The organism is Chryseobacterium luteum (assembly GCF_000737785.1).
Taxonomy (GTDB): domain Bacteria; phylum Bacteroidota; class Bacteroidia; order Flavobacteriales; family Weeksellaceae; genus Chryseobacterium; species Chryseobacterium luteum.
This window is the reverse complement of sequence record NZ_JPRO01000001.1, coordinates 461,374-519,044: the sequence shown is the minus strand read 5'-3', so window position 1 is coordinate 519,044 and position 57,671 is coordinate 461,374. Positions and strand designations below refer to the sequence as shown.

Below are 57,671 nucleotides of genomic sequence, written 5' to 3'. Positions count from 1 at the left end.
TGTTAATAGTTTAGAATATCCCCACCAGCTAAACATTTCATCCACAGATACAATTTAACCATCATATTGTTAATATTTTAACATAAGTGAATATTATGAAAAACAAATAAGTTATTTGATTCCACAATTAACTTAAAATCAATACATTAATATGAATATGATTTAAATTTCCATTGTTAGTAATCTGTGGAAAACATATTAAAAAACTATTAGTACCTCATGGAGAATATCTTACAAACCTGTTAAAAATAGGTGAATAACTTATTGAAAACATGTTAAAAGCCTATTAACAACATATTCAAAACTAATGGAAATCTTGTGGAAAAACTGTGAGTTATGAAAAAAAATAACCCATACTGTTTCTCGCATTTTCCTATATCATTATTACCCTTTATTTTACCCTAACCTTCATTATGATTAAACCATTTATTATCACAATCTTTTCCTGTTATTTTCGTTACATTTGCAGTTTTATGAATTTCCATAGAAAACGTTAAAAAATATGATCTTTTTTAAATAAACAGCACGCTTTTTGTTTGTGCTAATTGCCTGAAGAATCAAATGATGTCAAATAACAACTCTAAATATTACAATCTCTTTTTTCTGCTCTTTATATCCTGCCTGGCATTTGCCCAAAACACAGCGAACGGAAGAATTGTAGACGCAAAAACCAATAAAGAAATTTCCGGCGTAGATATCTTTATTAATGATAATACCGAACCCTTTTTGAAAACTTCTCTGGGAAGTTTTAGTGTTCAGTCTGACAGTATTATTTATAAGCTTAAGTTTTCGAAGAAAAACTATTCCCAAGAAACCGTTACTGTCACTCCTGAAAATGCAGCAAATATTTTTGTGAAACTCTCACAGGAAAAAGTAAGTTCCATTGATGAGATTGTTATCCACAACGAAAAACCCAAGTACAAAAACAAAAAAGAAAATCCTGCCTACGCAATTATGCAGGAAGTATGGAAAAGAAAACGCAACAACGGTTTAGAGAAATTCGACACCTATACTTATAAAGAGTACGAGAAAATCCAGTTTGACGCCAACAATCTGGACAGCGCCTTTATGAATAAAAAAATCTTTAATAAGCTTGATTTTATCTTCGATTATGCAGATTCCACCGCCAGCGGAAAGATAGGGCTTCCTATTTTCCTGAACGAATCCGTCTATGAAAATTTCGGAGAAAACAAACCCGGAAAAAAGACAAAAAGATTACTGGTTGCCCAAAAAACATCAGGATTTCAGGACAACCAGGTAATTACCATCACCGCAAAAAACCTTTACCGGGATATTAATATTTACGACAACACCCTGAATTATTTTGACATAGGATTTCCAAGCCCTGTCGGATCAAACGGATTCAGCACTTATGATTATAATTTAACAGATACGATCTCCATACACGGTGAAAATGCCTACAAAATAAGGTACCAGCCCAAAAGGAAAGACGTCTTGGCTTTCCAGGGATATCTTTATATAGATACGGACAATTATGCTGTTTTGGGCGCCACCCTAAAGTCTACACAGAAGATTAACGTCAATTTCATCAACAGTATTTCCACAGAACTGGAGTATGATAATCCCGATGAAAACACATTTCTGCCTAAAAAATTCGTTACAGAAATAGAGCTTACTCCTTTCGCAAAAAAGAGGACCTCCAAAAGTATTATAGCCAAACGCTCGGTGGATTACTCCCAATACGAATTCAACAAGCCTCTCGATGATAAAGTATTTACACGTAAACAGGAAGAATACGACGATAAATTTGTTGATAAAGACGATGCTTACTGGGTAAAAGCAAGGCCGGATTCATTATCGAAATCGGAGCAGGGCGTTTATGAAATGCTTGACAGACTTCAGAAGACCCCAAAATTCAACCGTATCGTTAAAATCTATGAGACACTGGCATCAGGATATTATAACGCTTTTAAAGGCATTGATATAGGTCCTATTTTTTCCATTTATGGTAAAAATGAAGTGGAAGGCGACAGAATAAGGCTGGGAGCAAGAACTTATTTTGGACAAAATGATCCCTGGAGAGTTCAATTCTACACAGCATACGGATTTAAAGATCAAAAGGTTAAATACGGAGCAGAAGCCCGCTATATGTTCAACAGAGTCAACAGATTCATGATTGGTGCAGGAACAAAAAGAGATATTGAGCAACTGGGCGTGCAGCTTACTACCGATGACGGAATTATGGCGCGTACCTTTGCCTCATCTACTCTATTTGCAAGAGGAGAAAATGCTTCTTTGAGCTCTATAAATAAAACCAACATTTTTGCCGCCATTGAACCCTGGAAAAATCTCCAGGTAAGAGTAGACGGGACATTACAGAGTATAAAATCTGCAAACCCGGATAAATTCGGACTAATGTATTACCGCAATGGCGATCTGAGAAAAACCCTTAATGACTCCCATGTTACCTTAAGTTTAATAGCAAGACCGGGGGCTAAATTTTCCCAGACAGGTGTTGACCGCTACGAGCACGGAACGCTTGCACCTACCATTATACTGAAATATACCAGAGGAATTGAAGGTCTTTTTAACGGGGATTTCAACTATAACAGGCTTCAGTTCATGTTCTATAAGCCAATACTGATTGGAAGCTGGGGCAAGACCATGGTCAACTTTGAGGCAGGGAAAACTTTCGACACAGTTCCTTTAGCTCTCCAGAATGTTATTCCCGGAAACCAGTCATACAGCCTGGCACAAAATACATTTTCACAGCTTAATTATTATGAATTTGTAGCCGATACGTATACAACACTTCACCTTGAGCATCATTTCAATGGAAAAATACTTTCCTTCATTCCTTTGATTAAAAAGCTGAAACTTAGAGAAATCGCATTCATCAGAACCGCTTACGGAACTTTGAATGATGCTTCCAAAGCCATCAATGTGGACGGATTTAAATATTCAGCACCAAGCGAGCAAATCTATTTTGAATACGGATTCGGTATTGAAAACATCGGAATCGGAAACCTCAGAATATTCAGGGTAGACTTTAACTGGAGAGGAAATTACCTGGACAGACCGGATATTTCAACATTTGGAGTAAAAGCAGGATTCCAGGTAGGATTTTAAAATACAAACTCCTTGTTCAATGAACAAGGAGTTTTTTTTATTTCACTAAGATTCTGCCGGATAACCTTTGCAGCTATTACAGTGAGCCACAATGTAAACCACACTACAGGAAGGCCTCTGTCCTTCCGGAATTTTGCAGTATACATCACATGGTAAACAATCTTTCCCCGGAAGCGCTCCGCCCATTAGACTTTTAAGTTCTTCTCTGTTGATTTTCTTTAAATTTTTCATAGTATTATATTTTATAAATTGATGTTTATATTAAACGAAGAAAAACACGAAATATTATTCATAGATACATAAAAAAAACCTCAGCTAATGCCGAGGTTTTAATTTTATAAAACGCGTGAGTGATTATGCGTTCGGTTCTACAGATACGAAAGATCTGTTATTTGCTTTCTTTCTGAAAACTACTTTACCGTCTACTAGAGCAAACAAAGTGTGGTCTTTACCCATTCCCACGTTAGTACCCGGGTGGTGTTGCGTACCTCTCTGTCTGATAATAATGTTTCCGGCAATAGCTTCTTGTCCTCCGAAGATCTTCACACCTAATCTTTTAGAGTGAGATTCTCTACCGTTCTTGGAACTACCGACTCCTTTCTTGTGTGCCATTTTATTACTGGATTATTTGTTAAGTGCTTTAAATTGATCAATATTCTTAACGATAGCAGCATCTACTTCCTCGTGAGTAAGAACATTCTTTTCTAATTCAACTTTAACTGCTTTACCTAAAGTAATTAAAGTTTCTCTGTTTTCTTTAGACTGAGACAGGTTATTTTTCTTCAGGTGATAGTTCAGTTCGTGATCTTCACCAAAGTTAACCGTTGCGTTGTCTGAAAGAACTTCAGCTTTTACAGTTTCTTTTTTAGCAGCTTTCTTAGAACTTCCGTCAAAACCAGTGATACCAGTGATTCTGATTTGAGTTAAAGATTGTCTGTGACCGTTTTTTACCTGATAACCTTTTCTTCTTTTCTTTTTGAAAACGATTACTTTATCAGCTTTTACATGATCTAAAATTTCAGCATCTACTACGATACCGCTTACAGCTGGGGCGCCAACAGTGATTGAACCGTTTACAGTAAGAAGAATTTTGTCAAAAGAAACCTTGTCTCCTTTTTCTCCTTTTAAACGGTTTACAAACAACTTCTGGTCTTGCTCAACTTTATATTGAAGCCCTGCTATTTCTACAATTGCAAACATTGTTTATAAATTTTTAGTTATTTCGAGGTGCAAATATATGAATTAATTTCTAAATAGCTTACAATCAGTTCCGTATTTTTTTAGTAAAAATATATTAAAAAATCATATCACTATGCTTTGAATAATTTTTAATAGTAAAGCGCTCATAATTAAGAGATAATTTTATACCTTCGTTATCACCAAAAAAATTTTATATGAAAAGAAACTTCAAATTCTGCCTGCTGGCAGGAGCAATTGCCGCTTTTTCACTATCAGCGTGCCGTGATGACAAAATGGAAGAATCTGTCCTTCCTGAATCCCAATCTGCCAATGCAAAGATCGAACAGCCTGGAGACCTGGAAAAGATCTGCTCTTACGTAGATCAGTACTGGAGCTCAACCGCAGTGCTTAAAACCACTCTTCAGAATACGGCAGACACCCAATTCATGAATGCCCAGATGACGAAAATTGCAAGTCTGTGGGGAAGGAGTAATCCAACCCTGCGTTTTGTGGATGATCCGTCCAATTTCAATTCTACTTACAATGCAATCTCTTATTCCACCGGAAAAATTTATTACGGCTACGCAATCTACGCTGATGCAAAGAATAAGGGAGGAGATATTGTGAATGCCATGATCCTTGCTCACGAATATGGACACCAGCTACAGTACATTTTTGGCCTTCCATCCGTAAGTGAATCCACAGCAAGACCAAACGAACTGGAAGCAGACGGCTTTGCAGGATATTATTTAAGAAGACCCAACGGATACAACAAAACCAATTTCTCTGAAATTGCAGCAGCCTATGAATTTGCACAAAGTATCGGAGACTACCAGACAAACAGCGCCGGCCACCATGGAACTCCTCCCCAAAGAAGATCTGCTGTACGTTTAGGTTTCCTTTTAGGCCAATATGATCTTAATGCCTCGAACTTTGACTACAATTTCTTCTACTATTATCAGGGAGTACTAAACGGAACCTATAAAATGGGTAAAAATTCTGTTAACCCCGAGATTGATGCCTATATGAGCCAGTATATGGATGAACTTAGAAAGATCCAGACCGGAGAAATTTCTGAAGAAGAATTTAAACACCTTAAATAAACATTCATTTTTAGCATATTTACAAAGGAGACAGGCAGCAACGTCCTGTCTCTTTTTATGTTTATTTGATAAATATCCCAAAGTTTATTTACTTTTGGTCCATATCCTACAACAATGAACAGAGATCTCTACATTGATTTTGCTAAGGGAATGGCAACCCTTTCCATTATATTCATCCATACAGCATTCTGGTCGGGGCAGTTTTACATTCCCGCAGAAGTCAGAGTATTTTCTCTGGTATTTGATGTCGCCTTGTTTTATGCCCTAAGCGGAATCACTTCGGGATCGAACATAGAGAAAACATTTTACAGAATTTTAAAACTTCAGATCACCTACATGATCTTTGTAACATTCCTGTTCTTTCTGGATTATTTTTTCAAGGTCTTCGGATTAACGTTGTTCTCTATGGAGTGGCTCCAGAATTTCTATTCAACATTCGGGTCAAAATATGCGGCAACCAGCGTATCCGATATTCCTCAGTGGCAGAATCTCGGAAACTGGTATCTTCATCAGTATACCAATGCAGATACTTTTCCTGTTGTTATGGGAAGCTTCTGGTACCTGAAGGTGTATTTCATTCTGGCTGTTTTCGGAGTACTCATCTTAAGATTTTTTCCAAAACATACCGACTGGTTCATAGGACTTTGCCTGGTTTTAACGTTAGTATTCAATATTTTTCCAGAATATTATCCCGGAGGTCAGGTGGGCTATGTCGCTTTTTATCTTGCCATCTTTTTAATAGCCAACAGAATGCGTGGTAAGAAAATACCCGCAAAGGCTATTCCCGTCCTGTATGCAGTAGTTGCAGCAGCTTTAATCTGGATGTTCTGGTATTACGGAAATGAGATCTTTTACAGGATCAATAAAAATAAGTTCCCTCCAAAAATCCCCTATATCATTTGGTCGCTGTTCTCGTTAACCACATTATTTGTGCTTTATAACAGATTAAAGATTACAAAAGAGAATTTTGTTACCCACATTGGTAAAAATGCTATATTCTTTTATTTTGCCCAGGGAATAAGTTCATCATTGGTGTATTTCATTGTTGTTCCTTTACAGGAAAATATGCCATGGTGGTTGCTTATGATCTTAATTTATGTGATTAATGTCATCCTTGCTTTCATTATTGCTGCAGGATTAAAGAAAGTGGATGATCTTGGCTGGAAAGTTTTGGAATTTTTAAGGAGAAAAACAGCTTCTTAACACTTTAGCACTCAATTTGAAATAAAATATCTTTCTTATCACAATTTATTTTAATTTTACAGAAAATTCAAAGCATGTTTAAGTTGAAACTTCCTACCGACCCAAGGTGGGCAAATATTGCAGAGGAAAACATTGAAGAAATTTTAACGGACCATGCGTGGTGTGAGCAGAAAGCAGCAACTAATGCTATCGGTTTAATTACCATGCTTCCCGAGCATCCTGAAATTGTTACCGAACTTCTGGCCATTGCGCAGGAAGAACTGGATCATTTCAATCAGGTGCATGAGATCATCAAAAAAAGAGGCTACACTTTTGGCAGGCCAAGAAAAGATGATTATGTGAATGAACTGGCCAAATTTATTATCCAGGGAAGCAGGGAAGATCTGATTGCAGATAAAATGCTTTTTGCAGCCATGATTGAAGCCAGAAGCTGCGAAAGATTTAAAGTTCTTACCGAAAACATTAAAGATGAAGAGCTTAAAGCATTCTATAAAGAGCTGATGATCTCTGAAGCCAACCACTATACTACCTTTATAGGATTTGCAAGGCAGCTTGGAGATCCCGAAAAAGTAAACAAACGCTGGGACGCATGGCTGGAATATGAAGCCAGTATCATTAAATCATACGGAAATAAAGAAACAATCCACGGTTAAAATAAAAAAGTAAAAATCCAAGTTGAAAAAACCAACCTTCGAAAATATCGCCAATTTTTTTCTGAAAAACTTCTTTCAGGGTTTGGTTATTATCGGTCCAATAGGGCTTACCATCTTTGTGATCTGGTATGTGGTGAGCGCTATTGACAATATCGTTCCTTCTCTCGCCAAGGAAATTCCGGGGCTGGTTTTTGTTTCAATCATACTGATCACTGCGGTTCTGGGATATCTTGGAAATAAATTTGTAGTAGGAAGGTTCTTTTTTGACACGATGGACAGCCTTCTGGAAAAAACTCCCGGAATAAAACATATCTATACTCCTACTAAAGATGTCATGTCATCATTTGTGGGAGACAAAAAGAAATTCAACGACCCTGTGTGGGTAAAGACAAATGAAAATCCGGAAATATGGAGAATCGGCTTTCTTACACAAAAAGAAATGTCGGACGTCGAGAAGCACAATTACGTTGCGGTATATCTGCCCCACTCCTATGCTATTTCAGGATGGGTAATTGTTACTGAAGAAAAAAACATCAAACCTGTGGTGGGAATGACGGCGGCTTCTGCCATGAAGTTTGCAGTAAGCGGCGGTGTAGCCGGGTTCCATTCGGATGATAACATATTTAAAGCTCCGGAATAATTTCTTCCGATTCTTTAAATATACATTGATGAATTTGAAATTATTTTCAAATAAATTTTCTTTACAAACAATCCAATAAATATTTTAACGCATGAAATTACCATACGCAGAACCATTCCGTATCAAAATGGTGGAGGAAATCCGCCAGTCTACAAGAGAAGAAAGAGAACAGTGGCTGAAGGAAGCTAATTATAATCTTTTTAACCTAAAATCATCACAGGTTTTCATTGACCTTCTTACTGATTCAGGTACGGGTGCGATGTCCGACAGACAGTGGGGCGCATTAATGACCGGAGACGAAAGCTACGCCGGATCCCGCTCTTTTGAACAGCTTCATAATACCGTTGAAAAAATCACCGGTTTTAAATATTTACTGCCTACGCACCAGGGAAGAGCTGCAGAAAATGTCCTTTTCTCTGTTCTTGTTAAAGAAGGCGATGTCGTTCCGGGGAATTCTCATTTCGACACTACAAAAGGCCATATAGAGTTTAGAAAAGCACACGCTATCGACTGTACTATTGATGAAGCTTTTGATATTAATGATCTGCATCCGTTTAAAGGAAATATTGATTTAGAAAAATTAGAAGAGGTTTATAAAAGCCATCCTAAAGAAAGTATCCCTTTCTGCCTGATCACGATTACCTGTAATTCTTCAGGAGGACAGCCTGTTTCCCTGGAAAACATGAAAGCTGTAAGAGAACTGTCCAACCGTTATGGAGTTCCCGTTTTCTTCGATTCGGCGCGATTCGCGGAAAATGCCTATTTCATCAAAAAAAGAGAAAAAGGACAGGAAAACAGAAGCATCAAAGAAATCTGTAAAGAGGTCTTCTCATACGGAGACGGAATGACGATGAGCTCCAAGAAAGACGGCCTGGTAAACATCGGAGGATTTATCGCTTTAAACAGTGAGGAAATTTTCAGAAAAGCTTCCAATTTCACAATTATTTATGAAGGGTTCATCACCTATGGAGGAATGGCCGGAAGAGATATGGCAGCTTTGGCTGTAGGCCTGGACGAAGCTACAGAGTTTGCTTACCTTGAAAGCAGAATTTCACAGGTTGAATATCTTGGAAACAGACTGATCGAATACGGAATTCCCGTTCAGAAGCCGATTGGTGGCCACGCTGTTTTCATCGATTCTCTGAATTTCCTTCCAAAAGTATCCAGAGCGGAATATCCCGCACAGACTTTAGGACTGGAGATCTACAAAGAAGCAGGGATCAGAACTGTAGAAATAGGTACATTACTGGCAGACAGAGATCCTGAAACCAGGGAAAACCGTTATCCAAAGCTGGAACTGGTACGCCTTGCAATTCCCCGAAGAACATACACGAACAACCATATGGATTATATTGCTGCGGCAATCAGAAATGTTTACGAAAGACGGGATGAGATTTCCAAAGGATACAAGATCACCTGGGAGCCGGATCTGTTAAGACATTTTACAGTACAGCTTGAGGAAGCATAACAATAAGACCGGGACTACTTCCCGGTTTTTTTATTTATTGACATTGAATAAAAAATTAACTCCATTTTTTTAAAAAACACAGAAAATGTCATTTTTTTCATTTTATTTCCCAGCAATTTCAAATCATATTCGTTTATTTTCTTCAATTAATGAATGTTTTTAATTTACATTTGCACTTATCAAAATAACCATTCAGTAAATGTAAACTGAAACACTAACTGAAAAATCCACTATTCCAAAATGAACAAAATTGCTGTCGTGGGCGCCGGCATATCCGGCTTAAGCATAGCGAATTATTTAGAGAAACACCAATTAGATTACCACGTTTACGAAAGGAGAAAAAAATATGATCTTACCGGTCATGGCTTTCTGCTTCCGAAAGAGGGTATAGAATATCTTTCACAGATCATAGACCTTTCCGTACTTTTTAAGCAGGGTAGTTTTTTAAAAAAATATATCCGGTACTCCCATACAGGGGAAATTCTTGCAGAAAAGCATCTCCAGGATGTTTTCGTGATTTCAAGAAGCGCTCTGATCAAAATCCTTGCTCAGAATATTCCGGCCGAAAAGATCTCCTATGAGGAAACAGTCGCTCCATGCAATATCCAAAAAGGGAAATTGAAAAAGCAGGACGGAACTTATATAAATTCTGATCTCGTGATTGTTTCGGATGGTTCTAAAAGCCGCATCAGAAGGGAAATATTCAAGGATGAGATCATGAAAACCGTCCAGGAAAACGAAATCGTCAACATCATCAAATCCCGAGACATTGCTGCGCGTTTGGAGAACAATTTTATGAAATACCATCATGAGGACGGCGGACTGGCCTTTGGAATCCTGAAGCTTTCTGAAGATACGGTTTTATGGTATTCCCAGTTTGATAATGAGAAGTACACAATAAGTGAAGAATGCTCCGCTGACAATTTGAAAAAATATATGCTTGAAGTTTTTAACGACTGGGATCCTGTGGTATCTTCTATTGTCAAAGAATCAGATTATGCAAATGTTCATTTATGGAGGGTGTATGAGCTGGAAAAGCTTAATTCCTTTCACAAGGACAATATTGTTTTCATCGGAGATGCTGCACATCCGCTTATTCCTTTTACAAGCCAGGGCGTGACCTCTGCGTTAAAGGATTCTTTTTCTCTGACTCAGTATTTAATTTCAGAAAAAAACACGGCTAATGCTTTCATTAAATATGAAACTGAAAGAAAACCGGAAATAGAGACCCACATCAGAAATGGAAGGATTTTGCTGGACCAGTTTCTAAAACCCCTTCATCAGCAGACAGAAAATATTTTACCCATATCCTACAAATAAAGAGAATGTTTACGAATAACGATATCAATTTTGAAGCTTTAAAAAGAAAAGCCTATAATGGAAGATGGGCCGCGATAGAAGAAGGCGTTATCCCGCTTACCGCCGCGGATCCGGACTTCAGAACAGCCCCGGAAATAGAGCAGGGAATTATTGAATACATCAAAGACGGCTACCTCAGCTATGGTCCGTTTTCCGGGCTTCCTGAGTTTAAAAAAAGCGTTGCAGACCACTTTAATACAGAAAAACACGGGAATTTTACTCCTGAAAACGTACTGGCAGTAAACAGTGCTGCGCAGGGAATGTTCCTGATCGCATCCTATGTTTTGAAACCGGGAGACGAGGCCATTATTTTAGATCCGGTAGATTTTCTGTTCAAAAAATCGGTGGAAGCGGCAGGCGGAACCGTGAAACTATGCCCCGTAGATCACATAACAGGAGCTATAGATTTTGAAAAGCTGGTGCATCTCATCAACCCGAAAACCAAACTGATCAGCATCTGCAACCCCCATAATCCGCTTGGAAAGGTGTATTCTAAGGAAATTCTGAAAAAATTCTCCGAAATTGCCGCCGCCCATGATCTTTGGGTCATGAGTGATGAGATATGGAGCGACATTGTCTATGACAATAGGGATTTCCATACTTATTCATCAGTTTCGGAAGAGGCAAAGAAAAAGAGCTTTACTGTTTACGGATTTTCAAAATCATTTGGAATCGCAGGCCTGAGGATCGGTGCTGTTTTGTGCAACAATCAGGAAATTCTGGATGATTTTATAGAGAAATCTAATTTCAATTCTACGATAGAAGGTGTATCAACACTTTCACAGATCGCAGGAAGTGTAGCTTTGGAAAGAGCTAAACCGTGGTATAAAGATTTTTTGAGCCATCTTCAGCACAACAGAGATCTCGCCTTTAATATTCTCAGCCGTTCGGAAATCTTAAGTCCTAATTTACCTGAAGCTACTTTTGTATTATTTCCGGAGATCAAAAATAATTTGACCAGCGACGAATTCACCCGGCACGTCCTTCAGCATGGGAAAGTAGCTGTAGTTCCCGGCTCTGAAAAGTGGTTTGGAAAAGGGGCGGAAGGGCATATCAGGATCTGCTTCTCTACTTCTCAGGAAATTTTAGAGGAGGGACTTGACCGAATTATCAGAAGTTTTTAAATTTAAAAATTAAGTTAAAAAAAGCAATTTTTAAAGGTCTCCCGGAAATTTCCGGGAGGCCTTCAATTTATTTTTTAGAAATTTTATATAATTTACCGCTGTCTGTAACTGCATACAGGTTGCCATCCATCCCATTCAGAACATCTCTGAAGCGTTCTTTTTGATCGGCAAGAAGGCGTTCCTCTCCCACTACTTTATTATCCTTCATTACAATCCTGTTAATATGCTCGCCGCTCAGACATCCGATCATCAGGTTCCCCTTCCATTCTTCCATGTTTCCTGTATAAAAGGCTACTCCGCTTGGTGAGATTACTGGATCCCAGTAGTAAACTGGTTGTTCCGTGCCTTCTTTTTGGGTAATTCCATTTCCTACTTTTGCCCCTGAATATTCAATTCCATAGGTTACATCTCCCCAGCCGTAGTTCTTCCCGGGTTGTATCAGGTTGATTTCATCGCCACCTCTTGGTCCCATTTCAACATCCCAAAGCGTTCCGTTCGGATCTATTGCCATTCCCTGTGGATTTCTTACACCATAGGCATAGATTTCGGGCTTATATCCCTGTTTCCCAATAAACGGATTTCCGGGAGCAGGTTTACCGTCTTTGGTAATTTTCAGAATTTTCCCTAAATAATTATCTGTTTTTTGGGCATAAACTCTTGTTTCCTTATCAGACCTCTCTCCTGTACTCACAAATAAATTTCCGTCTTTGTCAAATTCCAGTCTGCTTCCGTAATGCTTATCCCCGTCATACGAAGGTTCTGCCCGGAAAATAACTTTGACTCCTGAAATATTTTTAAGATCAGCCGAGAGTTTTCCTTTCGCTACCGACGTCAGGTTTCCTTCTCCGAACGGTTCTGAAAAGCTGAAATAAATAATATTATTGGTTTTAAAGTCCGGATCAAGTGCTACATCCAGCATTCCTCCCTGACCTTTTGAATCTACTTTTGGGAATCCCTCGATTTTAGAGACTTGTTTTCCATCTGTAGAAACTACGTTCATATGGCCGTTTTTATCGGTAATTAGAAACCTTCCGTCGGGGAGATTAATAATTCCCCAGGGCCGGCCAAGGTCTTTATTAAGGACTTCTACTTTGTAGGCAGCCGTGGTTTTTACAGCTTTAATTCTGGTTTGTCCTTTGAAAGCCGGCTTATAGCTGGTATTCGGTTTTTCGGTTTCTACACTGCCGTCGCTTCCTGTCTGCTGGGCACTCGCATTATTCTTGTTACATGAAGTTAAAAGTAAAAAAACACTGAGTGCGGGTACATAAAATTGATTGAATTTCATAGTGTTGTGATTAGGGTAAAAAGATAAATAGAAAAATAATGCCATAAAAATTTGCATGCGTAAATTTTTATTACTCTATGAAGGCTAAAAATTTCTTTCGTATTTTTGTTGTATACATCATTTCCTATGAATTTTAATCTTCAATCAGAATATAAACCTACAGGCGACCAGCCGCAAGCCATTGAGAAGCTTACCGAAGGCATTGAGATCGGCGAAAAATACCAGACCCTTCTTGGGGTGACGGGTTCCGGAAAAACATTTACCGTCGCAAATGTTGTGCAGAATGTACAAAAACCCACTTTGGTTCTTGCTCATAATAAAACCCTGGCAGCACAGTTATTCATGGAGTTTAAGGAATTCTTTCCCGATAACGCCGTTGAATATTTTGTCAGCTACTACGATTATTACCAGCCGGAAGCCTATATTGCAACAACCGGAACTTATATTGAAAAAGATCTGAGCATCAATGAAGAAGTGGAAAAACTGCGTCTTTCTGCAACAGCCAGTCTGCTTTCTGGGAGAAGGGATGTTCTTATTGTAGCTTCCGTTTCCTGTATTTATGGTATAGGAAACCCGTCAGAATTTCATAAGTCGCTTATTACATTAGCCATCGGAGAAAAAGTGACCAGAACGGCGCTTCTGCATTCTTTAGTTAATGCATTATATTCCAGAACACTAGGAGACTTCCAAAGAGGTACGTTCCGCGTAAAAGGAGATGTCATTGATGTTTTCCCGGCCTATGCTGATAATGCGGTAAGAATTCAGTTTTTTGGAGATGAAATTGAAAAAATCCAGAGCTTTGATCCCGTAAGCGGCAATGTTGAAGCTAATTTTGACCAGATCCAGATCTATCCTGCCAATCTCTTTGTAACATCAAAGGAAACTTTAAACGGAGCGATCAGAAGCATCCAGGATGATATGGTGAAGCAGGTAGACTTCTTCAATTCTATCGAAAAGCCTCTGGAAGCAAAAAGACTGCAGGAAAGGACAGAGCTTGATCTTGAAATGATCAAGGAGCTCGGCTACTGTTCCGGGATTGAAAACTATTCAAGATATCTGGACGGAAGACTTCCTGGCTCAAGACCGTTCTGCCTGATCGATTATTTTCCAAAAGATTTTTTAATGGTCATTGATGAAAGCCACGTTACCATTCCCCAGGTGCACGCCATGTACGGCGGTGACCGAAGCAGAAAAGAAGCTTTGGTGGAATATGGATTCAGGCTTCCTGCTGCTATGGATAACAGACCTCTTAAATTTGAAGAGTTTGAAACCATGCAAAATCAGGTGATCTATGTTTCTGCAACCCCGGCTGATTATGAGCTTAAAAAAACAGGAGGAGCTTACATTGAACAAATCATCCGTCCGACAGGTCTTCTGGATCCTGTCATTGAGGTAAGACCAAGTCTGAACCAGATCGATGATCTAATGGAAGAAATCCGGAAAAGATCAGATGCCGACGAAAGAGTTCTGGTAACGACCTTAACGAAGAAAATGGCAGAGGAACTTACGAAATATTTTATGAAATTCGGGATCAGGACAAGATATATCCACTCAGATGTAGAGACGCTTGAGCGTATCCAGATCATGCAGGACCTACGTTTGGGACTTTTTGATGTTTTAATTGGAGTGAACCTGTTAAGGGAAGGACTTGACCTTCCGGAAGTCTCCCTGGTTGCTATTCTGGACGCTGATAAAGAGGGCATGCTGAGAAGCCGAAGATCAATGATCCAGACTGTAGGACGTGCCGCAAGAAATGTTAACGGAAAAGCGATCATGTATGCCGATAAGATTACCAAGTCTATGCAGGCCGCTTTGGATGAGACAGAATATCGCCGTAATAAGCAGATCCAGCACAATGAAGCGAACGGACTTGTTCCTACGGCCTTAAATAAAAAGATCTCTGAAAATCTTGTGGGAAGAAGTAAAGATTTCCCTGATCCAAAATATACGCAGAAGGAAATTCTTCAGAAAGCAGCGGAAACAAAAGCCAGCTATGGGAATAAAGACATTGAAAAAATCATCGGACAGAAGCAGAAAGAAATGGAGGCTGCCGCTAAAAATCTTGATTTTATAAAAGCCGCCAAACTTAGGGATGAAATCACAGCTTTAAAAGAGTAATTAATTGCATTGCAATAATTTGGGGCGGCATCTTCGATGCCGCCCCAAATTTATATTTTAACATAAAAGACTCCGTTTCTTATCTTAAGGAAGCCCTGATCGGTATCAGAAGATCCATCAAGCCATTTAGCTTAATTTCGTAAACGGTAGAAAGCTGCATTCCTAATTTTCCTTTAGGCATTCCTTTTCTGTTAAACCATTCCAGGTAGCTTACCGGAAGATCGGCAAGCACCGTTCCTTCATATTTTCCGAAAGGCATCTTTACGATGCAGATCTCTTTTAGTATTTCTGAATTTACACCTTCCACTTTTAAACAATTAAATTAATCTGTCCTTCCTGATCATTGTCTCTATCCGGCAGTTCAAGTTCAGGCGGAGTATCTTCATCCGAAAACTCATTTCTGTAAACCTGGATCAGAAGCAGGGTAAACGAAATAAGGATAGGACCGAAAATCAATCCCATAAAACCGAATAAATTCATTCCCATGATAATTCCGAACACGGTATTTAGCGGATGGATATTTTCGAGCTTCTTTAAAAGTGTAAACCGGAGCAGATTATCTGTAAGTCCTACTACCACTAAACAATAAGCAGCCAAGCCTAATCCCTGACCTGTATTGCCTTCAGCAATCATAAAAATACATACAGGAATATATACAATAGCCGCTCCCACAACAGGAACCATTGATGCGGCAGCCGTTAAAGCAAAAAGAAGAACCGCGCTGGGCGCTCCAAAGATAAAGTATCCTACAAGCGCTACAATCCCCTGTCCTAAAGCTACAACAGGAATCCCGATGGCATTGGCCATGATCAGCTTTCTCAGCTTAGCACCGATCAAAGAGATATTTGCCCTTTTCAAAGGCGCGGAAGAACTTAGGATTTTTTCAAACAGCTTTGGTCTTTCCAGCATAAAATAAAGAATAAAGTACATGGACATTACCACGGTAAGCGTATTAAATGTCCCACTGACTGCCGAAGTGGAAAATTTTCCGGCAGAACTCTTCACTTTATCCATATTTTCTTTGCTGAGAATATCAATACTGGTTTTTGAATAGATATACGAGTGTATTTTATCCAGAAACACATTGAATTTAGTCATATATACCTGGGCATTACCCAGCTTTTCGATCAGCAGGTCGGCAATAAAATAGACCGGAAGAATAAGGATAATAAGACTTGCCAGCATCAGCACAAGTGCCGAAAGCCAGGGTTTCCATTTTTTCTCTTCCTGCAGATAAAAATTATACCTTCTGCAGACAACATAAATAGTGATCGCACCAAGCACTGACGGTATAAACAGTGAAAGGTTAAAACAGATCAATCCGGTCAGCACCAGAATTATAGCCAGCAGTGCAACCTGTTTTATCGCGACATTGCTTATCTGTTTATCCTTATTTATCATCTGTTTATATTTCCTTTTTATTTTTTAAATTCGATCTGCCTTGGCTTTCCTAAAAATGCACAGTAAGCAGAATACATTACGATCATCATGAAAGGTGCTGTTAAAATGACACCAATACCGCATAAAACAACTCCGGCAATAGAGATCAGCCCTCCCAGCACAGTAGTACCAAGAAACGTTCCGTAATTCTCTTTTGCAATATTGAAAGACTTCCCTAAGGCTTCAGTAGCTGATGCGTTTTCAAACAATAAGATCGGATAGCCCAGTAAAAGGAATGGATAAACAAAAATAAACGGGAAGAAGCAAAGTGCCATGGCAACACTTGAAATAATCCCTGAAAGAATACTGTAGATCAGGATATTTACAAAATTTTGTTTATACCCGATGAACAGGTCTGCAAAATCAATCTTGCTTTTAGTGTTATACTTATTAACAATGTAAATCAGACCTACGTATAGGGGAGCAAGCAAAATCCCGAAAAGGCCGGATAATGAAAGGTACAGCGAGAATCCCGGAGCATTCCAGTAGCTGAAACCCGAATAGTCTCCACCCGCATCTCTCATCTCCTCCATAATAGACGCAGAGTTAAATCCGCTAACGGCCTGGATGATGAAACCGCCAATAATGTAAATTACCATAGCAACGATTCCGTAAAGAAAAACGCCCTTATACATTTCAAAAGAATGCGAAATGATAGATCCCGTATCTCTGTTTGGAACGGATCCCTGTTGATCAAATTCGTTAAATTCTGACATAGTTTAATATTTAATGATTTTTCCCAAAATTAACTTTTTTTGGCATAAAAACATATTAAACCCATGTAAAATTTAACTTTTTTCCGAGAAAACAGTTTTATACAGTGAGTAAATGATCGCATTCCAAAAAGGAAACGTAAACAGGCCACCCACAAAAAACAGCATAAAGCCAATATATTTGAATAAAACAGCGACAATAACGCATACCAGTATCTCTAAAAAATACGTTCTTAATGCCTGAATATTCAATGAAATTGCCTCAAAAATCCTTTTATTGGCAAAAAACATCAGAGGAGCAACAAAAATCGTTATGCAGACCCAAATCACAGCAAGAAATATAGTGGGCATGGTTAACCTGTAGACCATTACCCAAAAGATGAAATATCCCAGATATTTAAAAAAATTAAAGCCATTGTATCCGGCAAACAGATCACCCATCTCAATTTTTTCATTAAGATCTATTTTCCGGAAAATCTGAAACAGTCCCAAATTCAGCGGATAAAGGAAAGCACTTGTTCCTAAAAGAGCAAAACTGAACATCTGATAATTGTCAGTACTGCCCATTGCCTTTAATTTTTCCAGATACACCGCCGTTCCCTGCTGCAGCGCTTCTGCGAGTTCCTGATTCTGCTCCCACAGCCCGAACCTGGCAGCAAAGAAAAACATAAAGGTGAAAAACACTGCGAAAAAAACGATTGAAAACATTAGCTGAAAAACCAATGTTTTGTTCCAATAGAAAAAAGCCTGCTTCAATATAAAATCTATTCCCGGTTTCTGAGGATATTTGCTCTGCATCAAAAAAATTTCTGCAAAAGTAATCATCATTAATTATTTTTGCAGGATGTTTTCAATGAATCATCAAAAATTTATGGAAATGGACGAACTTTCCCTTCAGAAGGTTCCGTACTTTTTCATGATCGATTTCCTTGCGGAAAACGTGGAAGTCTACAGGGAAAATGAGATTGAAAAATTAGGCTTGATAATTGATTTTCAAAGCTTTTCAACCTCAGCACAAAGACACGAACTCAATAAAAAAATTGAATGGACTCCATTTCCGGAACCGCTTGAAAGTTTTAAAAAAGGATTTGACAAGGTTCAGAAAAATATCCGTCTGGGAAATTCTTATCTTGTGAATTACACCAGAAAGACTGAAATTCAGACCAATTTAAGCCTCGAAGAAATTTTTCATCACTCAATTGCGAAGTACAAAGTGTTTTATAAAGATTTTTTCGTATTTTTTTCTCCTGAAACTTTTGTAAAGATTATAGACGGTAAAATTTTAACGTATCCCATGAAAGGCACCATTGACGCCTCCCTGGAAAACGCGGCTGAAGTTTTGAAAAATGACAAAAAAGAGAAAGCAGAGCATTATACGGTGGTAGATCTTTTGCGGAATGACCTCAGCATGGTAGCAGATAATGTGAAGGTTGACCAGTTTCAGCATATAGACCTCATCAGGACACAGCAGAAAGATCTGTATGCCATGAGTTCTGAAATTTCAGGAAACGTAAAGCCGGAGTTTGCAGGAAAGATAGGCAGCATAATGCAGAAACTGCTTCCTGCCGGATCAATTCTTGGAGCTCCGAAGCCAAAGACACTGGAAATAATCTTAGACGCAGAAGGGTATGACAGAGGATATTATACCGGAGTCTGCGGCTGGTTTGACGGTGAAAACCTGGACAGCTGCGTGATGATACGCTTTATTGAAAAAGAAGGCGGGCAGCTTTATTTCAAAAGCGGCGGCGGTATAACCCATATGAGCAAGTTAGAAGACGAATATCAGGAAATGAAAAATAAAATCTATGTCCCAATTCATTGAAAGCATAAAAGTAGAAGACCAGGAGATTTTTCTTTTGGAACTACATCAGAAACGTGTTAACCAGACTTTTGCCCATTTCGGGAAAGAGGGGTCTATTGATCTGGCCAAGATCTTCAAAAATCTCGAACATGATGAAGACGGTCTTTTCAAACTGAGGCTTTCCTATGACCTGGATAAAAGGATACGAACAATGATGATCCCGTACGCCATTCCTGAAATACAGAGCTTCCAGCTGGTTGAAAATAACAGTTTCGACTATTCTTTCAAGTTTGAGGACCGTAAGGAATTGGACAAAATGAAAATGAAGTCAAAAGCCGAAGAGATCATCATTGTTAAAAACAACCATATCACCGATACTTCTTTTTCCAACATTCTCTTCCTGAAAGGCAAGGATTGGTTTACACCAGCGACCTATCTTCTGAACGGGGTACAGAGACAGAACCTTCTGAAACACAAAAAGATAAAAGAAACTGAAATCACCCTTCAGAACATTAAGCAGTTTTCTCATTTTCAGCTGATTAATGCCCTGAATGATTTTGATGATATGTTTATTTACCCTATTGACAGGATTACGAATCTGCCGGGTAACGAAGAATATCTCGACCTTTAATTTTCTTTCATGAACTCAAAATAAGCCTTCTGAATATCTGCACTGTTTTTCCCATATGTATTTACTTCAAGGATTTTCGGCTGCAGATCAGGCTTGAAGAAATTCTCCAGAACCCTGTCCAGCGTGGGCTCATCTTCCACTTTAATGTAGGAAAAGCCAAAATGCTTTGCCAGATGTTCAGCATTTTTGCGGTGCTTTGTTGCTATAAATTCGTCTAATGTATTTGGATTTGCATTACCGGGTCCCGGAATGATTTTAAAAATATTTCCTTCTCCGTTATTGAAAATGATGATTCTTACAAACGGCGGTATATACTGGTTCCAAAGTCCGTTAATGTCATAAAAAAATCCTAAATCTCCTGTAATAAGAAGCGTTGGATTTGCATTTTTAATAGCAAACCCCATTGCCGTAGAGGTAGAACCATCTATCCCGCTTGTTCCTCTGTTACAGTATATTTTTCTTTTTCCAAAATCAAACAGCTGAGCATATCTGATTGCTGATGAATTGCTGAAATGGATATTATAATTCTCAGGAATGGTCTGTGAAGCTTTATTGAAGAAATAGAAATCCGAAAATTCAACTTTATTCAGGAACTGGCCATGTTTGGCATCTTTTTTATCCCTTAAAACATCCCAAAGATTAAAATAAGGTCTGGGCTCAAGATTGATGAATTTCAACAGTTTGGAAAAGAAAACTTCAGGCTTCACTTCGATCTTTTCTGTCAGGGAGAAATATGTATCCGGCTGCCATACTTCATCCAGATGCCAGTGCTGTTTCGGACGTGCACTTCTCAGGAACTGTTTCACTTTCTTAGAAACCACATTCTGTCCCACTGTGATCAGAAGATCCGGAGCATAGGTTTTATAGTCTTCCTCTGTAAAATTAAAAATATAACGGTCGATATGCCTGAAAAACTTCTCATGATACAGGTTGGAATTTGCTTCACTCAATACCACAACAGAATGATTCTTCACCAGTTGAGTCAGCTGGCTTTCCAGCTCCGGGCTGTAATCTCTGGTTCCCACCAAAAGCATGATCCTTTGTGAGGTATGCCAGTCTGCTATGAGGTTTGAAGGAATTTCATATTCCTTGTGCCTAATCGTTTTTTCAACGGTTGGAAAAGATGGAAGCTCAGAAATCAGCTCATACAAAGGCTCTTCCAATGGAATGTTGATATGTACCGGTCCCTGTTTTTCAAAACAGAGCTCGATGGCTTTTTTAATAATGTCAAAATTAATGTCTTCTGCATTTTCTTTGCTGTCTTCCAAAAGCTGGAAATCCCCATAAGAATGCTGATGAAAAATATCTTTCTGCCTGATGGTCTGTCCGTCAAAAATATCCACAAAATCCGTAGGTCGGTCAGCTGTCAGGATCAGAAGGGGAACATTCTGGTAAAAAGCTTCTGTAACCGCCGGATAATAATTGGCTGCGGCAGAACCGCTGGTACAGGTGATCACTGCCGGTTTTTTCTCACTCTTAGCCATTCCTATTCCTACAAAGGCAGCGCTTCTCTCATCAACAATACTGAAACAGTTGAAGGCATCAATTTCTGAAAAATGGATCGCCAGAGGGGCATTCCTAGATCCCGGGGAAATGATGACATCTGAAATTCCGTACTGCTGAAGAAGATGGGCAAGTATCTGAATACTTCTCTTAGAAGAATATTTTTTCATACAGCAAAATTAAATGTTTTTATTGACTTCTTAAACTAAACTTTAACACGTCAGGTTTTGTTGCTACATTTGAGTAAGAGAAACAAAAAACAAATGTAAAACCAAGCAGAACAACTAACACAAAGAAAATGAAAAAAATTGACGACGAATTCGAGGATTTATCGGGTTTTAAAATTTTGTCTTTCGAAGAGGTAAGCAAAGGGTTTAAGGGAAATAGAAATCCTTTGCAAGGACTTTCAGGAATACAGAATTCAGAAAAAACAGAAACCAAAGATGATGAATACATTAACCTAACCAAATTACTGGAAGATATAAAATATAGCTATAGCGGAGGAAAAGGAGGGGAAATGCAATATGTATTCAAAGAATATTTTCAGGATATAGCTCAAACCTATATCATGGATGGAGAAAAACACATTGGAGTTTCCGCCAAGATTTATCTCAAAAACGGGATGGTAAAAGTTTCTCAAAGCCTGGGATTAGATAAACCCCGCATGGAAATATTTTTTGATGAAAATAACAGGCTTACTTATACCCTTACATTGCGTTACGAAGACACTATGCAGGATGCCGTAGAGCTGAGAACACATTCTTTTGTGGAATTCAAAAATCTTTTACTCTATCTGGGCTATGGAAATGTGGAAACAGATTATGATGCCTCATCATTTTTCATCAGGGAATTTACCCATTTTTTAGAAGGCTCTGGCCGAGCAGATGATTTATACAAAGTATATGGAGATATGCCACCCAGTTTTATTATAAAAATACATCTCCCTACCAATGTAGTGGTAAATCATCTGAAAATATTAGCAAAAGAGGATGATACAGGATGGTTTAGCTGGACAAAAGACACTACTTCACTTTTAATAAAAGTAATGGGGATGTTTAGAAAATTTCAGGAAGCAGTGGATTATTTTTGGGAAAATCCCAATTTGCTTACCGAAATTTATGATAATCTGGATGGACATTCAGAAGTATTGGGGCAGCTTAAATCCAACCGTATTCTTTTTACTTCTGTACTGAATGTATTTGCCCAAAGAGATGTCAATTCTAAAAGCAAAATAACTAAAAATGCACTTTTAAATGGTAACGGTTATTTTATAGAAAGTAATATTCTGGAATTGAACGACACCCTGAATACCATCAATGGAATTGAGAGTTTGGATTGGGATTTCGATTATAAAGACGCCGTCTTTCTGCGACAGAAAAGAAAAGTGAAGCGGAATGTAAAAATGGTCCCGAAAGAAGGAGATCCGCTGGCTGAAGAAATCATAACTCAGAATATAGATCCTGGTTATTTTTATCATCCTATGAATTTGGTTCATTTTACAGATAAAGCGCTGGAAAAAGCGAATCTGGTAACAGCTTTATTTATAAAAGCCATTGCAGACGAGGAAGAATGGGCAGAAGTCATGCAGAACATCCGCATTGGTGGAGACATTTTGGCCATTCTAGCAGGATTTATGAGCATGGGACTTACAGGTAACCTCTCTGTATTGGCTATTGCAGACATAGGTTTGGCAAGTATAGATTTAGCATTAATGAATGAGGATATAAAAAAATGGATAGCCGATCTACCTGGCGGAAAATGGTTTGTAGAAAACTGGGATACCATTTATGCTTTGGTAGGAGCAGGAATTTTAAGTATGGTGATGATTGAGGGAATTTTAACACATGGGCCCGTTCTTTTGGACAAAATAAAAAGCCTCAAGAATTTAAAAGAAAATCATTTTATTTTTACACAACAGCTGGAAAAACTGGTGATAGAATTAGATGCTTATCAACTGAGGAATCCCAGTAATGTAATAGAAGAAGTGGTTTTAGTGGGTGATAAAAATGGATTACTAAGAAAATTAGTAAAGTTTTTTTCTTCTTCAGATGCAAATTTTGAGTATATAATAAAAAATCTTACTCAGAAAAAAATTACTGTAAGAAAAGCAGGAGATAATCTCTATGAGGTTTATTATAAATGGCATATAGTAAAACAGGTACAGAAGCAGAAGCAGGAGCTTTTCTGAGTAGAGTATATTATGCTTCACCAGCAAAAGCAGCAGAATTTATACAACGTGTGCTTATAGAACCACTTACAGATTTTGAGAAAGCAGGTCTGCTTAAAAGTATATATCATTACTACAAAGGTTTGAAGTATAGGATATTAATATATAAAGACCAAATTATTTGGAAGGTGGCCGATGAAAGATTTATTGGGAGAATTCTGCAAGAGTATGGGGTGGAGAACTAGAATTTGATTTTAATACTTACGGAGTAAAAGGATTGGGACAAAAATTTACCGATGAAGCATTTAACCATTTTGGGGGGAAAATAAAAACGATAAAAGTGGAATGGAAGCAATTGTCTGATTATCCGGGAGGAGAATCTTTAGGATACAAGCAGTTTTATGAAGTGTTTGAAGAAACGTATGATTTTGAAAAAGCTGTTAAAAATACAAGATTTTATAAAACAATGCAAAAAAGAGGCTTTCAAAAAATTGATGGGTATGAGACAAAAGAATCAGTAATAGTAATTTTAAAACAATCAAAACAATGAAAATTTATATAATATTTGACACCAATGAAAAAAGAAATTTTAGTGCAACTTTAGATTTTATAAAAGAACCTTTTTTAAATCTAAATATTTCTTCTGATTTAAAAAATAATATTCTCCAAAGAATAGATGCGGAACAAGACTTTGGAATAACAGTTTCTGAGCTCCATGAAATTCTTCCAACTTTAGATACAAGAATAGAAGAATTACTAAAACACCCAGATTTTGATCCATTCAAAGAGGAAAAAAGAAAAAGATTTCCACAGCAATATGGAAGTGAACCGTTTGAATATAAAGGGATAACTTATTATCTTTATTCTAAACTAAATCCAATTGATAGTTTAATTAACCGTATAATAGGCTTCAAAAAGTTAATTGAAGAGCATACTGCTGTTAATAAGCCGTTAAAATATGTTTATAAAGAATAACAATATACGCCGTTTTGTAATCGAAACGGCTTTTTTATTTTAAGAAAGAATTTACCGATGAAGTGACTTAATAAAATTTGTATAGTTGGTTTTAATATCTTTAAGAGGACCTTTTCGGATAGCCCTGAAGAAGTATCATAATCAGAATTTAATATCTATATAGAAGCTTGAGAAAAGAAAAAGATTTGACTAAAATTATGACGAAAATATTATGCACACAAAAGAACAAGCAAGAGCAAAAATGCAACGTTTTGTAGATTATCAAAACAATTTAATAGTCTGGAATGGTAGAGGAGAGCCAGATGTAGTTATATACGATCATCTTACAGAAGATCATCCTTTTGGGTGGGTATTTTATTGGCAGGTAAAAAATATTAAAGAAGATTTTTCTAATTTTTTAGCAGGCAATGGTCCAATAATTATTGAGAGAGACACATTAAATGTATATAAAATGATGACTGCTATTTCTACTGAAGAGAATATTGAATTATATAAAAAAGATAAAAATAAATTATTACAATTAGAGGAAGACCAAGACGGTTTTTTTGATCCAGTAAACACATAAACACCTGTTTAGTGAATGAAAAATCGGGAAAGATAGTAAAGTAGGAGCTTTTCTAAAAAACATTTTGAGGAAGAGCATCAATCAATTTACTAAAGAAGTTATAAAAAATATTTTTGATATTTATTTCTTAAAAAGGATTCCTTCATAAACAATTTATTGGATTTAATGTATTTGAAAAACACATGATAATACATATAAAATATTTGAATAAAATTTAAACAGGCTCTAAGATCATTCAAAAAAACAGTATTTTAGCATCACGTAAAATTTCTAAAATGGATAAAATACCTAGTGTAGACCTGCGTGATTTCCTTTCGGGTGACCCGGAACGCAAACAGAAATTTGTAAATGAAATCGGAAAAGCTTATGAAGAAATTGGTTTTGTGGCCTTAAAAGGACATTTCCTTGACGATAAGCTTGTGAGTGAATTGTATGGAGAGGTGAAAAACTTTTTTGAACTTCCAACAGAAACCAAGCAGAAGTATGAAATTCCAGGAATCGGTGGCCAGAGAGGTTACGTAGGATTCGGTAAAGAAACTGCAAAAGGTTTTAAAAAGGGAGATTTAAAAGAGTTCTGGCATTTCGGACAGTACGTGTCTGATGATTCAAAATACAAATCCGAATATCCTGATAATGTGATCGTTGAAGAACTCCCGAAATTCAACAAAGTAGGTAAAGAAGCCTATCAGATGCTTGAGAAAACAGGCCAGTATGTATTAAGAGCTTTAGCTCTGTATCTTGGCTTAGATGAGTTTTATTTTGACAACAAGATCGCTGAAGGAAACTCTATTTTAAGACCTATTCACTATCCGCCAATTACCCAGGAGCCGGATGATGCGGTAAGAGCTGCGGCGCATGGAGACATTAATCTGATCACTCTGTTGATGGGTTCTCAGGGAAAAGGCCTTCAGGTACAAAACCACAACGGAGAATGGATTGATGCCATTGCAGAACCGGACGAATTAATGATTAATGTCGGAGATATGTTATCAAGACATACCAACAACAAGCTGAAATCTACCATTCACAGAGTGGTTAACCCACCAAGAGAATTATGGGGAACTTCAAGATACTCTATTCCATTCTTTATGCATCCGGTGAGTGAAATGTCACTCAACGCTCTTGAAAACTGTATTGATGAAAACAATCCGAAGCTGTATGAAGATACTACCGCAGGAGAATTTTTACATGAAAGACTGATAGAATTAGGACTTATCAAAAAGTAACAATAAAAAAGTCAATAATTGATCTGAAAGTTGTGGTTATCAATAGGTAGCCACAACTTTCAGATCAATTATTGACTTTAATTTTTAATACAGATATTTTTTTTCTCCTTAAAAATTTAACAGCAAAGCCTACCATATCTTGTTTTAGTTAAAATATTTTAATTAACTTTACGTTACTATCAAATTTTTAATTAAAACAATATGAAAAATCTAAAAAAACTAAACAAAGGCCAGTTAAAAAGCATCTCCGGAGCAGGAGGAGTTAAACTTCCGGAACCTCAATTCTGCATGTATTACTGCAACGGCACCGTAGTTTGCGCCACCTGTAGTGATGATTTCACATGCCCGGATACCAGTATGTAAGATTGAAAATCAGACCGAATAAAAAACCGCTCCAAAAGGAACGGTTTTTATCTTATTAAAAATCCAGAATCACTACTATCATTTAATTACCAATAATATGAAAAATTTAAAAAGATTGAATAAAAGCAAACTGAAAACTATTTCAGGAGGAATAAGTTATCCTTTTCCCGGAGACTGTGTTTATGTATGCAGTGATGGAATTACTTACCGTGCCTTGTGCCGCAATGAATTTATTTGCCCCGATGGTGAAGAGCCTGTTATTCATTAGAAACAATCTGATCTATATGTGAAAGCCATCCTTCTGGGGTGGTTTTCTTTTACCTATCAAAATACAAATCCGTAAAATCTTAAATTAATCAAACAGCCGCAACTGCTGATCTTTCGTTCCTGTAAAATTTGCCGTGGAAAGCTTAGGAAATTCCTTTCCTTCAAAATACTTCTTCCTTCCAATTTTAAATGTATTATGAATCATTTCAGCGATATTACCCTCTCCTCTCTGTCGTTCAAAATATCTTTTATCTCCGAGTTTTCCGCCCCGCATGGAACGGATAAGATTTAGAACCTTCTGTGCCCTGTCCGGAAAATGCATCTCGATCCAATTGACAAAAACAGGCTCCACCGTGTCATTCAGTCTTACCAGCGTGTAGCCGAAGCTTAAAGCTCCTGCCTCTGATATCGCTTTCAGAATAGTTAAAGGCTCATCACTGTTCAATCCCGGAATGATCGGAGCTACCATGACATGTACGGGAATTTTATGTTCTGTGAGAATTTCTACAGCCTTTAATTTATTCGGGGCTGAGCTTGTACGCGGTTCCATTTTCCGCCTGAGATCTTCATTAATAGTGGGAATACTTAGAGACACAGATACCAGATTCTGCTCTGCCATAGGCTTTAAAATATCAAGATCCCTGAGAACAAGCGCATTTTTTGTCAGAATATTGACAGGGTGTCTATACTCCAGGCAGACCTGAAGCAGCTTTCTGGTGATCTCAAACTGCCTTTCTGCAGGCTGATAGCAGTCCGTATTTCCAGAGAGAAGAATGGATGCAGGTTTATAGCCTCTTTTCTGAAAAAATTTCTCCAATAGTTCAGGAGCATTTTTCTTCACCATGATCTTTCTTTCAAAATCAATTCCGGCACTGTAGCCCCAATATTCGTGGGTGGGTCTTGCAAAACAGTAAGAGCATCCGTGTTCGCATCCCTGATACGGATTCATGGAATATTCCATCGGAAGATCTTCGCTTTTTACCTGATTCACAATGGTTTTCGGAAAAACTTCCGTAAAAGAGGTTTTTACAGTTTCGAAATCTTCATCTTCAGGCTCATACGTATACCTTTCGAAACGATTAATAACGTTCCGTTGCGCTCCCTGTCCTTTTATGAAATTTCCGTTCTGCATGGTGATGTAAAATTAGATTGGATTTTTTATAAAATAATGAGTTTTAACACTAAGTTATCCACAAAAAATCCGACCCCTTTACAGGAGCCGGATTTCAACATGATTAAATATATTCTTTTACTACTTCAGTGCATAAAATTCCACTCCATGATATTCATCTTCCTGATTTTTCCCATCAAAATGTCTGTGATAGTCCGAATAGGTATCACTGTATTTTTTATCTTTTTTAGTCAATATCTTTTTTAGTCCAATAAAACCTAATACTGCCAAAAGACCAACTCCTCCTGCCAGTAAAACGCCAACTTCTTTTTTCATATTTTGTCTGATTTATTAACGTAGCTATTGCAAAAAGTATACCTATTTTCTTTTTCCAAATTATAAATTTTGTTAACATTGGGCATTATTTCGGCGAAAGATGTAATTGTATTTTTTGTTAAATTAGCAAATCAATGGTTTAATTATTGCAGTACTTTAAAAAAATAATATTATGGATAATTCAGAAAATATGGACAGGATGACCACTCTAAGCCAGGTTATGAATACTCTTTCAGCGAGGGGGATACATAGAGAATTCAGAATGAATGAGAGCTGCGAGATGAAGTTTGAAAATTCAGAAAAAGTATACCAGCCTTCCGAACTTACGATTCTAAAAACATACCGTTTTGAGGGAGACAGCAATCCGGATGACAGTGCGGTATTATATGTAGTAAAAGACAACGCAGGAAACCGGGGAATGATCATAGATTCTTACGGCGCGGACAGTAACTATCCCGGGGAAAAATTTGATGAGTTTCTGAGAGATATTCCCATTCAGGAAAGTGAAGAATTTAATTTTTAATATTCTACATAAGAGAATCAATTTCAAATCTTAATCACGATTTTAAATTTTCAATATATCCCGGAGCTATTCAGTTCCGGGCTTTTCTTTTTTCCTGAAGACATTCTTCAGAAAACCTTTCTTTTCCTTTTTCTCTTCCTGTGGCTTCGGCTCTTCCTTCTTGGCTTTTATATCCTGTTTCAGTTCTTTTACCGTCTGTTTTACTTCTTTTACGGAAGAAACAGCGTCTTTTACGGTTTTCTCTGTTTTATCAATGTTCTTGCCTATCAGCGTTTTCTTCAGCCCCTGTTCAATTCCTTTCCAGAAAAGATTGAAAAACGATTTTGTGGGATCCCGTTCAACGTTCTCTACCGCAACAGTTTCAGGAAACCTTCCTGAATCTGACCGGATAAAAAGGTTGGCAACAGCCGTCAGAACCCCTTTTTTCTCATGATTATCCTTATTTAAAACTGCGATTTTGAGCTCTTTATGTCTCAGGTTGAATGTTCCGTTCAATCCCGCAGGATTTCCTTTAAAATTAAATAACATTTCCTGTATCGTTCCCGAAGTAGCCGTCACGTGAAGGTAAGGTCTGATAAACGGATTGATCCCATTTGCGGGCAGATTGGATGTTTTCCCGGAAATTGAGAACCTGTCATTTGGGTCTGCCACATCAAAATTCCAGTTCACAGAGAGTGGTGACAGATTCATGAACGAGCAATCGATCTTGATATCAACTCTTGTGGGTTTCCCTTTTGCTTTAGCAGAATTCAGATTTTTAACGCTCATATTAAAGCTGCTGAATGTCAGCTTTCCAGGTCCCGCGCTTTCCGGAGTATCTTCCTCGTACACCAGGACCGAATTCTTCAGGTCAAGATGATTAACCGTCATTGGAATTTTTATAGACCGGAGCAGCCTGGAATATAATGGCTTTACTTTAGGATCGTCTTTTGGAATTTTACTTCTGAAAATATTGGCATCTGCGGCAAGAACGGTTACATTGGTAGCATTAATGGATTTGTTATCAGAAAAAAGGTCCCAGCTTCCGTCTGCCGTGATCTGAGAAACCTTAATGTCATACAAATCCCTCTCAACGGGTATCATTTTGATAAATTGGGCTCTTGAAACGAGAGGCTTCATCGCAAAATTATTAACCTGGATCTTATTTTTATTGAGCTTTAAAAGTCCGGCGCTCAAATGATAGAATTGTGTTTTATAGGCAAAATTCCGGGTCGTGAGAAAATAATCTTTAATCTTGAAAGAAAGTCCCTGGTTATTTGCTTTTGGTGCTATTTCAATGGCATTGAAGGTTGCATTCAGATCATGAAACGCCAACGGCTGCATTCCTTTATCATAAACAATATCAGAATTTTTAAGAGTCATTTTCCGCACTATTACTGACTGAATGATTCCCGGGCCAGAACTCTTCTTCACTTTGTTTTCAGGGGCTTTAACCGTTCCGCTGACATTCTCAATAAGGACATCCTTGATATCCAGGTTAAGTTTTTTATTTATAAATTCAAATTTGTTGATGTTAAATGCAATATGGCTGGTTTTCAGATCCATCGATCCTTTTCCTGCCACAGGAGCTCCGGGAGATGCTGTAAAATTCCTGATCTCGCCGCTTTTAGGATTCAATGCAATGCTTTCGACCATAAAATTCTGGTGATTTGAGTACTGTATATCCTTTCCTGAAAAATGAAAATCTTTATATCCTACAGGAATTATCTCTTCTGCGGTCACTTTGTCAAATTTAAGCTGATTGACATTTAGATTCAGTGTTTTTGCCGAAAGTAGCCTGCTTCCGTCAGGTTTATTGATGTTTACAGTTGCATTACTCAGTTTTATATTTTGTAAATTAACTTCGAAATTCAGCTTCTTCTGTGTCTTTTTATATTTTACACCGGTATTATACACCGTAAGAACAGGATTTTGAAAATCGGCATTTGCCAGAGAGATGTTATTTTTCTCTAACACAATATCTTTAAAATCCATTTTAGGAATGGAAAAATCAAACAATTTCGGTTTTTGCGGATAAAATCTTTTAAACTGACTGAAAGACAGAAGGGGAATGAGCCTGAAGTTTCCAACTGACATCTGCCCATCCGCAGTATTGATTCTACTGATGGTGATTGCATACACATCGTCCGGGCGGAAGAAAAAGTTCTTTCCTTTAATATCATATTTGTCAAAAACTACCGGAAGTTTATCCTCTACAGTATCTTCAGTCATCTGAAGGTTTTCCACAAAAAGATCAAGCTCCTGAACAGATAAGAATTTCTGCTTGGTATGCTTGAAAATATTGATAGTTCCCTTATGGATCCTGATGTTTTCAAACAGAACAGGGTTCCGTTTCTTTCCTGTTTTATGGTCAACAGGTTTAGCAAGGCTTATATTTAAATTAGGATTGGCCAGCAGAAGGTCTGATGAGCTGATTCTTTTATTAAAAATAGCATCATAAATTCCGAAACGGCTGATTTTTAATGTGTCAATCGTTCCCTGAAGACCAATTACGTTGATATTCTGAGGATCTTTACTGTTCACCGTGATTCCCGCCGCAAAAATATTTCCCGAGCCAAGATCTACATCCAGCGTCTTATAGGAAACTTTATAGTCTGTATTCTTCTTTATGTATTCAGGAAGCTGGGTTTTAAGCCATATATTCAGTCCGAAATTCGCGGCAAGAAGAATGAGCAGCAGAACTCCCAGACTTATCAATAACTTTTTAACCCATTTTTTCATATAAGTGATTTGGTTTTCGTTATTTTTAAAGATAGGGTTAATTTTTCACTTCCAACTCAATAACATAACCTTCGTGTCCTCTTACATTTATAAAATCACCTCCGGCGAAGCTAAGATATTGTCCTTTGATTCCTGTCAGCTTCCCTGTAAACTCAGGTTTTTTATCCAGTGTGAAAGACATTACTTTTGCAGGTTTCTCAAAAGGATAATCGAATTTCCATATATTTTCTCCTTCACTGTAGAACTTCTGAAAATCTTCAGGAAAATACTGCCTGATCTTTTGCTGGAAATCAGCCAGGTCCACTTCCCCTTCAAAATCATCCTGAAGCATTTTCTTCCAGTTTGTTTTGTCCGGAAGATGTTGTTTTAAGGCAACCTCTATCATTCCGGCTTCGTAACGGTTCTCTGTTCTGGCAATCGGAAGCGCGAAAGTAGCCCCCTGATCGATCCATCTTGTGGGGATCTGGCTATTTCTAGTTACCCCTACTTTTACATCACCGGTGTAGGCAAGATACACCGTGTGGGGTTGCAGCTGGATTTGTTTTTCCACTTCCAGGTCACGTTCAGCAACTCCTAAATGTGCCGTAGAAAGTTCAGGACGAATAATGGTATCACTCGCATAAGGGCTTTCAAAGAAACAGTTCTTGCAGAATCCCATCCTGTAAACAGGTTTGTTTTCTCCGCAGTTGACACATTGAAATCCGGTGTGTTTTATCCTCAGTTCTTTTCCGAACAGCTCATTCATATGGATAAGATCTCCTGAAAGATTCAGATAATATTGGATCGGCTGTGCATCGAAGCTTGTCATTTTTAAAATTTGCCCTTGAAACTGCATAATTGTTCTGTTTATAAGTAAATATATTAAAATTAAATTTATTTGATTTTATTCTGAGATTTCATCCTGTCTACTTCTTCTTTCAGTGCTGTTATTTGACTCTGAAGTTTTTGCATTTCCGGATTTTCAGTATTTCTCACCCCTGGTGAATACTGCCATATCAGGTGAATGTCTTTTACCAGATCATTATGGGCATCCAGCTTTTTTTTACTAATCGTGACACTGTCATTCAAAAGTGTTATTCTTAAAAAATCCTGATCGTTTTCTTTAAATGCCTCATAACTGATAATAGCCAGCTCCGAATGATTTTCTTTAATGTCTTTAATATAATTTTCCGCACGTTCCTTTAACCTTTCTTTTTCCCATTTCTTTTTTGTAAGAAGAATACTCGGAAATAAAATAACAATTGAAAGCAAACTGATTAATCCAGAAATTGTACGGTTGTTAGATTTATCCTTTATCCTATAATATCTCTGGTACCCTAAAAATATACTCAGTATCCAGGTTCCTACTCCTATAAAAAAGCAATTGATAAGATAAAAATAAAAGCCTCCCCAAAAATATTCCCAATTTCCATTTGCAATTCCGAAACCTGCTGTACAAAGAGGAGGAATACATGCCGTGGAAACTGCAACACCCGCAATTACTTTTACAGCTTCTTTTCTTACAATTCCCAAGAACCAGGCCAGGCCGCCCAATAGGGCCAGAAAACAATCGAAAATAGTAGCGGTCTTAAAACTTTCCAATTGCGAAGTCTCTGAATGAAAAGGGGAAACAAGAAAATACAGGGCAGAGGAACAAATCGCAACAACAATCATCAAAACCCAATTGATAATTCCCAGTTTTATAAGCCTCCTGTTCCCTGTAGAAAGACCAAAGGCCATTCCTACAATGGGGCCCATTAACGGAGAAATAAGCATCGCACCAATAACAGCCGCTGAACTGTTGATATTCAGACCTACACATGCAATCCCCATAGAAATTACCAAAAGCCATAAATTGTGTCCCCGAAAATAAATTCCTTCTTCTATTTCCTGGAATGTAAATTCTTCATCTTCTTCCTTGGGTAATACAAATAGTTTTCGGAAATTGATCATTGATTATATTTTCTAACAAAAGTATGAAAACAGCATTCAAGTATTATTAATAAATTTGCCCATTAAAAATCCACAAATGATTTATCTTGTAACTGGCGGAAGCGGCTTTATAGGTTCACACTTAATAGAACGATTATTAAGAAATGGACATTCTGTCATAAACGTTGACAATTTTGATGATTTCTATAATTATCAGGTAAAAATTAAAAATACTTTAGAGTCGATTGACAAAATTCCGGATTTTGAATTTTCGGACAAAGAGACCGATATTAGACATTTAACGGCCATTTCCAAGTCAGACAGGTATCAGATGTATTATCAGGATATCCGTGATAAGAAGGGACTTGAAGCTATTTTTAAAAGTCACAAAATAGATCTTGTCATTCATCTTGCAGCCCTTGCAGGAGTGCGTCCTTCCATTGAAAGACCTTTGGAATATGAAGAAGTGAATGTCCGCGGAACCATGAATCTTTGGGAACTTTGTAAAGAATTCAACATTACAAAATTTGTATGTGCATCTTCATCAAGTGTTTACGGCAACAATGAAAAAACTCCATTTACAGAAACAGACAACGTAGATCACCCGATCTCACCGTATGCTGCGACTAAAAAGAGCAGTGAAATTTTAGGCCATGTTTACCACACGCTGTATCACATAGACATGATCCAGCTAAGATTTTTCACCGTATACGGCCCCAGACAGAGACCCGATCTTGCCATCCATAAATTTACAAAACTGATCTCCGAAGGCCTTGAAATCCCATTTTATGGAGATGGAAATACAGCAAGAGACTATACTTATATTGATGATATCATCGATGGAATCACGAAATCAATCCTTTATTTAGAAGCCCGTCAGGGAGTTTATGAAATTATTAACCTCGGGGAAAGTGAAGTGATTACCTTATCCGAAATGCTGAGCACCATAGAAACAACTCTTGGAATTTCTGCCATAAAGAAAAATCTGCCAATGCAGCCGGGTGATGTCCTGAAAACCAATGCAGATATCACAAAAGCAAAGACATTAATTGGCTACAAACCAGCCACGGACTTCCAAAATGGCATAAAAAAATTTGTGGAATGGTTTTTGAGAAAATGACATCATGTAAGTTGTTGGCACTGCTGTAATACGGTCTATGACGGACAATGAACAAAAATTAATCAAAAAGAATTGAAAATCAAGTATAAAAAAGCGTATAATATAAGCTAATTTTATACTTTTGCAAAAAATCAGAAAATTATGTACTGGACATTAGAATTAGCCTCATACCTAAGTGACGCACCTTGGCCAATGACAAAAGCAGAACTTATTGACTATGCAATCAGAACTGGTGCACCAATGGAAGTAGTTGAAAACCTTCAGGCAATTGAAGACGAAGGAGAAATCTATGAATCTATCGAAGAGGTTTGGAGTGATTATCCTACCGACGAGGATTTCCTTTGGAACGAAGACGAATATTAATTAAAGCAATAAGCTTTAAGCAGTAGCTTAGAGCTTATTTGCCCTTTTTTTATATATAATTCACACGATAAGCGTATCAATACAACGCTTAAAGCATATTACTTTAAGCATAAAGCAAAAAATTTATGAGTTTTTTAAACAAAGTTCTTAAAGGGTTTTTGGGAGACAAAAAAGCGCAGGACCTAAAAGAAGTAAAAAAAGTTGTAACAAAAATCAAAGCTGTTGAACCAACTATTCAGCAATTGTCTGATGATGGTTTGAGAGAGAAAACTGCTGAGTTTAAAGAAAATATCAAATCTGCAACCAGCAAAATCACAGCTCAAATAGAACAAGTACAGGAGCAGATCAAGAATTCAACAAACGTTGATGAAAAAGAAGCTCTTTTCACAAAGATTGAGACTCTTAAAAAAGAATCATATGAGATCGAGGAGAAAGTTCTTGGCCAGATCCTTCCTGAAGCTTTTGCACTGGTAAAAGAAACAGCAAGAAGATGGGCTCAGAACGGACAAATCCGTACTACCGCAACTGATTGGGACAGACAATTGGCGGCTGCAGGGAAAGATTTCGTAGAAATTCAGGGAGATACTGCAATCTGGAAAAGCTCATGGGACGCAGCCGGAACTCCTGTAGTTTGGGACATGGTCCATTATGATGTTCAGTTTATCGGAGGGGTTATTCTTCACAGCGGGAAAATCACCGAAATGGCAACAGGGGAAGGTAAAACCCTGGTAGGAACATTACCTATTTACCTGAATTCACTTACAGAAAGAGGGGTTCATGTAGTAACGGTGAATGACTATCTTGCCAAAAGAGACTCCGCATGGATGGGTCCTCTTTATCAGTTCCACGGAATGTCTATCGACTGTATAGATAACCACCAGCCGAACTCAGACGGAAGAAGAAAAGCATACAATTCAGATATTACTTACGGAACGAATAATGAATTCGGTTTCGATTATCTGAGAGACAACATGGTGACTTCGCCTTCAGAATTGGTACAGAGAGAATTAAACTTTGCTATCGTCGACGAGGTTGACTCTGTTTTAGTAGATGACGCAAGAACACCGCTAATTATTTCAGGTCCGGTTCCTCAGGGAGACAGACAGGAATTTGATGTTCTTAAGCCTTCTATCGACAGAATTGTTGATGTTCAGAAGAAAACAGTTTCTGCCATTTTTAATGAAGCGAAAAAACTAATCGCTGCAGGAAAAACAAAAGAAGGAGGATTCAAATTGCTTCAGGCGTACAGAGGTCTTCCTAAAAACAGACAATTAATCAAATTCTTATCGGAAAGCGGAAACCGTGCATTGCTTCAAAAAACTGAAGCTCAATACATGCAGGACAACAACCGTGATATGCCGATCGTAGATAAAGATCTTTATTTCGTTATTGAAGAAAAGAACAATCAGGTTGACTTGACAGACAAAGGTGTTGAATACATGTCTCAGGGAAATTCCGATAACAACTTCTTCGTTCTTCCGGACATCGGAACTGAAATCGCTGAAGTTGAAGCTAAAAATTTATCTAAAGAAGAAGAATTTGAAGCTAAAGAAAAATTGTTCTCTGATTTTGCAGAAAAATCTGAGCGTGTTCACACGATGAGCCAATTATTGAAAGCATACACATTATTTGAAAAAGATGATGAATATGTAGTCATTGACGGTGAAGTAAAAATCGTTGACGAGCAGACAGGCCGTATCATGGAAGGAAGACGTTATTCAGACGGTCTTCACCAGGCAATCGAAGCCAAAGAAAATGTAAAGATTGAAGCTGCTACGCAGACTTTTGCAACGGTAACGCTTCAGAACTATTTCCGTATGTACAACAAACTTGCGGGGATGACGGGTACTGCTGAAACAGAAGCAGGAGAACTTTGGGAGATCTACAAATTAGATGTTGTGGTGATTCCTACCAACCGTGCTATTTTAAGACATGACAGACAGGATTTAGTTTTCAAAACTAACCGGGAAAAATATAATGCTGTAATTGAAGAAATTGAAAAATTAACCGCAGCAAAAAGACCTGTACTTGTAGGTACTACTTCTGTTGAAATCTCTCAATTGCTTTCCAAAGCCCTTCAGTTAAGAAAAATTCCACACCAGGTATTGAACGCGAAGCTTCACAAAAAAGAAGCGGAGATTGTTGCCGGAGCCGGACAACCGGGAGTTGTAACGATTGCAACGAATATGGCAGGCCGTGGTACGGATATCAAGCTTACCAAAGAAGTAAAAGAAGCCGGTGGTTTAGCCATTATCGGTACGGAAAGACACGATTCAAGACGTGTAGACAGACAGCTTAGAGGTAGAGCGGGACGTCAGGGAGATCCTGGAAGTTCTCAGTTCTATGTATCTCTTGAAGATAATCTGATGCGTCTGTTCGGTTCTGAAAGAATTGCAAAAATGATGGACAGAATGGGTCATAAGGAAGGTGAAGTTATTCAGCACTCCATGATCAGCAAGTCTATTGAAAGAGCTCAGAAGAAAGTGGAGGAAAACAACTTCGGGATCAGAAAGAGACTTCTTGAATATGATGATGTCATGAACAAGCAGCGTGACGTGATCTACAAGAGAAGAAAGAATGCTCTGTTCGGGGATCACCTGAAATATGACATTACGAATATGATCTTCGATGTTTCCAATTCAATTGTTACAAAAGGAAAAGCTACCGGAAACTATAAAGATTTCGAATTTGATATCATTAAGTTCTTTACTATGGAATCTCCTGTTTCTGAAAATGATTTCAAGGGCAAGCAGATTCCGGAATTAACCGAAATTGTCTTTAAAGCAGCTCAGGAAGATTATAAAATGAAGCTGAACTTACTGAAAGAGAAATCGTTCCCTATCATTGAGAATGTGTACCAGAATCAGGGTTCAATGTTCAAAATGATCCAGGTTCCTTTCACGGACGGACACAAGACAATGACTATTGTTGCTGATCTTAAAGAAGCTTACGATACTCAGTGCGAAAGCCTGATCAATGATTTCGAAAAGAATATTACGTTATCGATCATCGATGAAAACTGGAAGCTTCACCTTCGTGAAATGGATGATTTAAGAAGATCTTCACAGGGAGCTGTTTATGAACAGAAAGATCCGTTGGTCATCTACAAACAGGAATCATTCCACCTATTCAGCGAAATGGTTGACAAAATGAACAAAGAAATTATTTCTTTCTTATACAAAGGAGAAATCCCGGCTTAAGAAATCAATAATAAATTTATAAAAACCCCGCTTCAGCGTTGCTGAAGCGGGGTTTGCTATTCTGTGCCTAACAATTTCATGACAAATATCAATTTTATTATTTATTTAGAACAATTAAAAACAATATATTTGCAGGAAATTTGACTTTCATGAAAAATGTACTGATCTGTGCCTCACTGCTAGGTTCTATACTGGTTTTATCTCAGGAAAAAGACACTATTAAATCTAATGATATTGAAGAAGTTGTTGTCAACGGAAAGTATTATAAAAAATATGTAGAGAAACAGGGATCCTCTTCTCTCCGTCTGGATGAAGACCTCATCAAAATCCCTCAGAATATTTCTATTATTACCAGCAGGGCTCTGGAAGACCAGCAGGTAACCACTTTAAGTGACGGTGTTCTGAGAAATGTAGCAGGAGCCCAGAGATTAGAGCACTGGGGCGACATGTATACAAGAGTAAACATGAGAGGATCAAGAGCCGCTGCCTTCATGAATGGGGTGAACGTAACTTCTAACTGGGGACCACTAAGTGAAGATATGAGCTTTGTAGACCACATTGAATTTATAAAAGGACCTTCAGGCTTCCTAATGTCAAACGGTGAACCGAGCGGGATTTATAATATTGTCACTAAAAAGCCTACCGGAAACTCACTTAACGGAAGCGCCAGAGTAACTCTCGGAAGTTTCAACATGTACAGAGGAGAAGCCGACATTGATACTAAAATTACTGACAAAGTAGCTTTCAGACTGAATTTAATGGCTCAGAACAAAAACAGCTTCAGAGATTATGAATTCAATGACAGGTATATCATTAATCCTTCATTAAGAGTAAAGCTTTCTGATAAAACGACTTTAACAGCAGAATATATCTACCAAAAGGCAAAAATGTCTGAAGTAGGTTCTGCGTATGTATTCAGCTTTGAAGGTTATAAAGCAAAACCTGTCGGATATACTTTAACTGATCCCGGTATTGACCCTACAAAAGTTGATAACAATACGGTAAACATCAATTTACAGCATCAATTCAATGAAAACTGGAAGCTGACCTCCCAGTTAACATATGTGAATGAATATACAATGGGAAGTGACCTTTGGCCAAGTATGTTCGATGGAAATTATATGATTCGCCGTTTAAATTATTGGGAAGCGGATAACACGATGAAATTCGGACAGGTTTTCCTGAATGGATCCGTAAAAACAGGTTCTGTTTCTCATAAAATCTTAGCAGGACTGGATCTGGGAAGCAAAAAATACATGGCCGACTGGTCACAGGGATATAATTTGGATAAATATAATGCCAACGGAGATTACAGAGACCCAACGTCTACAGATCCTGGAAATACAGTTGCTGATCATAGTTATTGGTATAATTTAAATACGAATAACTACGACACCAATACCAATGCAAATTTTGCTTATTCCGGGCCAAATAATACGGCTGCCTACAAGCCCTTCAACAAAAGCACTCCTCTTTCTGTAAGAGCAGGAACAGGAAGCACTATTGATCAAAATTATACCGGTTTATACCTGCAGGATGAATTAGGTTTCTTTAATGATGCTTTAAGGCTTACCTTGGCTGCGCGTTATACTAATGTAAAAGAGATCAATTACGGAACAAAATCTGAAGCCAACAGAATTACCCCGCGTATCGGACTGAGCTATTCAATTGATGAGAATATGTCAGCATATGCCTTGTATGATCAATCTTTTGTGCCACAGGCAGGTCTGTTCAGAGACGGAACCACAGCCACTCCGCTCACTGGTAACAATATTGAAGTAGGTTTAAAAAAAGACTGGTTTTCAGGAAAATGGAATACGACCCTATCATTATATAATATTAATAAAAATAATGAGATCACAGGAGATCCGGACCAGACCAACAATCCAAATGGAAAATATTCTATTCTTCTTGGAAAAACCAGGGTACAGGGTCTTGAATTTGATCTGAAAGGAGAAATTACCAGAGGATTTAATGCCATTTTTAACTACGCATTTACAGAAAATAAATTTACAGAAACTACAGCCAGAGCAACAAAAGGAGACAAGGTTCCCGGATATGCAAAACATACGGCAAACGGATGGTTGAATTACACGTTCACTGACGGATTGCTGGAAGGTTTCGGATTAAGCTTTGGAGGAACATATCTGGCAGGCAGAAGCAGCTGGGATTGGGGAGCGGCCAACTCATTACAAATGAACGACTATGTGAAATTTGATGCGGGCGCTTCCTGGGAAAACTCTAAATTCAGAGTGGGGCTGAACGTATTCAATGTATTCAACAGATACCTGTATTCAGGTTCACCTTATGCCAATTACTACTATTATCAGGCTGACGCACCAAGAAACTTCAGACTATCAATAGGATATAAATTTTAAATAATTAAAAGTTAGCCTCTCCGGAGGTTAACTTTTTGCTATGAAGAAAAAGCATCACCATAAGAAGAAAATTTCCTTTACAAAGAAATGGTCTGCCAGGCTGCATTTGTGGTTGGGTTTGTCCGTTGGGATCATTGTTTTCATTGTTTCGCTTACCGGAACTTTGTATGTTTTTAAGGATGAAATACAAAACAGCCTCCGGAAAAAAGCCATTTATGTACAGGAAGCTACGGCAACTCCGCTTTCTATAAATATTCTGAAGGAAAAAGTAAGCATTGAACTCAATGAGAAGTATCCGCTGAGTACTGTGGAAATTTCTTTAGACAAAAATAAATCTTACCGTTTTTTATACTACGAAAAAAACAAAAAAGGCTGGAATTATTTTGAAGAAACTAAAATCAATAAACTTGTTTATGTAAACCAGTACACAGGAAAAATTTTAGCTGTTTATGATGAGAAATACAACTTTTTCAATATTCTGAAGGCCATTCACTGGAGTCTGCTTCTCAATTCCGAATGGGGAAAATATGTAACAGGAATTCCTACCGTGCTGTTCATCTTTATGCTGATCACCGGAATTATTTTATGGTGGCCCAAAAATAAAAAAGCAAGAAAAGGACGCTTCTGGTTCAGCTGGGAAAACGTGAAGACCTGGAAGCGCAGAAACTATGACCTTCATAATGTATTAGGGTTTTATTCCTCATTTTTCGCTTTATTCATCAGCATTACGGGAATCTATTTCGCTTATCCGTATGTGAAAAACGTTTTCAGTTTTACACTGTCAGGTTCCATAGAGCTGCCTAAAGAAAAGGAAATGAAATCGCCAGATTCTCTGATGATTCAAAACCCTTCAGTTATTGATCTTACAGCCCGGGAAACAAGAAAGCGTTATGCTGCTGCTTCCAGTTTCAGAATTCCATTGAACGGAAAAAACAAAAAAGGGAAAGAGCTGAAAAATATTCCGGTTACTATTTACGGCAAAGAAGGGCGCTTCAGTGAAAGAAACACCCTGGTCTTTGACAAATATTCAGGAAAACTGCTGACAGAAAAACCTCATCAGAAACTCAGCAATGCAGAAAAATATGCCAATGCCAACTATGACATCCACACAGGCTCTTATTTCGGACTGTTCGGAAAAATACTTTGGTTCATGACAGGGCTTATCTGTACATCACTTCCCGTCACCGGCTTTTTGGTATGGTGGGGAAAACAAAAAAAACAAGGAAAGAAAATATAATGAAAAAAGCGTTTTTATCAGCCGCGTGCCTTGGGTCGGCAGCTGTTTTTGCACAGGTTAAAGACAGCCTGCAAACCAATAATGTAGATGAAGTCGTAATGACTGCTTCCAGAAAAAAAGAAAACATTAAAGAAATACCAAGCTCGGTGACAATCGTTGCAGAAAAGCAGATCCAGTCCCAACTGACTGTGAACTCCGATATCACCAGCATTCTTCAGTATACGGTTCCCAGTTTAGGAACCAACTCCGGCCAGACCTCCAATACGGGTCAGACTTTAAGAGGACGCCAGGTCCTTGTCCTTATTGACGGTATTCCCCAGTCTACTCCGCTAAGAAATGGAGCAAGAGACATAAGAAGCATTGACCCTTCGGTTATTGAAAGAATTGAAGTAATAAAAGGGGCCTCTTCTATCTACGGAAATGGTGCAGATGGCGGAATTATCAACTATATCACAAGAAGAAGCCAATCCGATAAAAATATTTCAGGACTTACCCAGGTTGGTTTTACCGGCCAGACGTATGGCGGAACACTGGGCGTAAGAGCCAGTCAGCTTTTATCCGGAAAAGTGAATAAGTTTGATTATGTTTTCTCCCTTGCCTACGAAAGGACCGGCTATATGAAAGATGCCGACGGTGTGAACCTTACCCCGACCTACAGCCCCGCAAAAATGGACAATTACAACGGAATGCTTAAAGTAGGTTACAATATCAATAAGGATCAGAGGGTTGAAGCCTCGTACATCGGATATGCATCCAGATCTGATCTTAATCTAGGGTTGGTAACCGGAAAGTACGGGATTACCCCAACCATCGGGGAAGGTGTAGGAAAAAATCTTGAAACCACTCCTCAGGGAACACCAAGAAACCATAATTTCAGGATCAACTATGATAACCAGAACCTTTTCGGAGGAACCACTTCACTGAATTTCAATGCTTATATGCAGGATTTCAGGACCGTATACGGATACAGCGACACCTTCTTAGGAGGGGGACAGTCCAATGTGATTTCCAAAAAATACGGAGCCAGATTCAATTTTGACACCCAATTATGGTCCGCTAAAAATTCTCAGGCGGAAATCATGTACGGAATGGATATCCTCAACGATCAGACCGTTCAGAAGCTGGAAGACGGACGTTACTGGACACCGGACATGAATATGACCAACCTTGCTCCTTTCGTTTTGGTTAAAATTGATTTATTGAAAAAACTAACCATCAAAGGAGGGCTCCGGTACGAAAATATGCGTGTTAAAGTAGGGGATTTCAATACCCTTTCTTCCATTAAAAGTGACGGTACGTTTACAAAAAGCATATTCGTTACCGGCGGAAATTTAAAATACAATGCCCTGGTTGCCAATTTAGCGGTACGTTACAATATTGAACCCTTCGTTAATCTGTTCGGAAGCTTTTCACAGTCCTACTCCATCAATGAATTAGGAAGAATTCTGAGAACTTCCACAGAAGGAACCATTCAAAATCTTGAAACCAAACCGATTATCGTTAATAACTATGAATTCGGCGCAACGGGACAGATCTCAAAATGGGTCCGCTATGAGATCACCTCTTATGTAAGTACTTCAAAACTGGGAGCTTCGTTTGTACAGAGTGCAGACAGGGCTTTAACCATACAGAGGTCCCCGGAAATTGTATACGGTGTGGAAGGATTCCTTCATTTTACCCCTTCAAAATGGATCAGCTTCGGAGGAAGCTACAGCTGGATGGAAGGAATCACCTCTATAAAAGACGACGGCGATTATTCTGCAAAAATCAACAACAGCCGGATTTCAGTGCCTAAAGTACTTGCCTATGTTCAGGCAAGGCCTATCCCGTCTTTATCCATCGGTCTGGATATGCTGCATGCCTTTGAACAGGACAGATTCGAGCCTAACGCCAAAACCGGAATGTACGTATACGGAGAAGGCTACGTACCGGAATACACTGTTTTTAATTTTAAAGCAAGCTATGAAGTCAATAAAAACTGGAGGGTATCTGCGGGTATTGAGAACCTATTCAACAAAATGTACCAGCCTGCGATTGCCTGGTGGTCTGTACGTGACAGTGAATTCGTAAACTCACTGGGAAGAAGAGGCACCCTGATGTTTGAGTATAAATTTTAATTAAACTAAATAAAAAGTTAAACATATCTTTGCAAGACTTTGAACCGCGATATGAAGAAAAAACACCATCATAAAAAGAAACCGGGCTTTTTCAAAAAATGGTCTGCCCGGCTGCACCTTTGGCTGGGTCTGGGGATTGGTTTTCTGATCTTTATCATTTCAATTACGGGCGCACTGTATGTTTTTAAGGACGAAATAGAAAACATCACCAGAAAAGATGTTATCTATCACAACGAACAGAATCCGGAGCAAAAACAGGTCCTTCCTATCCGGGTAATGGAGAAAACCGTCGCTGAGCAGGTCAAAGAAAAATATCCGGTCCATTGGGTAAACATACCCATCGATAAAAAGATGTCATACGTATTTTACTGGTATGAACACAATACGGATGCCTGGAACTATTTTGATGAATTCCCTATCTATAAAGCAACTTACGTAAATCCTTACACGGGAAAGGTTCTCAGAACATATGATGAAAAGAACGGCTTCTTCAATATCGTAAAAATGATCCACTGGAGCTTTCTGCTGAAGCAGGATTGGGGAAAATATGTAGTGGGAATACCCGTCATCATCTTCGTGATCATGCTTATTACCGGAATTGTCCTGTGGTGGCCTAAAAATAAAGCAGCAAGAAAGCAGCGCTTTTCTTTCAAATGGAAAAATATAAAAAGCTGGAAAAGAAAGAACTATGACCTTCACAATGTGCTGGGCTTTTATTCCTCCATCTTTGCCCTGATCTTCGCAATTACAGGATTGTTTTATGCATTCTTCGTAGTGCAGGCCATGATCTATGTCCTGTTTTCCGGCGGGGAAACGAAATATCCGGACTTCTCCTACATTAAAACAAAAGCTCCGGTAGAATTAAGAACCGAAGGTACACTGGACAAGATCATTAATACCGTGAATCAGAAATATCCTGATGCGTTCGGCTTTGCTATTGACCTTGGCCACGAGCATATGGATGACCATGAGCATCCTAACTTTGAGGTTTATGTAAAGCATCTTTCCTATTCCTATCACAAAAGCAGCAGCCTGATCTTTGACGAAAACTCGGGTGAACTGCTTCACACCCATGATCCTGAGGATAAAAATTTTGGTGAAAAAACGGTAAGTGCCAACTATGATATTCATGTAGGTGCCATTTTAGGACTTCCTACAAAAATCATTGCATTCATCGTCAGTCTCATCTGTGCATCCCTGCCTGTAACCGGGTTCCTGATCTGGTGGGGAAGAAGAAAAAAGAAACCTCTAAAAACAGCGTCAAAGTTTTTTAAATAAAAGTTTTGTTAATAATCCATTAATACAATCTTTTTTATAATTTTAACCCTTTAGAATTTATAAATAGAAATGTCATTAATAGATTTATCAAAACAAGTTGCTCTCGGAATTGATATCGGCGGAACGAATACAAAGTTCGGAGTGGTAAACCACCGCGGTGAAGTTCTGGAAAAAGGAAACCTGAAAACCGATGAGTACGAGAAAGTGGAAGACTTTATCGATGCTTTGCATGAGAAGGTTATGCCTCTGATGAAAAAGTACGGTACAGAAAAAAACTTTGACGGAATCGGGGTAGGTGCTCCTAATGCCAACTATTATAAAGGGACCATAGAGCAGGCGCCTAATTTACCGTGGAAGGGCTTGGTTCCTTTCAGCGAAATGATGCAAGCCAGATTCAACCTGCCGTGCACCATCACGAATGATGCCAATGCAGCGGCTCTTGGGGAAATGCTTTTCGGAGCGGCACGGGGCATGAAGGATTTCATTATGATCACCCTGGGAACAGGGGTAGGCAGCGGAATCATTTCCAATGGAAGTCTTATTTACGGACATGACGGATTTGCAGGAGAGCTGGGCCATACCATTGTAAAACCGGGCGGAAGAAAACACTGGAGCACAGGATCTGAGGGAAGCCTTGAAGCGTATGCATCGGCCACAGGAATTTCAATCACTGCAAAAAAAATGAGGGCTGAATTCCCTGAATCTTTGCTGAATCAGTATCCTGAAGAATCTATTAATTCAAAAACCGTCCATGAATGCGCAATGAAAGGTGACCCGATCTCTATTGAAGTTTTCAGATATACGGGACAGAAACTGGGCGAGGCCCTGGCGAATTTCGTTATGTTTTCTTCTCCGGAAGCCATTCTTTTATTCGGTGGCGTGATCAAAGCCGGCGATTTCATTTTGAAACCCGCAAAACTACATATGGAAAGAAATCTTCTTCCGATCTTCAGAAATAAAGTAAAACTGGTTTTCAGCGAGCTGGACGAAGCAGATGCTGCCATTCTTGGAGCAAGTGCGTTGGTTTGGGAAAAATAGCTGGAAACAGCATTAAAAAAATAGCAGAAGCATCCTTTGGGGTGCTTTTTTTGTTTTGAAAACATAAATTGTGAATTAATTTTCCCGCAGATGTCCGTGGAATCTGTGGGAACAAGATCATCATCCAATTCCGTTTATGCCATTCTTTAACAATAAAAAACAGCTTATCAATTCTGTTTTAAATCATCGGAATTTTCATCCAAAATGAAAAAGTTTTTCTTACTTTTGACTGGTTTTTCAACCATTTTATGCAATTGCAGAGAAAAACCGGCAAATAAAATAACTAAAGAATAATGGATAATAATTTAGAACAAATCACTTTCGGCGGAGGATGTTTCTGGTGCGTGGAAAGCTGTTTCAACATGCTTAAAGGAGTACATTCTGCCGTTTCAGGATATTCAGGAGGACATAAAGACAATCCCACCTATGAGGAAGTCTGCACCGGGGAAACCGGACATGCGGAGGTGATACAGATCACTTTTGATCCTAAAATCATGTCTTATGCACAGCTGATGGATGTATTCTTCTTCCTGCACGATCCTACCCAACTGAACAGACAGGGCAATGATATCGGAACACAGTACCGTTCCGTTATTTATTATAAAGATGATGTGGAAAAAGCTAAGGCTGAAGAAGCAATCAGAAAATCTGAAGAATCAGGAAAATGGCCCGGAAAATACGTAACGGAAATAACTCAATTCGAGAAGTTCTGGCCTGCCGAACAGTATCACCAGGGGTATTACAATGTGAATCCAAATCAGCCCTACTGCAGTGCCGTTGTAGGCCCAAAGATACAGAAGTTTAAAAAACATTTTGGAGAACTGGGAATGCTGAATGAGGCGTAAAAATGTTATTAAATATTTAGAATATGATTCAATTTTTTTTACTTCTGCTTGGCTTAGCTTTTCCTAATAATGAAATGATAGAAGCTGATATCAGGCAGAGTACCTCAAACAACTTATTGCTTAATCCGGGTGACACCGGTGGAGAAACCGGGCAGACCCCTCCTCCTAAAAAATAATCACTAACGAACAAAAAATAACTTATGATCAATTTTATTTTAATGCTGATAGGATTTTTATCCCCCGGCAGCAATACAGACCAGAATAATACCCTTCTTCATATACAACAAAATAAAGGGACAGAAAATAGCCTAGAAGATAATAACGGTGGACCTGTTGGAGGAAATTCAGGGCAGACTCCACCTCCATTCGGATAGATCAAATACAATTTATACTATGATTAATTTCTTACTTATATTTTTCGGTCTTGTATCTACCAATAACGATGTAGATACATCATTCAGCAATCAAAACCAAGCAACAACACCTCTCTCTGATCATTCGGGAAATATTAATCCCAGAATAGATAATGATGGAGACACAGGAGGAAACACTGGGCAACTACCCCCTCCATTCACACAACCTTAACAATTTAAGAGGAAGACAAATGGTCTTCCTCTTTTTATTTTGCAGCAGGCCCCGCATATTTTTCAATAATATGAGCTGTAGAAGATCTTAGTTCACGTCCATTTTCCGGATCTACTCCATCATCTGTAAAAAATTCCACACTCCCATAAAATTTCGAATACCAGGTAACATCTAATGCATTACTCACTGTCAGAGTATCTTTTCTTGTAATCTTTTTGAAATGCAGAAACTGATATTCGTTCATTGCTTTTACTTCAAGCCCTGGTCTGATAAAGCTGCTATCCGTAGCAATATACCTTTCCCCATCCCAATACATATATTTTTTGTCTGTAACAGGCTGTAAACCCGACATAAAACCTAATGGAAATGAAGTTCCACTGCTAATTTTCTTGTTATTAGAGAAAACAACATTTCCTGTGACAAGGCACAAAAGCAATGCAATCTCCATAATGCCCAAGCCATTTTGCTTCATAAAATCAGGCATTTTGAAATGCTGCTCGTTGGTAATATTGATAATAATATTAGACAGCTTTTCCGTCAGTGTTTCTTCGTCTTTGTCTACACTTATTTTAACGGTTGTTTTGTTAGCACTTTCATCTTTTTTGACAAAAGTTCTGGAAAATTCTGTAAAGTTTTCGTACCCAACATACTTGCTAAAGATGTCCAGCTTATATGGTTCAATGCTGATTTCTTTTTTAGTTTCTACAATGAATGCATCATAATATCTAACAAGTGTTCTCTCGTCAATATCCAAATTAAGGGCTTCTTTTAAATGTACACTCAAAAAAAGAGCTATGCTGTTTTTTTTGTTTTTACCTGTGTCTATTTCCCCTTGTTTGAAAACCTCATGGATTAGTAGTTTTATTTTGGACATAATTAGTTTTTAAGGCAATTACAAAATAGGTGATTTTCGACTATGTCGCATTACGGATTTCCGCAATGAAATTCCTGTCCATTTCCTGTCTATCGATGTCCATGTTTTGTCTAACACATGCGTGGTCATTTGCCGCATCTTTGCTACAGAAATCAGTGAAAAACAAAACATTAGAAAAACAAAAGTACGAAACTGATTTCAAAATCACCAGATAAAACGGAGGAAAACTCCGGGTTGGGAAGCAGATGTTTCTCCTCCGTTTTTGAAGGTTCACTTCCCAAAAAATTAGAAGCGCTTCGAAATTTTAAACGTGTACAGCTCATGGTCGAAATCATGAGAGGAAGAAAAACAGTCTAAAAACTTCAAATTTTAAGGAAATGATCCAGTTTATATTAATGCTACTAGGTTTAGCATTCTCAAATAATAACGCCAATACAACAGCATGTGACAACAACCCTGATCCAGTAACCGTGCAAAGCGGAGTTACGGGAAGCGGTACAGATACGGGAGGAGATACAATACCCGTTCTTCCTCCGAAAAAATAAAGTTCAAAACCGCTCTTTGTAGAGCGGTTTTTTTTATTTTAGTACCATGGTACGATATCTATTACTTTTTCTTCTATTTATTATTTCCTGCGAAAAAAAAACTTCCATTAACACTGTTAGCGAAAAAGCAGATGAATTATATAAAGCTGGTGAACAGCAGCTTCCAAAAAACAGCATTGAAGCCTATGCAAAATTTCAGCAGGCACTGCAATATTATTATAAAGATAAAGATTCGTCTAACATTTCAAAAAGCTTAATCTGCCAGGCAATTGCCCAAAAACAGACAGGAGATGTGTTTGGAGCAGAAACCACTTTAGTAGAAGCCCTGAATTTCATGAAAGATAATGATGAAAGTCTTTATTCCGTCTATAATACTATGGGAGATCTTAAATATGACCAGAAAGAATATGCGACAGCCGAAGAATGGTATACCAAAGCATTGGATCAAAAGATAGACGAAGTAGAAATTAAATACAGCATTCTTAACAATAAGGCCGCATCAGAATACAGACAGGCTAAATATTCTTCAGCTTTACATACTTTAGAACAAATCGATCTTTCACAAACAAAAGATGTCCGAAAGCAAGGCAAAGTAAGAGAAAACATCGTTTATACAAAATGGCTTCAAGATAGAAACTATCCTGCGCAGGCAGAATTCGAAAATCTTTTAGCTTTTAAACTTAAGCATAATGATATGTGGGGAGTGAATTCAAGCTATTCACATTTAGCAGAAATTTCCCAAGAAAATAACCCTTCTACGTCTTTATATTATGCTAAGCAAATGCTCAACACTGCGGGAAAAATAAAGAGTCCCGAAGACCGCTTAGAGGCTATTGAAAGAATTTCTTTCGTTGATAGCCCTACTAATGCCGTGAAAAATTTTGTGCTATACAAAAAACTTTCAGACAGTATTCAGAAGTATAAAAATGCAAATAGAAATCGTTTTGCCTACATTAAATATGACAGCGAGAAGAAGGAGACGGAAAATCAACGTCTAAAAGCTGATCAAGCACAAAAAGAAAATTTGTTAATACGCCAGCAGGTAGCTCTTGCAGCTTCGGTCATTATTATTGTACTCAACATTATCCTGTATCGACGAAGACAGGCCAGACTTAGACAAGAAAATGAACTTAAGCTAAAAAATGACCAATTACGAATCTCCAAAAAAGTCCACGACGTAGTAGCCAACGGGATTTACCAGGTAATGACTAAAATAGAAAATCAGGAAGATTTCAATAAAGATGAAGCTCTTGATGAACTGGAATTTGTGTACGAAAAATCCAGGGATATTTCTTACGATAAGGAAGATTCTAAAGATGAACAGGATTTTAGCGAAAAAATATCAAACAGTATCGGCTCTTTTAATAATGATATCGTAAAAACATATATCGCCGGAAACGGAAAAAATATTTGGGAAAATGTAAGCCAGCTTAAGCAGGAAGAAATCTATCAGATTATTCGTGAGCTGCTTGTCAACATGAAAAAACACAGCAAGGCAAGCCTCGTTTCTTTCCGTTTTGAAAGAATAAATAACGAGATTACCATCCATTATAAAGACAATGGAATAGGCATACCCGGAGATGTGATCTATAAAAATGGATTATCAAATGCGGTTTCCCGTATAGAAATTCTGCAGGGACAAATTATTTTTGACACCGAAACCGAAAAAGGATTGAAAATCGACATTTCATTTCCTGTTTACTAAAAAACTAAAAAAATGTTCAAAAAAATTTTAATAGCCGAAGACCAAGAAATGGGTAGCTTATCTGTCCAAAAAACATTAGAAGAGCTCAACATTCCGAATGTTGATTATGTATATTATTGCGATGATGCTTTAGCAAAAGTTAAAAAATCTATTCGGGAAAACGATCCTTACGACTTGCTGATTACCGATCTTTCTTATGAAGAAGACCACCATCTTCAGAATATTAAAGATGGAAAACAACTGATTGAAGAAGTCAGAAAGCTACAGCCCTTATTAAAAATCATTGTCTTTTCCGGAGAACGTAAATCAGGAATTATTGATTCTCTTTTTACCGAATTCAGGATTAATGGGTACGTCCGCAAAGCCAGAAACGACTCTAAAGAACTGAAAAAAGCAATCGCCTCAGTTTACGTCAATGAAAACTATCTGTCTCTTGACCTTAAACAGGAAGTTAAAAAACTCAACAGCTATGAGTTCACGTCATATGACATAACGCTTGTTTCTCTTCTTTCTCAGGGAGTACAGCAAAAAAATATTCCGACTTATCTGCAGAATAATAATATCACACCCAATAGCCTGAGCAGTGTGGAAAAAAAATTAAATAATTTAAAAGAAGCCCTGGAAGTTACAAGCAATGAACAATTAATAGCCTTCTGCAAAGACCTGGGAATTATTTAATCTTGTTTTTTAAATATTGTGAAAACCTTTCAAGAACTTGAAAGGTTTTTTCCTTTTACGGTTTACCGTAAGGATTGGGATTCTAATCGTTCTACTTTTGACCCAATTAATCATTTAAAATTTTATTATGAATGTAAAACACACTCCAACAAACATTACTCACAAAGGACAAAAAGGAGGAACAACAGGTTGCGGCACTAACACGAATGTTCATTCCGATCATTGGGTAAATACAAATGACAAAATAACATGCGACAAAAACGGATGTAAAAATTAAGAACAATGGAAAAATTTGTTATCACTCAAAGAGTCAACAGCGAGTATCAGTTTAATCTAAAAGCCGGAAATGGCGAAATTATTTTAACCAGCGAAGGCTACGTTCAGAAAGCTTCTTGTATAAAAGGCATTGAATCTGTGAAGGTCAATTCCCAGGATGAGGCAAGATATGACAGAAGGGTTGCCGTGAACGGGAAAGATTACTTTGTTTTAAAAGCAAGAAACGCGGAAATCATTGGTAAAAGCCAATATTACAGCTCTAAATCTTCTATGGAAACCGGGATTTCATCTGTGAAAAAAATTGCACCTGCTGCCGGAATCGTTGATGAAACTCTTTAAAAAAAAGCACCATGGATCTCAAAATTAAGCTTGAACAGTTACACCAGAAAGTAGTCGGCCTAAAAGACCAGATCACTACGGAAGAAGCTACAAAAAATGCTTTTGTAATGCCTTTTATACAGATTTTAGGGTATGATATCTTTAATCCGACGGAAGTTATTCCGGAACATATTTGCGACATCGGAACGAAAAAAGGTGAGAAAGTAGACTATGTTATCAAGCACAATGACCAGCCTATTTTTATTATAGAATGTAAGCATTGGAAAGAAAATGCCGATGCGCACAATTCTCAGCTCCACCGGTATTATCATGTTTCAAAAACACGGTTTGGCGTATTGACCAATGGGATCGTCTATAATTTCTATACCGACCTGGAAAAACCCAATATTATGGATGAAAAGCCTTTTTTTACCATCAATATTGAAGATTTAAAAGACAGTTCAATCAAAATTCTTGAAAGTTTCACCAAAAAAGATTACAATCTTGAAAGCATTTTAGATTCTGCCGAAGCTTTAAAATACATCAAAGCAATCAGAAAAGAGTTTGAAAAAGAAATCGAAACCCCATCCGATGAGCTCGTAAAATTATTGGTCAGCAGATTTTTTGAAAAGCCAATGACAGCCAACAGAATGGTTTCTTTTAAGGAATATACCAGGAAAGCTTTGACCACTTCCATCAACGAATCCATCAGCTTCAGGCTTAAATCCGCATTAAGCATCAATGAACAGATTGAAAAGCAGGAAGAAGGCGTAAAACCAGCCCAATCTATCGATGAAAACAGTGATTCTAAAATTGTAACCACCGAAGAAGAACTGGAAGGATTTCAAATCATAAAAGCCATTTTAAGAGAGAAAATACCGTCTGCAAGAATTGCTTCCAGAGATACGCTATCCTATTTCGGGATTTTACTGGATGATAATAACAGAAAACCTATCTGCAGATTGCATTTTAATACGGCCAACAAATATTTAGAAACCTTTCAGAATGGTAAAGAAGCCGGAGAAAAAATACTGCTCAATAATCTGGATGAAATATATAATTTCAAGCAAGAGCTCCATAAAACCTTGGAAAACTATAATTAATAAAAACTGATTACCCATGAAAACGCTTATTTCTATACTCATCCTATGCATCGGTATATTTACTGCTGATTCTTTCAGTTTTTCCGGGTCCGGAGACTCACATCACGGCAGGAGATGTACCGGTTCCGCATCATGCAGCGCCTGTTCCAATTGTACAGGTTGCGCCCATTGCTCGTCCGGCGGAAGCTGCGGTGTATGCAGCGGTGGTTCTTATGGAAGGAAATCATCCTCAAAGAAAAAGAAATCTAAAACATCTCCGGATTCACACTACACTAAAAAAAGCAAATCTTATGGTTCTCCGAAAATCCGGATTGATGAAATAAACATCAATACCAATAACCGGTATTTTGCAGGGGTTGCAGTGACCAACATCTATGAAAAACCTTTTCTCAACTCTAAAATAATAGAGAAAGTTCCAAAAAACGCAGAATTAAAGCAGTTATCCAAACAAGATTCCTGGTATAAAGTACAGGTGAAGAAAAGTGGAAAAGTAGGCTATGTGCATTACAAAGATGTAAAATAACTTAAAAACAAAATATCATGAATTTAAAGAAATTTTTAAACGAAGAACAGGATCCAAAAGCCGTTGAAAAGCTTTTAGAGAGAATCAATGACCTTATAACATCACAGGAGTTTGTAGAATATATTGCAGTACAAAAGAAACCCGCCATCAATTTTTCTCCGGACTGTATAGCACTTACCAACAGAAGAATTATTTTCTGCAGACCTAAAAACTTTGGATTATCCATGGACTTTCAGGACTATAATTGGGTAGATGTCGCAGATTGTCATATTAAAGAAGGAATTCTGGGTGCCACTTTTATGATGAAAACCGTAAGCAATCACACCAATGTGATGGATTACCTTCCGAAAGCCCAGGCCAGAAAACTTTACCAGTTTGCCCAGGAAACCGAAGAGAAAATGAGAGGGGTAAGAAGAGAAAAAGATCTTGAGGTCAGGAGAGCATCAGCAGGTGGAGTCACAGTAAATAATGCCACTCCAATTATAGCGCAGCCTTTGCAAACCCGGCAGCCGATCCCGCAGCTTATAGAAACTGAAGACCCTTTTGCCGTTTTACAAAAACTGAAAGGATTAATGGATAGCGGAATCATTTCTATCGAAGAATTTGAAAGCAAAAAGAACGAAATATTATCAAGAGTTTAAACATATGAGATCAAAATTTACCACCGCAATGCTGGCTTTTTTTCTAGGAGGACTAGGCATTCATAGATTTTATTTAGGCCAAAATAAATTGGGATTATTTTATTTTATTTTCTGTTGGACATTCATTCCCGCATTCATTGCACTGATTGATTTTTTCATTTTCATTTTTATGTCTGAAGATCATTTTAATTACAAATACAATCTCAGGACCGGATTTTAAAACTTTATCCCATGAAACCTTTTCTTACCCTATGTGCGGTCAGTTGTTTCGTAGCTGTTTTCAGGCTTCCTGTAGAATATTATACTATTTTGAGAATTATTATCTCCATCGGGGCTTTACTCGTTTTATATAATGCGGTCCGCTTCAAACAATATTATTTCAGTATCATTTTCCTCTTCATTCTCATCCTTTTCAACCCCGTTTTTCCTATTTATCTCTATAGAAAAAGTGTCTGGATTCCTGTTGATATCATAACCGGAATCCTCTTTCTTCTCATTGCTTTTGCTAAAAAATCAGAAGAAAAAAAGGAAGAAATCATGGAAACTGTCGAAGAAACTACAGCATACCCCACCCAACCGAGACTCCATTCCCGGGATATTATTGTTAATCCTAAAAAACCAAAAGAAAACTAATCCAACCATGGAAAATATTCAAATTACCGAAAATCTTAAAGCACACTTTTTAAGGCTTTACCAGATGGCAATCTGTGACGATGATTTCAGTGCCCTGGAACTGAAAATGCTTTATAAATGTGCAGAAGAAAGAGGCATCTCACCTAAAAACCTGGACGAGATCCTCTTAAATCCTATCAATTTTAAATCCCTCGTTCCGCAGACGATTGAAGAAAAAGTAGACTATCTCTATGACCTCACGGTAATGATCTGGGCAGACGGAGTGGTCTCTCCAAACGAATATTCTGCAATGGAAAAGTATGTCCTGATGTTCGGATTCCTGGAAGAAAATGCAAAAGAGATTGTCGATTATCTGATAACCTCTGTAAAAACCGGAAAAAATAAAACTGATATTTTATACGAATTAAAAAACTAACTGATCATGACCACCCCTATTAAAAACCTATTCAAATTAAAATCAATTCCGATTGAAGCTCCGAAAGAAGAGCCTTCAAAAGCAGAAATTGATCCCAATGCAGAATCCCCCGAGGAAAGCAGAAAACGAACGTACCATGAATCCGGCTACAGAGACAGCTCCAGAAACAACGGAAATCACACCACACTTTTCATTTGCCTGGATGCCGTCTACTCCAGGTTCCAGAATGAAGAAAAAGAAATGGTGGAAAAGCAGCAAAAGCTCAAAGAATCTTATGTCAACGAACAAAAAAACAGAGAGACAGAGATCAAAGCTTTAACCGTCTCGCTGGAAACCAAAGAAGAACAGCTAAAAAATAAAAATACGGAAATTGAGAATCATCAAAATAAAATTGAAAGCTTAAAAGCCGAAATCAACGACCTACCCAGAAACCCGGAAAAATACAATGTAAAAGCAACAAAAGGCGCTTCCACAAAATTCTGGATCGGTGCCATTCTTCTTATTCCCATCAGTTTATACCTGCTTACCTTTTATATCTCTACCTCTTATTCAGCATTTTTTAAAAGTTTTGATGCAAAAAGCACGGTTATTCAAAGCGTCTTAGATGCGCAGGCGTTCAGCAAAGCCTGGAATGAAGGAGTAATAGAAGGAGCCTTTGTCACCCTTATTCCGTCTGTATTCTTAGGACTTGGTTTTCTGATCCATATGTTTGGGGAAAACAAAACCAGGCTCAACTTCATCAAAATGGGACTGTTATTCATTGTCACGTTCATCTTTGATGCCATTTTAGCCTATGAAATCGAGTCTAAATTATACGAGCTGAACAAAACTTTCGAGTCTCCCCCATTCGATCTTAAAATAGCTTTTACCAAAAACCAGTTTTGGGGAATTATTTTCGCGGGATTCATTGTGTACATTATCTGGGGACTGGTTTTTGATTTTGTGATGAAAGAACACCGGGAGAAGGATAAAATTAAAAATGAACAGGAAATCAGACAGAAAAATGTGCTTTTCCTGCTGGAAAAAATTAATGTTCTTAAAAAAGAGATCGAAGAAATCCTCGCCAATATCGGAACTACCAAAGAGCTCATCATAAAAACACGCGGAAGGATTGAAGAACTCCAAAACATCATTGACGGAGTGATCATTCCCACCAAAGATTATAAACTCTATGCATCAGAATATGTTCAGGGCTGGATCACTTATATTGGCGAAAAAATAGCCGTTTCAAAAACGGAAAAACAAACCATGATCGACAGCTGTATTGATACTTACAGCACCAATCTGGAAGACGTAGGAGCCAACTCCGATAATCAAAATTTAGTTTATTTATCCGCACTATAACCCTCTTCCCATGAAAAAAATATTGTATTTATCACTCATTATATCTTTGGTTTCCTGTTGTAAAAAAACTACGGAAGAAACACCTCTGCCACCTTCAATTATAGATTCCAACAATATCAATGTCAGCATCCTGATTGATTTATCCGACAGAATTGATCCCAAAACAAACCCCAATGCCTCAATGGAATATTACCAGAGGGATACAGAATACATTAAGTCGATCGAAAAAGGGTTTCTGAACCACATCAAAACCAAAAGAATCATCACCTATAATGATCAAATGCAGGTTTTCTTCAATCCTGAACCTTCCGATCCTAAAATCAATGGCTTTACGAAAGAGCTTAAGGTTTCTTTTGACCAAAATACAAACAAAGCCTATTTCAATACCGTTGAAAAAAAATATACAGAATTACCTCCCAACATCTATCAATCCGCCATTAAAGACGGAAATTATGTAGGCTCCGATATTTGGGAATTTTTTAGAAATAAGATCAAAGATTATTGCATAAAGGATGATCACAGAAATATTCTTTTCATTTTGACCGATGGATATATGTACCACAAAGACACCATGTTTTCTCAGGACAAAAAGACGTCCTACCTAACCTCAAAGCTCATTAAATCCAACAATTTAAACACATCAGATTTTAAAAAGACGTTTGAGAAAAACAATTTTGGGTTTGTGAAAGCCAATGATAATTTAAGCAATCTGGAAGTTATTGTGCTCGGCATCAATCCTGAAGAAGGAAATCCATTTGAAGAAGCCGTTATCAAAGAATACTGGGAAAATTGGTTGAAAGAAATGAAAATCAAAAAATACCAGATAAAATCAGCCGATCTGCCATCTAATCTGGAACCTATCATTATAAAAGCCATCACAGGTAAAAACTAAAAAACACACAGCATATCACAAAAAAAGCGAAGAACAATCTTCGCTTTTTATTTTCTGATCATTTCCGTATGCGGAATATCATCTTCCA

The 57,671-nt window shown here is 37.8% G+C and carries 60 protein-coding genes (1 of these 60 running past the window's edge); 44 read left to right on the top strand and 16 right to left on the bottom strand.

Going from position 1 to position 57,671, the window contains the following annotated elements; all coding sequences use genetic code 11:
* The first annotated feature begins 561 nt into the window (after nt 1-561).
* Nucleotides 562-3,090: a DUF5686 family protein gene (locus tag IX38_RS02405; RefSeq protein WP_228377898.1), complete on the top strand. Its 2,529-nt coding sequence runs from the start codon at nt 562-564 to the stop codon at nt 3,088-3,090.
* A 45-nt stretch (nt 3,091-3,135) separates the two neighbouring features.
* Here the strand turns inward: IX38_RS02405 and IX38_RS23110 are convergent, their stop codons facing one another.
* From IX38_RS23110 to rplU, 3 genes are all read right to left on the bottom strand, one after another.
* Nucleotides 3,136-3,321: a bacteriocin-like protein gene (locus tag IX38_RS23110; RefSeq protein WP_034701235.1), complete on the bottom strand. Its 186-nt coding sequence runs from the start codon at nt 3,319-3,321 to the stop codon at nt 3,136-3,138.
* 123 nt (nt 3,322-3,444) lie between these two features.
* Entirely contained in the window at nt 3,445-3,702 is a 258-nt protein-coding gene (gene rpmA, locus IX38_RS02395; protein WP_034701234.1) for a 50S ribosomal protein L27, read from the bottom strand.
* 12 nt (nt 3,703-3,714) lie between these two features.
* Nucleotides 3,715-4,290, bottom strand: coding sequence for a 50S ribosomal protein L21 (gene rplU / locus IX38_RS22270; RefSeq protein ID WP_084680161.1), 576 nt, complete (start codon nt 4,288-4,290; stop codon nt 3,715-3,717).
* 194 nt (nt 4,291-4,484) lie between these two features.
* Between rplU and IX38_RS02385 the strand changes: the two genes are divergently transcribed.
* The 7 genes from IX38_RS02385 to IX38_RS02355 all read left to right on the top strand — a co-directional run bounded on the left by IX38_RS02385 (nt 4,485) and on the right by IX38_RS02355 (nt 11,819).
* A complete protein-coding gene (locus IX38_RS02385; RefSeq protein WP_034701233.1) occupies nt 4,485-5,372 on the top strand; it encodes a neutral zinc metallopeptidase in 888 nt (295 codons plus the stop codon).
* Nucleotides 5,373-5,486: 114 nt separating this feature from the next.
* Nucleotides 5,487-6,575, top strand: a complete 1,089-nt coding sequence (locus IX38_RS02380) for an acyltransferase family protein (protein ID WP_034701232.1) — start codon at nt 5,487-5,489, stop codon at nt 6,573-6,575.
* 74 nt (nt 6,576-6,649) lie between these two features.
* Nucleotides 6,650-7,228, top strand: a complete 579-nt coding sequence (miaE, locus tag IX38_RS02375) for a tRNA-(ms[2]io[6]A)-hydroxylase (protein ID WP_034701231.1) — start codon at nt 6,650-6,652, stop codon at nt 7,226-7,228.
* Nucleotides 7,229-7,250: 22 nt separating this feature from the next.
* On the top strand, nt 7,251-7,868 hold the full coding sequence (locus IX38_RS02370; protein ID WP_034701230.1) for a DUF502 domain-containing protein: 618 nt from the start codon (nt 7,251-7,253) through the stop codon (nt 7,866-7,868).
* A gap of 91 nt (nt 7,869-7,959) precedes the next feature.
* Nucleotides 7,960-9,336, top strand: a complete 1,377-nt coding sequence (locus IX38_RS02365; protein WP_034701229.1) for a tryptophanase — start codon at nt 7,960-7,962, stop codon at nt 9,334-9,336.
* 240 nt (nt 9,337-9,576) lie between these two features.
* The gene (locus tag IX38_RS02360) at nt 9,577-10,656 is read left to right on the top strand and encodes an FAD-dependent monooxygenase (RefSeq protein WP_034701228.1); all 1,080 of its coding nucleotides are present in this window, start codon (nt 9,577-9,579) and stop codon (nt 10,654-10,656) included.
* Between the two features lie 5 nt (nt 10,657-10,661).
* Nucleotides 10,662-11,819, top strand: a complete 1,158-nt coding sequence (locus IX38_RS02355; protein ID WP_034701227.1) for a pyridoxal phosphate-dependent aminotransferase — start codon at nt 10,662-10,664, stop codon at nt 11,817-11,819.
* 67 nt (nt 11,820-11,886) lie between these two features.
* Here IX38_RS02355 and IX38_RS02350 read toward each other — a convergent pair whose 3' ends face one another.
* Nucleotides 11,887-13,104, bottom strand: coding sequence for a PQQ-dependent sugar dehydrogenase (locus IX38_RS02350; protein ID WP_034701226.1), 1,218 nt, complete (start codon nt 13,102-13,104; stop codon nt 11,887-11,889).
* 126 nt (nt 13,105-13,230) lie between these two features.
* Between IX38_RS02350 and uvrB the strand changes: the two genes are divergently transcribed.
* On the top strand, nt 13,231-15,222 hold the full coding sequence (gene uvrB / locus IX38_RS02345; RefSeq protein WP_034701225.1) for an excinuclease ABC subunit UvrB: 1,992 nt from the start codon (nt 13,231-13,233) through the stop codon (nt 15,220-15,222).
* 79 nt (nt 15,223-15,301) lie between these two features.
* On the opposite strand, the gene IX38_RS02340 is transcribed toward uvrB, so the two are convergent.
* The 4 genes from IX38_RS02340 to IX38_RS02325 all read right to left on the bottom strand — a co-directional run bounded on the left by IX38_RS02340 (nt 15,302) and on the right by IX38_RS02325 (nt 18,203).
* Nucleotides 15,302-15,529: a DUF3820 family protein gene (locus tag IX38_RS02340; RefSeq protein ID WP_034701224.1), complete on the bottom strand. Its 228-nt coding sequence runs from the start codon at nt 15,527-15,529 to the stop codon at nt 15,302-15,304.
* Between the two features lie 2 nt (nt 15,530-15,531).
* Complete coding sequence (locus IX38_RS02335; protein ID WP_034701223.1) at nt 15,532-16,623, bottom strand: AI-2E family transporter; 1,092 nt, start codon at nt 16,621-16,623, stop codon at nt 15,532-15,534.
* A gap of 17 nt (nt 16,624-16,640) precedes the next feature.
* Nucleotides 16,641-17,378, bottom strand: a complete 738-nt coding sequence (locus tag IX38_RS02330; protein ID WP_034701222.1) for a hypothetical protein — start codon at nt 17,376-17,378, stop codon at nt 16,641-16,643.
* A gap of 72 nt (nt 17,379-17,450) precedes the next feature.
* Nucleotides 17,451-18,203, bottom strand: a complete 753-nt coding sequence (locus IX38_RS02325) for a hypothetical protein (protein WP_228377897.1) — start codon at nt 18,201-18,203, stop codon at nt 17,451-17,453.
* A 16-nt stretch (nt 18,204-18,219) separates the two neighbouring features.
* On the opposite strand from IX38_RS02325, the gene IX38_RS02320 reads away from it, so the two are divergent.
* The gene (locus IX38_RS02320; protein WP_034701221.1) at nt 18,220-19,197 is read left to right on the top strand and encodes an aminodeoxychorismate synthase component I; all 978 of its coding nucleotides are present in this window, start codon (nt 18,220-18,222) and stop codon (nt 19,195-19,197) included.
* A complete protein-coding gene (locus tag IX38_RS02315) occupies nt 19,181-19,807 on the top strand; it encodes an aminotransferase class IV (protein WP_034701220.1) in 627 nt (208 codons plus the stop codon). Before IX38_RS02320 ends, IX38_RS02315 begins: the two co-directional genes overlap by 17 nt.
* Here the strand turns inward: IX38_RS02315 and menD are convergent.
* Nucleotides 19,804-21,480, bottom strand: a complete 1,677-nt coding sequence (gene menD, locus IX38_RS02310; protein WP_034701219.1) for a 2-succinyl-5-enolpyruvyl-6-hydroxy-3-cyclohexene-1-carboxylic-acid synthase — start codon at nt 21,478-21,480, stop codon at nt 19,804-19,806. The two genes, IX38_RS02315 and menD, sit on opposite strands and share 4 nt — an antisense overlap.
* Before the next feature lie 128 nt (nt 21,481-21,608).
* On the opposite strand from menD, the gene IX38_RS02305 reads away from it, so the two are divergent.
* The 8 genes from IX38_RS02305 to IX38_RS22845 all read left to right on the top strand — a co-directional run bounded on the left by IX38_RS02305 (nt 21,609) and on the right by IX38_RS22845 (nt 26,874).
* Complete coding sequence (locus tag IX38_RS02305; RefSeq protein ID WP_034701218.1) at nt 21,609-23,498, top strand: hypothetical protein; 1,890 nt, start codon at nt 21,609-21,611, stop codon at nt 23,496-23,498.
* Nucleotides 23,450-23,722, top strand: a complete 273-nt coding sequence (locus IX38_RS02300; protein ID WP_034701217.1) for a hypothetical protein — start codon at nt 23,450-23,452, stop codon at nt 23,720-23,722. Before IX38_RS02305 ends, IX38_RS02300 begins: the two co-directional genes overlap by 49 nt.
* A gap of 32 nt (nt 23,723-23,754) precedes the next feature.
* Nucleotides 23,755-24,027 (top strand): hypothetical protein, encoded by a 273-nt coding sequence (locus tag IX38_RS02295; protein WP_034701216.1) that lies wholly within the window; start codon nt 23,755-23,757, stop codon nt 24,025-24,027.
* Nucleotides 24,024-24,452: a hypothetical protein gene (locus IX38_RS02290; RefSeq protein ID WP_034701215.1), complete on the top strand. Its 429-nt coding sequence runs from the start codon at nt 24,024-24,026 to the stop codon at nt 24,450-24,452. The genes IX38_RS02295 and IX38_RS02290 overlap by 4 nt, the downstream gene beginning before the upstream one ends.
* A gap of 211 nt (nt 24,453-24,663) precedes the next feature.
* Complete coding sequence (locus IX38_RS02285; protein WP_034701214.1) at nt 24,664-25,017, top strand: hypothetical protein; 354 nt, start codon at nt 24,664-24,666, stop codon at nt 25,015-25,017.
* 275 nt (nt 25,018-25,292) lie between these two features.
* Nucleotides 25,293-26,243, top strand: a complete 951-nt coding sequence (locus IX38_RS02280; protein WP_034701213.1) for an isopenicillin N synthase family dioxygenase — start codon at nt 25,293-25,295, stop codon at nt 26,241-26,243.
* A gap of 201 nt (nt 26,244-26,444) precedes the next feature.
* Nucleotides 26,445-26,606 carry a bacteriocin-like protein gene (locus tag IX38_RS22850; RefSeq protein WP_165570692.1) on the top strand — a complete coding sequence of 54 codons (162 nt, stop codon included), beginning with the start codon at nt 26,445-26,447 and terminating at the stop codon, nt 26,604-26,606.
* 97 nt (nt 26,607-26,703) lie between these two features.
* Nucleotides 26,704-26,874, top strand: a complete 171-nt coding sequence (locus tag IX38_RS22845; RefSeq protein ID WP_165570691.1) for a hypothetical protein — start codon at nt 26,704-26,706, stop codon at nt 26,872-26,874.
* Between the two features lie 84 nt (nt 26,875-26,958).
* Here the strand turns inward: IX38_RS22845 and IX38_RS02275 are convergent, their stop codons facing one another.
* On the bottom strand, nt 26,959-28,005 hold the full coding sequence (locus IX38_RS02275; protein WP_034701212.1) for a PA0069 family radical SAM protein: 1,047 nt from the start codon (nt 28,003-28,005) through the stop codon (nt 26,959-26,961).
* Between the two features lie 120 nt (nt 28,006-28,125).
* Nucleotides 28,126-28,320 carry a hypothetical protein gene (locus IX38_RS02270; protein WP_034701211.1) on the bottom strand — a complete coding sequence of 65 codons (195 nt, stop codon included), beginning with the start codon at nt 28,318-28,320 and terminating at the stop codon, nt 28,126-28,128.
* A 172-nt stretch (nt 28,321-28,492) separates the two neighbouring features.
* Between IX38_RS02270 and IX38_RS02265 the strand changes: the two genes are divergently transcribed.
* Nucleotides 28,493-28,843: a hypothetical protein gene (locus tag IX38_RS02265; RefSeq protein ID WP_034701210.1), complete on the top strand. Its 351-nt coding sequence runs from the start codon at nt 28,493-28,495 to the stop codon at nt 28,841-28,843.
* A 66-nt stretch (nt 28,844-28,909) separates the two neighbouring features.
* On the opposite strand, the gene IX38_RS02260 is transcribed toward IX38_RS02265, so the two are convergent.
* The 3 genes from IX38_RS02260 to IX38_RS02250 are packed head-to-tail and all read right to left on the bottom strand — an operon-like array spanning nt 28,910 to nt 33,496.
* The gene (locus IX38_RS02260; RefSeq protein WP_034701209.1) at nt 28,910-31,564 is read right to left on the bottom strand and encodes a hypothetical protein; all 2,655 of its coding nucleotides are present in this window, start codon (nt 31,562-31,564) and stop codon (nt 28,910-28,912) included.
* 37 nt (nt 31,565-31,601) lie between these two features.
* Nucleotides 31,602-32,399: a DUF2797 domain-containing protein gene (locus IX38_RS02255; RefSeq protein WP_034701208.1), complete on the bottom strand. Its 798-nt coding sequence runs from the start codon at nt 32,397-32,399 to the stop codon at nt 31,602-31,604.
* 38 nt (nt 32,400-32,437) lie between these two features.
* Nucleotides 32,438-33,496, bottom strand: coding sequence for a DUF389 domain-containing protein (locus tag IX38_RS02250; RefSeq protein WP_051884396.1), 1,059 nt, complete (start codon nt 33,494-33,496; stop codon nt 32,438-32,440).
* A gap of 76 nt (nt 33,497-33,572) precedes the next feature.
* On the opposite strand from IX38_RS02250, the gene IX38_RS02245 reads away from it, so the two are divergent.
* From IX38_RS02245 to IX38_RS22835, 11 genes are all read left to right on the top strand, one after another.
* Entirely contained in the window at nt 33,573-34,595 is a 1,023-nt protein-coding gene (locus IX38_RS02245; protein ID WP_034701207.1) for a GDP-mannose 4,6-dehydratase, read from the top strand.
* 141 nt (nt 34,596-34,736) lie between these two features.
* Nucleotides 34,737-34,958 (top strand): DUF2795 domain-containing protein, encoded by a 222-nt coding sequence (locus IX38_RS02240; protein ID WP_002662059.1) that lies wholly within the window; start codon nt 34,737-34,739, stop codon nt 34,956-34,958.
* 125 nt (nt 34,959-35,083) lie between these two features.
* Complete coding sequence (secA, locus tag IX38_RS02235; RefSeq protein ID WP_034701206.1) at nt 35,084-38,158, top strand: preprotein translocase subunit SecA; 3,075 nt, start codon at nt 35,084-35,086, stop codon at nt 38,156-38,158.
* A 149-nt stretch (nt 38,159-38,307) separates the two neighbouring features.
* A complete protein-coding gene (locus tag IX38_RS02230; protein WP_051884395.1) occupies nt 38,308-40,536 on the top strand; it encodes a TonB-dependent siderophore receptor in 2,229 nt (742 codons plus the stop codon).
* Between the two features lie 40 nt (nt 40,537-40,576).
* Nucleotides 40,577-41,773, top strand: coding sequence for a PepSY-associated TM helix domain-containing protein (locus tag IX38_RS02225; protein WP_034701205.1), 1,197 nt, complete (start codon nt 40,577-40,579; stop codon nt 41,771-41,773).
* The gene (locus IX38_RS02220) at nt 41,773-43,890 is read left to right on the top strand and encodes a TonB-dependent receptor (protein WP_034701682.1); all 2,118 of its coding nucleotides are present in this window, start codon (nt 41,773-41,775) and stop codon (nt 43,888-43,890) included. Before IX38_RS02225 ends, IX38_RS02220 begins: the two co-directional genes overlap by 1 nt.
* Nucleotides 43,891-43,941: 51 nt before the next feature.
* Entirely contained in the window at nt 43,942-45,168 is a 1,227-nt protein-coding gene (locus tag IX38_RS02215) for a PepSY-associated TM helix domain-containing protein (RefSeq protein ID WP_034701204.1), read from the top strand.
* A gap of 69 nt (nt 45,169-45,237) precedes the next feature.
* The gene (locus tag IX38_RS02210) at nt 45,238-46,206 is read left to right on the top strand and encodes an ROK family protein (RefSeq protein WP_034701203.1); all 969 of its coding nucleotides are present in this window, start codon (nt 45,238-45,240) and stop codon (nt 46,204-46,206) included.
* A gap of 293 nt (nt 46,207-46,499) precedes the next feature.
* Complete coding sequence (gene msrA / locus IX38_RS02205; RefSeq protein WP_034701202.1) at nt 46,500-47,051, top strand: peptide-methionine (S)-S-oxide reductase MsrA; 552 nt, start codon at nt 46,500-46,502, stop codon at nt 47,049-47,051.
* Between the two features lie 23 nt (nt 47,052-47,074).
* Nucleotides 47,075-47,227 (top strand): hypothetical protein, encoded by a 153-nt coding sequence (locus tag IX38_RS22840; protein ID WP_165570690.1) that lies wholly within the window; start codon nt 47,075-47,077, stop codon nt 47,225-47,227.
* Between the two features lie 24 nt (nt 47,228-47,251).
* Nucleotides 47,252-47,425, top strand: coding sequence for a hypothetical protein (locus IX38_RS22835; protein WP_165570689.1), 174 nt, complete (start codon nt 47,252-47,254; stop codon nt 47,423-47,425).
* A 245-nt stretch (nt 47,426-47,670) separates the two neighbouring features.
* Here the strand turns inward: IX38_RS22835 and IX38_RS21820 are convergent, their stop codons facing one another.
* On the bottom strand, nt 47,671-48,510 hold the full coding sequence (locus IX38_RS21820) for a hypothetical protein (protein WP_051884392.1): 840 nt from the start codon (nt 48,508-48,510) through the stop codon (nt 47,671-47,673).
* Between the two features lie 377 nt (nt 48,511-48,887).
* Here IX38_RS21820 and IX38_RS22830 point away from each other — a divergent pair, with 377 nt between their 5' ends.
* The 13 genes from IX38_RS22830 to IX38_RS02140 all read left to right on the top strand — a co-directional run bounded on the left by IX38_RS22830 (nt 48,888) and on the right by IX38_RS02140 (nt 57,583).
* A complete protein-coding gene (locus IX38_RS22830; protein WP_165570688.1) occupies nt 48,888-49,055 on the top strand; it encodes a hypothetical protein in 168 nt (55 codons plus the stop codon).
* A gap of 46 nt (nt 49,056-49,101) precedes the next feature.
* A complete protein-coding gene (locus IX38_RS02190; protein WP_034701200.1) occupies nt 49,102-50,760 on the top strand; it encodes an ATP-binding protein in 1,659 nt (552 codons plus the stop codon).
* Nucleotides 50,761-50,772: 12 nt separating this feature from the next.
* Nucleotides 50,773-51,438, top strand: a complete 666-nt coding sequence (locus IX38_RS02185) for a response regulator (protein ID WP_034701199.1) — start codon at nt 50,773-50,775, stop codon at nt 51,436-51,438.
* Between the two features lie 127 nt (nt 51,439-51,565).
* The gene (locus tag IX38_RS22825) at nt 51,566-51,715 is read left to right on the top strand and encodes a hypothetical protein (protein ID WP_165570687.1); all 150 of its coding nucleotides are present in this window, start codon (nt 51,566-51,568) and stop codon (nt 51,713-51,715) included.
* A gap of 5 nt (nt 51,716-51,720) precedes the next feature.
* Nucleotides 51,721-52,053 carry a YegP family protein gene (locus IX38_RS02180; RefSeq protein ID WP_034701198.1) on the top strand — a complete coding sequence of 111 codons (333 nt, stop codon included), beginning with the start codon at nt 51,721-51,723 and terminating at the stop codon, nt 52,051-52,053.
* Nucleotides 52,054-52,064: 11 nt separating this feature from the next.
* A complete protein-coding gene (locus IX38_RS02175) occupies nt 52,065-53,135 on the top strand; it encodes a type I restriction endonuclease (protein WP_034701197.1) in 1,071 nt (356 codons plus the stop codon).
* A gap of 16 nt (nt 53,136-53,151) precedes the next feature.
* Nucleotides 53,152-53,658, top strand: a complete 507-nt coding sequence (locus tag IX38_RS02170) for an SH3 domain-containing protein (protein ID WP_034701196.1) — start codon at nt 53,152-53,154, stop codon at nt 53,656-53,658.
* A 17-nt stretch (nt 53,659-53,675) separates the two neighbouring features.
* On the top strand, nt 53,676-54,299 hold the full coding sequence (locus IX38_RS02165) for a PH domain-containing protein (RefSeq protein WP_034701195.1): 624 nt from the start codon (nt 53,676-53,678) through the stop codon (nt 54,297-54,299).
* Between the two features lie 4 nt (nt 54,300-54,303).
* The gene (locus tag IX38_RS02160; protein ID WP_034701194.1) at nt 54,304-54,519 is read left to right on the top strand and encodes a TM2 domain-containing protein; all 216 of its coding nucleotides are present in this window, start codon (nt 54,304-54,306) and stop codon (nt 54,517-54,519) included.
* 11 nt (nt 54,520-54,530) lie between these two features.
* Nucleotides 54,531-54,932, top strand: a complete 402-nt coding sequence (locus IX38_RS02155) for a DUF6804 family protein (RefSeq protein ID WP_034701193.1) — start codon at nt 54,531-54,533, stop codon at nt 54,930-54,932.
* 7 nt (nt 54,933-54,939) lie between these two features.
* Entirely contained in the window at nt 54,940-55,347 is a 408-nt protein-coding gene (locus IX38_RS02150) for a hypothetical protein (protein WP_034701192.1), read from the top strand.
* A gap of 6 nt (nt 55,348-55,353) precedes the next feature.
* Nucleotides 55,354-56,691 carry a coiled-coil domain-containing protein gene (locus IX38_RS02145; RefSeq protein WP_034701191.1) on the top strand — a complete coding sequence of 446 codons (1,338 nt, stop codon included), beginning with the start codon at nt 55,354-55,356 and terminating at the stop codon, nt 56,689-56,691.
* 10 nt (nt 56,692-56,701) lie between these two features.
* Complete coding sequence (locus tag IX38_RS02140; protein ID WP_034701190.1) at nt 56,702-57,583, top strand: hypothetical protein; 882 nt, start codon at nt 56,702-56,704, stop codon at nt 57,581-57,583.
* Nucleotides 57,584-57,630: 47 nt separating this feature from the next.
* On the opposite strand, the gene IX38_RS02135 is transcribed toward IX38_RS02140, so the two are convergent.
* On the bottom strand, nt 57,631-57,671 hold the 3' end of the coding sequence (locus IX38_RS02135; protein ID WP_034701189.1) for a GNAT family N-acetyltransferase. 400 nt of this gene lie beyond the right edge of the window; only the last 41 of its 441 coding nucleotides appear in the window; the start codon falls outside the window, past its right edge; it ends in the stop codon at nt 57,631-57,633.

Bases quoted from the DNA above. Each gene is read 5' to 3' on its own strand.
- IX38_RS02405 (WP_228377898.1), top strand. From the start codon at position 562: ATGATGTCAAATAACAACTCTAAATATTACAATCTCTTTTTTCTGCTC.
- IX38_RS23110 (WP_034701235.1), bottom strand. From the start codon at position 3,321: ATGAAAAATTTAAAGAAAATCAACAGAGAAGAACTTAAAAGTCTAATG.
- rpmA (WP_034701234.1), bottom strand. From the start codon at position 3,702: ATGGCACACAAGAAAGGAGTCGGTAGTTCCAAGAACGGTAGAGAATCT.
- rplU (WP_084680161.1), bottom strand. From the start codon at position 4,290: ATGTTTGCAATTGTAGAAATAGCAGGGCTTCAATATAAAGTTGAGCAA.
- IX38_RS02385 (WP_034701233.1), top strand. From the start codon at position 4,485: ATGAAAAGAAACTTCAAATTCTGCCTGCTGGCAGGAGCAATTGCCGCT.
- IX38_RS02380 (WP_034701232.1), top strand. From the start codon at position 5,487: ATGAACAGAGATCTCTACATTGATTTTGCTAAGGGAATGGCAACCCTT.
- miaE (WP_034701231.1), top strand. From the start codon at position 6,650: ATGTTTAAGTTGAAACTTCCTACCGACCCAAGGTGGGCAAATATTGCA.
- IX38_RS02365 (WP_034701229.1), top strand. From the start codon at position 7,960: ATGAAATTACCATACGCAGAACCATTCCGTATCAAAATGGTGGAGGAA.
- IX38_RS02360 (WP_034701228.1), top strand. From the start codon at position 9,577: ATGAACAAAATTGCTGTCGTGGGCGCCGGCATATCCGGCTTAAGCATA.
- IX38_RS02355 (WP_034701227.1), top strand. From the start codon at position 10,662: ATGTTTACGAATAACGATATCAATTTTGAAGCTTTAAAAAGAAAAGCC.
- IX38_RS02350 (WP_034701226.1), bottom strand. From the start codon at position 13,104: ATGAAATTCAATCAATTTTATGTACCCGCACTCAGTGTTTTTTTACTT.
- uvrB (WP_034701225.1), top strand. From the start codon at position 13,231: ATGAATTTTAATCTTCAATCAGAATATAAACCTACAGGCGACCAGCCG.
- IX38_RS02335 (WP_034701223.1), bottom strand. From the start codon at position 16,623: ATGATAAATAAGGATAAACAGATAAGCAATGTCGCGATAAAACAGGTT.
- IX38_RS02330 (WP_034701222.1), bottom strand. From the start codon at position 17,378: ATGTCAGAATTTAACGAATTTGATCAACAGGGATCCGTTCCAAACAGA.
- IX38_RS02325 (WP_228377897.1), bottom strand. From the start codon at position 18,203: ATGATGATTACTTTTGCAGAAATTTTTTTGATGCAGAGCAAATATCCT.
- IX38_RS02320 (WP_034701221.1), top strand. From the start codon at position 18,220: ATGTTTTCAATGAATCATCAAAAATTTATGGAAATGGACGAACTTTCC.
- IX38_RS02315 (WP_034701220.1), top strand. From the start codon at position 19,181: ATGTCCCAATTCATTGAAAGCATAAAAGTAGAAGACCAGGAGATTTTT.
- menD (WP_034701219.1), bottom strand. From the start codon at position 21,480: ATGAAAAAATATTCTTCTAAGAGAAGTATTCAGATACTTGCCCATCTT.
- IX38_RS02305 (WP_034701218.1), top strand. From the start codon at position 21,609: ATGAAAAAAATTGACGACGAATTCGAGGATTTATCGGGTTTTAAAATT.
- IX38_RS02300 (WP_034701217.1), top strand. From the start codon at position 23,450: ATGGCATATAGTAAAACAGGTACAGAAGCAGAAGCAGGAGCTTTTCTG.
- IX38_RS02290 (WP_034701215.1), top strand. From the start codon at position 24,024: ATGAAAATTTATATAATATTTGACACCAATGAAAAAAGAAATTTTAGT.
- IX38_RS02285 (WP_034701214.1), top strand. From the start codon at position 24,664: ATGCACACAAAAGAACAAGCAAGAGCAAAAATGCAACGTTTTGTAGAT.
- IX38_RS02280 (WP_034701213.1), top strand. From the start codon at position 25,293: ATGGATAAAATACCTAGTGTAGACCTGCGTGATTTCCTTTCGGGTGAC.
- IX38_RS22850 (WP_165570692.1), top strand. From the start codon at position 26,445: ATGAAAAATCTAAAAAAACTAAACAAAGGCCAGTTAAAAAGCATCTCC.
- IX38_RS22845 (WP_165570691.1), top strand. From the start codon at position 26,704: ATGAAAAATTTAAAAAGATTGAATAAAAGCAAACTGAAAACTATTTCA.
- IX38_RS02275 (WP_034701212.1), bottom strand. From the start codon at position 28,005: ATGCAGAACGGAAATTTCATAAAAGGACAGGGAGCGCAACGGAACGTT.
- IX38_RS02270 (WP_034701211.1), bottom strand. From the start codon at position 28,320: ATGAAAAAAGAAGTTGGCGTTTTACTGGCAGGAGGAGTTGGTCTTTTG.
- IX38_RS02265 (WP_034701210.1), top strand. From the start codon at position 28,493: ATGGATAATTCAGAAAATATGGACAGGATGACCACTCTAAGCCAGGTT.
- IX38_RS02260 (WP_034701209.1), bottom strand. From the start codon at position 31,564: ATGAAAAAATGGGTTAAAAAGTTATTGATAAGTCTGGGAGTTCTGCTG.
- IX38_RS02255 (WP_034701208.1), bottom strand. From the start codon at position 32,399: ATGCAGTTTCAAGGGCAAATTTTAAAAATGACAAGCTTCGATGCACAG.
- IX38_RS02250 (WP_051884396.1), bottom strand. From the start codon at position 33,496: ATGATCAATTTCCGAAAACTATTTGTATTACCCAAGGAAGAAGATGAA.
- IX38_RS02245 (WP_034701207.1), top strand. From the start codon at position 33,573: ATGATTTATCTTGTAACTGGCGGAAGCGGCTTTATAGGTTCACACTTA.
- IX38_RS02240 (WP_002662059.1), top strand. From the start codon at position 34,737: ATGTACTGGACATTAGAATTAGCCTCATACCTAAGTGACGCACCTTGG.
- secA (WP_034701206.1), top strand. From the start codon at position 35,084: ATGAGTTTTTTAAACAAAGTTCTTAAAGGGTTTTTGGGAGACAAAAAA.
- IX38_RS02230 (WP_051884395.1), top strand. From the start codon at position 38,308: ATGAAAAATGTACTGATCTGTGCCTCACTGCTAGGTTCTATACTGGTT.
- IX38_RS02225 (WP_034701205.1), top strand. From the start codon at position 40,577: ATGAAGAAAAAGCATCACCATAAGAAGAAAATTTCCTTTACAAAGAAA.
- IX38_RS02220 (WP_034701682.1), top strand. From the start codon at position 41,773: ATGAAAAAAGCGTTTTTATCAGCCGCGTGCCTTGGGTCGGCAGCTGTT.
- IX38_RS02215 (WP_034701204.1), top strand. From the start codon at position 43,942: ATGAAGAAAAAACACCATCATAAAAAGAAACCGGGCTTTTTCAAAAAA.
- IX38_RS02210 (WP_034701203.1), top strand. From the start codon at position 45,238: ATGTCATTAATAGATTTATCAAAACAAGTTGCTCTCGGAATTGATATC.
- msrA (WP_034701202.1), top strand. From the start codon at position 46,500: ATGGATAATAATTTAGAACAAATCACTTTCGGCGGAGGATGTTTCTGG.
- IX38_RS22840 (WP_165570690.1), top strand. From the start codon at position 47,075: ATGATTCAATTTTTTTTACTTCTGCTTGGCTTAGCTTTTCCTAATAAT.
- IX38_RS22835 (WP_165570689.1), top strand. From the start codon at position 47,252: ATGATCAATTTTATTTTAATGCTGATAGGATTTTTATCCCCCGGCAGC.
- IX38_RS21820 (WP_051884392.1), bottom strand. From the start codon at position 48,510: ATGTCCAAAATAAAACTACTAATCCATGAGGTTTTCAAACAAGGGGAA.
- IX38_RS22830 (WP_165570688.1), top strand. From the start codon at position 48,888: ATGATCCAGTTTATATTAATGCTACTAGGTTTAGCATTCTCAAATAAT.
- IX38_RS02190 (WP_034701200.1), top strand. From the start codon at position 49,102: ATGGTACGATATCTATTACTTTTTCTTCTATTTATTATTTCCTGCGAA.
- IX38_RS02185 (WP_034701199.1), top strand. From the start codon at position 50,773: ATGTTCAAAAAAATTTTAATAGCCGAAGACCAAGAAATGGGTAGCTTA.
- IX38_RS22825 (WP_165570687.1), top strand. From the start codon at position 51,566: ATGAATGTAAAACACACTCCAACAAACATTACTCACAAAGGACAAAAA.
- IX38_RS02180 (WP_034701198.1), top strand. From the start codon at position 51,721: ATGGAAAAATTTGTTATCACTCAAAGAGTCAACAGCGAGTATCAGTTT.
- IX38_RS02175 (WP_034701197.1), top strand. From the start codon at position 52,065: ATGGATCTCAAAATTAAGCTTGAACAGTTACACCAGAAAGTAGTCGGC.
- IX38_RS02170 (WP_034701196.1), top strand. From the start codon at position 53,152: ATGAAAACGCTTATTTCTATACTCATCCTATGCATCGGTATATTTACT.
- IX38_RS02165 (WP_034701195.1), top strand. From the start codon at position 53,676: ATGAATTTAAAGAAATTTTTAAACGAAGAACAGGATCCAAAAGCCGTT.
- IX38_RS02160 (WP_034701194.1), top strand. From the start codon at position 54,304: ATGAGATCAAAATTTACCACCGCAATGCTGGCTTTTTTTCTAGGAGGA.
- IX38_RS02155 (WP_034701193.1), top strand. From the start codon at position 54,531: ATGAAACCTTTTCTTACCCTATGTGCGGTCAGTTGTTTCGTAGCTGTT.
- IX38_RS02150 (WP_034701192.1), top strand. From the start codon at position 54,940: ATGGAAAATATTCAAATTACCGAAAATCTTAAAGCACACTTTTTAAGG.
- IX38_RS02145 (WP_034701191.1), top strand. From the start codon at position 55,354: ATGACCACCCCTATTAAAAACCTATTCAAATTAAAATCAATTCCGATT.
- IX38_RS02140 (WP_034701190.1), top strand. From the start codon at position 56,702: ATGAAAAAAATATTGTATTTATCACTCATTATATCTTTGGTTTCCTGT.